The organism is Pseudomonas sp. ICBG1301, assembly GCF_016918385.1.
Taxonomy (GTDB): Bacteria; Pseudomonadota; Gammaproteobacteria; order Pseudomonadales; family Pseudomonadaceae; genus Aquipseudomonas; species Aquipseudomonas palleroniana.
Map to the genome: position 1 here is coordinate 113,945 of NZ_JAEKGB010000004.1, position 57,671 is coordinate 171,615.

General features: G+C 58.8%; 49 protein-coding genes (2 of these 49 running past the window's edge). 32 read left to right on the forward strand and 17 right to left on the reverse strand.

Annotation, left to right across the window (positions count from 1 at the left end; genetic code table 11):
• The 4 genes in view from gyrB to dnaA are tightly spaced (at most 38 nt apart) and all read right to left on the reverse strand, a layout consistent with a single transcriptional unit that may run on beyond the window.
• Positions 1-122, reverse strand: partial view of a DNA topoisomerase (ATP-hydrolyzing) subunit B gene (gene gyrB / locus JBE38_RS10605; RefSeq protein WP_060756560.1) — the start only. The gene continues 2,296 nt to the left of window position 1, outside the view; 122 of the gene's 2,418 nt are visible here — the first part of the coding sequence; its start codon is at positions 120-122; the stop codon falls past the left edge of the window.
• 4 nt (positions 123-126) lie between these two features.
• Positions 127-1,230, reverse strand: coding sequence for a DNA replication/repair protein RecF (recF, locus tag JBE38_RS10610; RefSeq protein ID WP_060756561.1), 1,104 nt, complete (start codon positions 1,228-1,230; stop codon positions 127-129).
• Positions 1,231-1,250: 20 nt separating this feature from the next.
• Positions 1,251-2,354: a DNA polymerase III subunit beta gene (dnaN, locus tag JBE38_RS10615; protein WP_060756562.1), complete on the reverse strand. Its 1,104-nt coding sequence runs from the start codon at positions 2,352-2,354 to the stop codon at positions 1,251-1,253.
• Positions 2,355-2,392: 38 nt separating this feature from the next.
• Positions 2,393-3,904: a chromosomal replication initiator protein DnaA gene (dnaA, locus tag JBE38_RS10620; RefSeq protein ID WP_060756563.1), complete on the reverse strand. Its 1,512-nt coding sequence runs from the start codon at positions 3,902-3,904 to the stop codon at positions 2,393-2,395.
• 585 nt (positions 3,905-4,489) lie between these two features.
• Here dnaA and rpmH point away from each other — a divergent pair.
• The 5 genes from rpmH to mnmE all read left to right on the forward strand — a co-directional run bounded on the left by rpmH (position 4,490) and on the right by mnmE (position 8,418).
• Positions 4,490-4,624, forward strand: a complete 135-nt coding sequence (rpmH, locus tag JBE38_RS10625; RefSeq protein WP_003213577.1) for a 50S ribosomal protein L34 — start codon at positions 4,490-4,492, stop codon at positions 4,622-4,624.
• Positions 4,625-4,637: 13 nt separating this feature from the next.
• Positions 4,638-5,045 (forward strand): ribonuclease P protein component, encoded by a 408-nt coding sequence (gene rnpA, locus JBE38_RS10630; protein WP_020302575.1) that lies wholly within the window; start codon positions 4,638-4,640, stop codon positions 5,043-5,045.
• Complete coding sequence (gene yidD, locus JBE38_RS10635) at positions 5,038-5,283, forward strand: membrane protein insertion efficiency factor YidD (RefSeq protein WP_003213574.1); 246 nt, start codon at positions 5,038-5,040, stop codon at positions 5,281-5,283. Before rnpA ends, yidD begins: the two co-directional genes overlap by 8 nt.
• 2 nt (positions 5,284-5,285) lie before the next feature.
• Positions 5,286-6,968: a membrane protein insertase YidC gene (gene yidC / locus JBE38_RS10640; RefSeq protein WP_060756565.1), complete on the forward strand. Its 1,683-nt coding sequence runs from the start codon at positions 5,286-5,288 to the stop codon at positions 6,966-6,968.
• Positions 6,969-7,047: 79 nt separating this feature from the next.
• Positions 7,048-8,418 carry a tRNA uridine-5-carboxymethylaminomethyl(34) synthesis GTPase MnmE gene (mnmE, locus tag JBE38_RS10645; protein WP_205344271.1) on the forward strand — a complete coding sequence of 457 codons (1,371 nt, stop codon included), beginning with the start codon at positions 7,048-7,050 and terminating at the stop codon, positions 8,416-8,418.
• A gap of 17 nt (positions 8,419-8,435) precedes the next feature.
• Here the strand turns inward: mnmE and JBE38_RS10650 are convergent, their stop codons facing one another.
• From JBE38_RS10650 to JBE38_RS10660, 3 genes are all read right to left on the reverse strand, one after another.
• Positions 8,436-10,871 carry a TonB-dependent siderophore receptor gene (locus JBE38_RS10650; protein ID WP_205344272.1) on the reverse strand — a complete coding sequence of 812 codons (2,436 nt, stop codon included), beginning with the start codon at positions 10,869-10,871 and terminating at the stop codon, positions 8,436-8,438.
• 91 nt (positions 10,872-10,962) lie between these two features.
• Positions 10,963-11,907 (reverse strand): FecR domain-containing protein, encoded by a 945-nt coding sequence (locus JBE38_RS10655; protein ID WP_090367806.1) that lies wholly within the window; start codon positions 11,905-11,907, stop codon positions 10,963-10,965.
• On the reverse strand, positions 11,907-12,413 hold the full coding sequence (locus JBE38_RS10660; protein ID WP_205344273.1) for a sigma-70 family RNA polymerase sigma factor: 507 nt from the start codon (positions 12,411-12,413) through the stop codon (positions 11,907-11,909). The genes JBE38_RS10655 and JBE38_RS10660 overlap by 1 nt, the downstream gene beginning before the upstream one ends.
• Positions 12,414-12,980: 567 nt before the next feature.
• Here JBE38_RS10660 and mnmG point away from each other — a divergent pair.
• The 18 genes from mnmG to JBE38_RS10750 all read left to right on the forward strand — a co-directional run bounded on the left by mnmG (position 12,981) and on the right by JBE38_RS10750 (position 30,531).
• The gene (mnmG, locus tag JBE38_RS10665; protein WP_060756570.1) at positions 12,981-14,873 is read left to right on the forward strand and encodes a tRNA uridine-5-carboxymethylaminomethyl(34) synthesis enzyme MnmG; all 1,893 of its coding nucleotides are present in this window, start codon (positions 12,981-12,983) and stop codon (positions 14,871-14,873) included.
• The gene (gene rsmG, locus JBE38_RS10670; RefSeq protein WP_060756571.1) at positions 14,870-15,514 is read left to right on the forward strand and encodes a 16S rRNA (guanine(527)-N(7))-methyltransferase RsmG; all 645 of its coding nucleotides are present in this window, start codon (positions 14,870-14,872) and stop codon (positions 15,512-15,514) included. Before mnmG ends, rsmG begins: the two co-directional genes overlap by 4 nt.
• A gap of 18 nt (positions 15,515-15,532) precedes the next feature.
• Positions 15,533-16,330 carry a ParA family protein gene (locus JBE38_RS10675; RefSeq protein WP_060756572.1) on the forward strand — a complete coding sequence of 266 codons (798 nt, stop codon included), beginning with the start codon at positions 15,533-15,535 and terminating at the stop codon, positions 16,328-16,330.
• Positions 16,331-16,339: 9 nt separating this feature from the next.
• Positions 16,340-17,212 (forward strand): ParB/RepB/Spo0J family partition protein, encoded by an 873-nt coding sequence (locus tag JBE38_RS10680; protein WP_060756573.1) that lies wholly within the window; start codon positions 16,340-16,342, stop codon positions 17,210-17,212.
• 148 nt (positions 17,213-17,360) lie between these two features.
• On the forward strand, positions 17,361-17,768 hold the full coding sequence (locus JBE38_RS10685) for a F0F1 ATP synthase subunit I (RefSeq protein ID WP_090367811.1): 408 nt from the start codon (positions 17,361-17,363) through the stop codon (positions 17,766-17,768).
• A gap of 16 nt (positions 17,769-17,784) precedes the next feature.
• Positions 17,785-18,654 (forward strand): F0F1 ATP synthase subunit A, encoded by an 870-nt coding sequence (gene atpB, locus JBE38_RS10690; protein ID WP_024078254.1) that lies wholly within the window; start codon positions 17,785-17,787, stop codon positions 18,652-18,654.
• A gap of 132 nt (positions 18,655-18,786) precedes the next feature.
• Complete coding sequence (gene atpE / locus JBE38_RS10695; RefSeq protein WP_002555987.1) at positions 18,787-19,044, forward strand: F0F1 ATP synthase subunit C; 258 nt, start codon at positions 18,787-18,789, stop codon at positions 19,042-19,044.
• 56 nt (positions 19,045-19,100) lie between these two features.
• Complete coding sequence (locus JBE38_RS10700; protein WP_060756576.1) at positions 19,101-19,571, forward strand: F0F1 ATP synthase subunit B; 471 nt, start codon at positions 19,101-19,103, stop codon at positions 19,569-19,571.
• Between the two features lie 12 nt (positions 19,572-19,583).
• On the forward strand, positions 19,584-20,120 hold the full coding sequence (locus JBE38_RS10705) for a F0F1 ATP synthase subunit delta (RefSeq protein WP_090367813.1): 537 nt from the start codon (positions 19,584-19,586) through the stop codon (positions 20,118-20,120).
• 21 nt (positions 20,121-20,141) lie between these two features.
• The gene (gene atpA / locus JBE38_RS10710; RefSeq protein WP_060756578.1) at positions 20,142-21,686 is read left to right on the forward strand and encodes a F0F1 ATP synthase subunit alpha; all 1,545 of its coding nucleotides are present in this window, start codon (positions 20,142-20,144) and stop codon (positions 21,684-21,686) included.
• Positions 21,687-21,736: 50 nt separating this feature from the next.
• On the forward strand, positions 21,737-22,597 hold the full coding sequence (atpG, locus tag JBE38_RS10715) for a F0F1 ATP synthase subunit gamma (protein ID WP_010207685.1): 861 nt from the start codon (positions 21,737-21,739) through the stop codon (positions 22,595-22,597).
• A 27-nt stretch (positions 22,598-22,624) separates the two neighbouring features.
• Positions 22,625-24,001: a F0F1 ATP synthase subunit beta gene (gene atpD / locus JBE38_RS10720; RefSeq protein WP_060756579.1), complete on the forward strand. Its 1,377-nt coding sequence runs from the start codon at positions 22,625-22,627 to the stop codon at positions 23,999-24,001.
• Positions 24,002-24,045: 44 nt separating this feature from the next.
• The gene (locus JBE38_RS10725; RefSeq protein ID WP_003177061.1) at positions 24,046-24,462 is read left to right on the forward strand and encodes a F0F1 ATP synthase subunit epsilon; all 417 of its coding nucleotides are present in this window, start codon (positions 24,046-24,048) and stop codon (positions 24,460-24,462) included.
• A 123-nt stretch (positions 24,463-24,585) separates the two neighbouring features.
• Complete coding sequence (gene glmU / locus JBE38_RS10730) at positions 24,586-25,953, forward strand: bifunctional UDP-N-acetylglucosamine diphosphorylase/glucosamine-1-phosphate N-acetyltransferase GlmU (RefSeq protein WP_090367815.1); 1,368 nt, start codon at positions 24,586-24,588, stop codon at positions 25,951-25,953.
• A gap of 209 nt (positions 25,954-26,162) precedes the next feature.
• Complete coding sequence (locus JBE38_RS10735; protein WP_090367817.1) at positions 26,163-26,930, forward strand: DeoR/GlpR family DNA-binding transcription regulator; 768 nt, start codon at positions 26,163-26,165, stop codon at positions 26,928-26,930.
• A 10-nt stretch (positions 26,931-26,940) separates the two neighbouring features.
• Positions 26,941-28,773 (forward strand): glutamine--fructose-6-phosphate transaminase (isomerizing), encoded by a 1,833-nt coding sequence (glmS, locus tag JBE38_RS10740; RefSeq protein ID WP_090367819.1) that lies wholly within the window; start codon positions 26,941-26,943, stop codon positions 28,771-28,773.
• Between the two features lie 62 nt (positions 28,774-28,835).
• Entirely contained in the window at positions 28,836-29,198 is a 363-nt protein-coding gene (locus tag JBE38_RS10745; RefSeq protein ID WP_104995072.1) for a hypothetical protein, read from the forward strand.
• Between the two features lie 130 nt (positions 29,199-29,328).
• Positions 29,329-30,531: a Fic family protein gene (locus JBE38_RS10750; protein ID WP_081087084.1), complete on the forward strand. Its 1,203-nt coding sequence runs from the start codon at positions 29,329-29,331 to the stop codon at positions 30,529-30,531.
• 22 nt (positions 30,532-30,553) lie between these two features.
• Here the strand turns inward: JBE38_RS10750 and pbpC are convergent, their stop codons facing one another.
• From pbpC to JBE38_RS10795, 9 genes are all read right to left on the reverse strand, one after another.
• Positions 30,554-32,863 (reverse strand): penicillin-binding protein 1C, encoded by a 2,310-nt coding sequence (pbpC, locus tag JBE38_RS10755; protein ID WP_205344274.1) that lies wholly within the window; start codon positions 32,861-32,863, stop codon positions 30,554-30,556.
• Positions 32,844-38,654 (reverse strand): alpha-2-macroglobulin, encoded by a 5,811-nt coding sequence (locus JBE38_RS10760; protein WP_205344275.1) that lies wholly within the window; start codon positions 38,652-38,654, stop codon positions 32,844-32,846. Before JBE38_RS10760 ends, pbpC begins: the two co-directional genes overlap by 20 nt.
• Positions 38,655-38,798: 144 nt before the next feature.
• The gene (locus tag JBE38_RS10765) at positions 38,799-39,731 is read right to left on the reverse strand and encodes a phosphatidate cytidylyltransferase (protein ID WP_060756585.1); all 933 of its coding nucleotides are present in this window, start codon (positions 39,729-39,731) and stop codon (positions 38,799-38,801) included.
• A gap of 1 nt (position 39,732) precedes the next feature.
• On the reverse strand, positions 39,733-40,353 hold the full coding sequence (locus JBE38_RS10770) for a lysophospholipid acyltransferase family protein (protein ID WP_060756586.1): 621 nt from the start codon (positions 40,351-40,353) through the stop codon (positions 39,733-39,735).
• A gap of 9 nt (positions 40,354-40,362) precedes the next feature.
• Positions 40,363-40,806, reverse strand: coding sequence for a hypothetical protein (locus tag JBE38_RS10775; RefSeq protein WP_090367841.1), 444 nt, complete (start codon positions 40,804-40,806; stop codon positions 40,363-40,365).
• Positions 40,796-42,094: a phosphatase PAP2/dual specificity phosphatase family protein gene (locus tag JBE38_RS10780; protein ID WP_205344276.1), complete on the reverse strand. Its 1,299-nt coding sequence runs from the start codon at positions 42,092-42,094 to the stop codon at positions 40,796-40,798. The genes JBE38_RS10775 and JBE38_RS10780 overlap by 11 nt, the downstream gene beginning before the upstream one ends.
• Positions 42,095-42,096: 2 nt before the next feature.
• Entirely contained in the window at positions 42,097-43,851 is a 1,755-nt protein-coding gene (locus tag JBE38_RS10785) for a bifunctional alpha/beta hydrolase/class I SAM-dependent methyltransferase (protein WP_205344277.1), read from the reverse strand.
• 11 nt (positions 43,852-43,862) lie between these two features.
• Positions 43,863-44,483, reverse strand: coding sequence for a CDP-alcohol phosphatidyltransferase family protein (locus tag JBE38_RS10790; RefSeq protein WP_205344278.1), 621 nt, complete (start codon positions 44,481-44,483; stop codon positions 43,863-43,865).
• 237 nt (positions 44,484-44,720) lie between these two features.
• Complete coding sequence (locus JBE38_RS10795) at positions 44,721-46,514, reverse strand: hypothetical protein (RefSeq protein ID WP_205344279.1); 1,794 nt, start codon at positions 46,512-46,514, stop codon at positions 44,721-44,723.
• 247 nt (positions 46,515-46,761) lie between these two features.
• On the opposite strand from JBE38_RS10795, the gene hflK (JBE38_RS10800) reads away from it, so the two are divergent.
• From hflK (JBE38_RS10800) to cfaB, 8 genes are all read left to right on the forward strand, one after another.
• Positions 46,762-48,678 (forward strand): protease modulator HflK, encoded by a 1,917-nt coding sequence (gene hflK, locus JBE38_RS10800; protein ID WP_205344280.1) that lies wholly within the window; start codon positions 46,762-46,764, stop codon positions 48,676-48,678.
• Between the two features lie 9 nt (positions 48,679-48,687).
• Entirely contained in the window at positions 48,688-49,689 is a 1,002-nt protein-coding gene (hflC, locus tag JBE38_RS10805) for a protease modulator HflC (protein ID WP_205344411.1), read from the forward strand.
• On the forward strand, positions 49,686-50,720 hold the full coding sequence (gene hflK, locus JBE38_RS10810; protein ID WP_060756593.1) for a protease modulator HflK: 1,035 nt from the start codon (positions 49,686-49,688) through the stop codon (positions 50,718-50,720). Before hflC ends, hflK (JBE38_RS10810) begins: the two co-directional genes overlap by 4 nt.
• On the forward strand, positions 50,717-52,603 hold the full coding sequence (locus JBE38_RS10815) for a cation-translocating P-type ATPase (RefSeq protein WP_090367850.1): 1,887 nt from the start codon (positions 50,717-50,719) through the stop codon (positions 52,601-52,603). Before hflK (JBE38_RS10810) ends, JBE38_RS10815 begins: the two co-directional genes overlap by 4 nt.
• A 118-nt stretch (positions 52,604-52,721) precedes the next feature.
• Positions 52,722-52,973, forward strand: coding sequence for a BufA2 family periplasmic bufferin-type metallophore (gene bufA2, locus JBE38_RS27655; protein ID WP_060756595.1), 252 nt, complete (start codon positions 52,722-52,724; stop codon positions 52,971-52,973).
• A 67-nt stretch (positions 52,974-53,040) separates the two neighbouring features.
• Positions 53,041-53,886 (forward strand): MNIO family bufferin maturase, encoded by an 846-nt coding sequence (bufB, locus tag JBE38_RS10825; protein ID WP_205344282.1) that lies wholly within the window; start codon positions 53,041-53,043, stop codon positions 53,884-53,886.
• Positions 53,877-54,665 carry an HvfC/BufC N-terminal domain-containing protein gene (locus JBE38_RS10830; RefSeq protein ID WP_205344283.1) on the forward strand — a complete coding sequence of 263 codons (789 nt, stop codon included), beginning with the start codon at positions 53,877-53,879 and terminating at the stop codon, positions 54,663-54,665. The genes bufB and JBE38_RS10830 overlap by 10 nt, the downstream gene beginning before the upstream one ends.
• Positions 54,666-54,752: 87 nt before the next feature.
• Entirely contained in the window at positions 54,753-55,937 is a 1,185-nt protein-coding gene (cfaB, locus tag JBE38_RS10835) for a C17 cyclopropane fatty acid synthase CfaB (protein WP_060756598.1), read from the forward strand.
• Positions 55,938-55,989: 52 nt separating this feature from the next.
• Here cfaB and cls read toward each other — a convergent pair whose 3' ends face one another.
• On the reverse strand, positions 55,990-57,429 hold the full coding sequence (gene cls, locus JBE38_RS10840; RefSeq protein ID WP_205344284.1) for a cardiolipin synthase: 1,440 nt from the start codon (positions 57,427-57,429) through the stop codon (positions 55,990-55,992).
• A gap of 130 nt (positions 57,430-57,559) precedes the next feature.
• Between cls and JBE38_RS10845 the strand changes: the two genes are divergently transcribed.
• On the forward strand, positions 57,560-57,671 hold the 5' end (the start) of the coding sequence (locus JBE38_RS10845) for a DUF3617 domain-containing protein (protein WP_090367856.1). 410 nt of this gene lie beyond the right edge of the window; only the first 112 of its 522 coding nucleotides appear in the window; the start codon lies at positions 57,560-57,562; its stop codon lies beyond the right edge, outside the window.

Genomic DNA, 57,671 nt, shown 5'->3' on the forward strand with positions numbered 1-57,671 from the left:
ATGTGGTGCAGACCGCTACCATCATCGGTGTCGCCGATGTACATACCGGGACGTTTGCGTACGGCATCCAAACCTTTCAGCACTTTGATGCTGGTCGAGTCGTACGTGTTTTCTTCGCTCATGCCTTCACTCCCGATGGTCGTGGGTCTGGGTGATACGGCCCTGTTCCACGTGGAACAAAGCGACTGGCGTTTCCGTCTGCCAGCCTTCCCTCAATAATTCGTGGTCTACACAGGTGATGAACACCTGGCAGCGTAAGTCTTCCAACAAGCGGCATAGCGAACGGCGGTGCTGCTCATCGAGTTCGGACGGCAGGTCATCCACCAGATAAATACACTGACCGCGCCGGGCCTGGCTAACCAAGTGACCCTGGGCGATACGTAAAGCACACACCACCAACTTCTGCTGGCCGCGCGACAAGATATCCGCAGCGTTGTGTGCGCCCAATCTGAGACGCAAATCAGCGCGTTGCGGGCCAGCCTGTGTATGGCCAATTTGCTGATCCCGTTGCAGGGATGTGGCGAGCACTGCACTCAGTTCACGCTCTTTATCCCATCCGCGGTAGTAGCTCAGCGTCAGCCCTTCGAGATCCAACAGTTCTCTTAAGGTCTGCTCAAAGACTGGTTTCAAGGCTTTGATATAAGCACGGCGGTATTCATCTATTTCGTCGCTGGCCAGGCACAGTTCCCGGTCCCAGGCCGCTTGTGAAGCGGCGTCAAGTGTACCATGCCGCAGCCACGAGTTCCGCTGCCGCAGGGCCTTCTGCAGGCGCTGCCAAGTGGCCATGAATCGTGGTTCCACGTGGAACACACCCCAATCGAGGAATTGCCTGCGAATTTTGGGTGCACCTTCCAGCAAGCGAAAGCTATCAGGATTGATCAATTGCAAAGGCAGAATTTCGGCAAGTTGCGCCGCACTCCGCGCGTTTTGCCCATCAATGCGAATTTGAAACTCCCCACTGCGATCCCGAGATATCCCCAGGCTGCTATGTCCACCTTCAGCCAGCTCAACCTGGCCAAATACCGTGCACGCCAATTGTTCGTACTGGATGACGGGTAACAGCCGAGCACTGCGAAACGAACGGGCGAGCCCCAGCAAATGGATGGCTTCCAGCACGCTGGTTTTGCCACTGCCATTGGCGCCGTGGAGGATGTTGATGCGGGGGGAGGGGGAGAAGGTCACCGGGTGCAGATTGCGCACCGCGGTGACCGAGACGCGACTGAGGGACATCTAGCTTCTGCTGAGCATAATTACAGGCGCATCGGCATGACAACGTAAGCCGAGTCGTCGTTATCGGATTCTTGCACCAGGGCGCTGCTGTTGGAGTCCGACAGAATCAGGCGAACCTGTTCGGTAGTCATTACACCCAATACGTCCAGCAGGTAGCTCACGTTGAAGCCGATCTCCAGCGAGCCGCCGTTGTAGTCGACGCCCACTTCTTCTTCCGCTTCTTCCTGCTCCGGGTTGTTGGCCTGGATCTTCAGCTGACCGTTAGCCAGTTGCAGACGGATACCACGGTACTTTTCGTTGGACAGGATCGCAGTACGGCTGAAGGCTTCACGCAACGCCTGACGATCGCCGAGTACCAGCTTGTCACCACCTTTAGGCAGTACGCGCTCGTAATCCGGGAATTTGCCGTCAACCAGCTTGGAAGTGAAGGTGAACTCGCCGGTAGTGGCACGGATGTGGTGCTGACCCAGGACAATGCTGACGTTGCCATCGGGCTCAGTCAGCAGGCGCGCCAGTTCAAGGATACCTTTACGCGGGACGATCACCTGGTGACGATCCGGCTGGCCGATGTCGGCCTTCATCGAGCACATTGCCAAGCGGTGCCCGTCCGTGGCGACAGCACGGATGATGCCTTCCGACACTTCCAACAACATGCCGTTGAGGTAGTAACGCACGTCCTGCTGCGCCATGGCGAAGCTGGTACGCTCGATCAACCGACGCAGCTTGCTCTGTTCCAGGCTGCACGTCAGCGAGCCGGGGCCCTCTTCTACAGTCGGGAAATCATTGGCCGGCAAGGTAGACAGGGTGAAGCGGCTGCGGCCGGCCTTGACGACCAACTTGCCCTCATCCACCTTGATGTCGATCAGGGCGTCGTTCGGCAGGCTCTTGCAGATGTCCATCAGCTTGCGCGCCGGCACCGTGATCTCGCCAGGCTCGGCGGGCTCTTCCAACTGCACACGACCGACCAGCTCGACTTCAAGGTCGGTACCGGTCAGGGACAATTGCTGGCCTTCGACTACCAGCAATACGTTGGAAAGCACCGGCAAGGTCTGTCGGCGCTCGACGACGCCCGCGACCAGTTGCAGGGGTTTCAACAGGGCTTCGCGTTGAATGGTGAAATGCATGGTCTAGTCCCTTGCCTTAATAAGCTGCGCTGGTGTCATCACGTTGTCAGTGTACGCAGCAGGTTCTTGTAGTCCTCGCGAATATCCGCGTCGGATTCCTTAAGTTCGTTGATTTTGCGGCACGCGTGCAAGACCGTGGTGTGGTCACGACCGCCAAATACATCACCGATTTCCGGCAGGCTGTGGTTGGTCAGCTCCTTGGAGAGGGCCATGGCAACCTGACGGGGACGAGCCACCGAGCGCGAGCGGCGCTTGGACAGTAGGTCCGAAATCTTGATCTTGTAGTACTCGGCAACAGTGCGCTGGATGTTATCCACACTCACTAGCTTGTCTTGCAGTGCCAACAAGTCTTTGAGGGATTCGCGAATCAGCTCGATGGTGATATCGCGCCCCATGAAATGCGAGTGTGCGATAACCCGCTTGAGCGCACCTTCCAGCTCACGCACATTGGAGCGGATGCGCTGGGCAATGAAGAACGCAGCATCGTGCGGCAGTTCGACCTTGGCCTGGTCGGCCTTTTTCATCAGGATCGCTACCCGGGTTTCCAGCTCCGGCGGCTCGACCGCAACGGTCAGGCCCCAGCCGAAGCGGGACTTCAGGCGTTCTTCGAGGCCCTCGATTTCCTTCGGATAACGGTCACTGGTCAAGATGACCTGCTGGCCGCCTTCGAGCAGGGCATTGAAGGTATGGAAAAACTCTTCCTGAGAACGTTCTTTGCGCGCGAAGAATTGAATGTCATCGATCAGCAAGGCATCCACCGAGCGGTAGAAACGCTTGAACTCGTTGATTGCATTGAGCTGCAGGGCCTTGACCATGTCAGCCACGAAACGCTCCGAATGCAGGTACACGACCTTGGCGTTCGGGTTCTTCTTTAATAGGTGGTTACCCACAGCGTGCATCAAGTGAGTCTTACCCAAGCCAACGCCACCATAAAGGAAGAGTGGGTTATAACCATGCTTGGGATTATCGGCGACCTGCCAGGCCGCTGCACGAGCCAGTTGGTTGGATTTACCTTCGACGAAATTCTCAAAGGTAAAGGTACGGTTCAGGTAACTGGTGTGCTTGAGCGCACCTTCGACCTGCACGGTGCGCTGTTCGGCGCGGACCGGGGCCTGCTGCGAACTCGCACCGGCCATTGGGTCGAAGCTGTCGCGAGACGGCTCTTCATTTTCCGAAACATCTTTTTGCGCGGACGATTTGGCCGGCGCCGGCGTCGGGCTTGGCGTAGCAACAACCGGTGCAACCTGGGCCTGCGACGCGGCAGCGGCCAACGGTGCGTTCGGCGCCGCGCGCGGTGCCGAGCTGCGTTTGCTGCCTATTAATAAGGAAAGCGCAGGTGCAAGGCCGTTGCCATGTTCGTCGAGCAATTCGAGAACGCGGCTCAGGTACTTCTCATTGACCCAGTCGAGAACAAAACGATTCGGCGCGTAGACACGCAACTCGTCGCCTTCGGCTTCGACCTGTAGCGGACGGATCCAGGTGTTGAATTGCTGGGCAGGCAGCTCATCGCGCAATAGCTCCACGCACTGCTGCCAAAGTTCCACTGACACGGATATCCCCTAAGTTGAAAGCCGGTGAGGCAAAAACAGCCGCCATTGTAGCGGTCGGCCGCTCACTTATCCACATGTAGGTTGCCCACAGGGCACCCAAAATCAATGCGTTAACCGCAAAAAAGGCGACCAATGGTCTGTGTATAAGCTCTGTGGATAAACCTGCCTGAGCTCGTTGCAAAAGTGGGGGTGAAAGTCTGTGGGTAACTGGCCTGTGGATAACTAGCTGTTCCACCCACAGCTTATCCGATAGCGCAGCACAGGCAGAGCACCGTTTCTCCCCCGTGTTGTCATTCTCTGTACAGCACGTGAAATATGGCCTCAAGGTAGTTATCCACAGATGAAGGGCTGCCTAGCTTTTATAAGCTTTACAGAAAAGCTTTAAATAACTTCCTTCTCTATTTTTATATCTATGACACTCGACATGAAAGCGAGAAGGCAGAAAAGGGCGCTTTGCCTTATAGAGATCTAATTAAAGGAAAAGCTGGTTGGAAATTGACCTAGAGGCTTGCTTTCTCTAGAATCGCCGGTCTCTTAAAACGGGGGCCATTCCGGCCCGTTGTGGACGAACCAGGTAACAACGCCATGAAACGTACTTTCCAACCCAGCACCATCAAACGCGCCCGTACCCACGGCTTCCGTGCCCGCATGGCCACCAAGAACGGTCGTGCCGTCCTGTCGCGTCGTCGCGCCAAAGGTCGCGCGCGTCTGGCAGTTTGATAATCCGGCACTGGTGGTGAGTCAGGACTTCAGTCGGGAAAAGCGTCTGCTAACTCCCCGGCATTTCAAGGCAGTCTTTGACTCCCCCACCGGCAAGGTTCCGGGGAAAAATCTCCTGCTCCTTGCGCGTAACAACGATCTGGATCACCCCCGTCTCGGGTTGGTGATCGGCAAGAAGAGCGTAAAGCTCTCCGTTGAGCGCAATCGCCTCAAGCGTCTGATGCGCGAATCGTTTCGCCTCCACCAGGACACTCTGGTTGGTTGGGATATTGTTATCGTCGCGCGTAAAGGCTTGGGGGACGTAGAAAACCCCGAATTGATTCAGCATTTCGGCAAGCTCTGGAAACGTTTGGCGCGTACCCACAAGCCAGCACCAGCAGTCAGCACCGAAACTGTAGGGGTAGACAGCCTTGATGCGTAAACTGGCCCTCGTTCCGATCCAGTTTTATCGCTATGCCATTAGTCCTCTGATGGCCAACCACTGTCGTTTCTACCCCAGTTGTTCCTGCTACGCGTTAGAGGCCATAGAAAATCATGGTCTTCTGCGCGGTGGCTGGCTGACCTTTCGTCGTTTAGGTCGCTGTCATCCGTGGAATCCCGGTGGTTATGACCCGGTTCCGCCTATCCCTACCTCCCGTTCTTCTTCGATGGCCGAGTAATCATGGATATTAAACGCACGATCCTGATCGTCGCCCTGGCAATCGTGTCCTACGTTATGGTTCTTAAGTGGAACCAGGACTATGGTCAAGCTGCCCTGCCGACTCAGAATGTTGCTACCAATCAGGCTGCGCCGGCTATTCCGGACACCCCGCTGGGTAACAATGCTTCCGCCAGTGCCGATGTACCCAGCGCGAATGCCGATACCAGCACCCCTGTAGAAACGCCGGTGGTCACCAATAAAGACCTCATCCACGTAAAAACGGATGTGCTCGACCTGGCTATCGATCCACAAGGCGGTGACATCGCGCAGTTGAAACTGCCGCTGTATCCACGTCGTCAAGACCACCCGGATGTTCCGTTCCAACTGTTCGATAACGGTGGCGAGCGTATTTATCTGGCACAAAGTGGCCTGACTGGCCCCAACGGCCCGGATGCACGTGCTACCGGTCGTCCGGTTTATTCGACCGAACAAAAGAATTATCAACTGGCTGACGGCCAGAATCAGTTGAACGTCGACCTGAAGTTCAGCCTCGACGGCGTCAATTACATCAAGCGTTTCAGCTTCACCCGCGGTTTGTACGACTTGAAGGTCACTTACCTGATCGACAACGAAAGCGACAAACCCTGGAACGGCAACCTGTTTGCCCAGCTCAAGCGTGACAACAGCGCCGATCCTTCTTCCAGCACCGCCACCGGCACCGCGACGTACCTGGGCGCCGCCCTGTGGACAAGTAGCGAGCCGTACAAAAAAGTGTCGATGAAAGATATCGACAAGGGCGCTCTGAAAGAAACCGTCCAAGGCGGTTGGGTTGCGTGGTTGCAACACTACTTCGTGACCGCGTGGATCCCGAACAAGGGTGAAGCCAACCTGGTTCAAACCCGCAAAGACAGCCAAGGCAACTACATCATCGGTTTCACTGGCCCGTCGTTGACCGTCGCGCCAGGTGCCAAGGCTGAAACCAGCGCTACTCTGTATGCCGGCCCAAAAAGCCAGGCAGTGTTGAAAGAGTTGTCCCCAGGTCTGGAACTGACTGTGGATTACGGCTTCCTGTGGTTCATTGCCCAGCCGATCTTCTGGCTGCTGCAACATATCCACAGCATCGTCGGTAACTGGGGCTGGTCGATCATCTTCCTGACCATGCTGATCAAAGGGCTTTTCTTCCCTCTGTCGGCAGCCAGCTACAAGTCGATGGCGCGCATGCGTGCAGTGGCGCCGAAACTGGCCGCGTTGAAAGAACAGCATGGTGATGACCGGCAGAAAATGTCGCAGGCCATGATGGAGCTGTACAAGAAAGAGAAGATCAACCCGTTGGGTGGATGCTTGCCGATTCTGGTACAGATGCCGGTGTTCCTGTCGCTGTACTGGGTTCTCCTGGAAAGCGTGGAAATGCGCCAGGCTCCGTTCATGCTGTGGATAACTGACCTGTCGATCAAAGACCCGTTCTTTATCCTGCCGATCATCATGGGCGCGACCATGTTCATCCAGCAGCGTCTGAACCCGGCTCCACCGGACCCGATGCAGGCCAAGGTAATGAAAATGATGCCAATCATCTTCACCTTCTTCTTCCTGTGGTTCCCAGCTGGTCTGGTTCTGTACTGGGTAGTCAACAACGTGTTGTCGATCTCCCAACAGTGGTACATCACTCGTAAGATCGAAGCGGCTACCAAAAAAGCCGCGGCGTAACTTACTCTGTGGATAACCACTCAAGACGCCCCCTAGTGGGGCGTTTTGCTTTCCGTCACTTTTGTTCTGGAACCTGATGATGAGCGCTCCTCGTGAAACCATCGCTGCTGTCGCTACCGCTCAAGGTCGCGGTGGTGTCGGCATCGTTCGAATTTCCGGGCCGCTTGCGGGTGCGGCGGCGCGGGCAATCAGTGGTCGAGAGCTGAAACCGCGTTTTGCTCATTACGGTCCGTTTCTGGATGCCGATGAAGCCGTGCTGGACGAAGGTTTGGCCCTGTATTTTCCGGGCCCCAATTCCTTCACAGGTGAAGACGTGCTGGAACTGCAGGGCCACGGTGGCCCGGTGGTCCTTGATATGTTGCTGCAGCGCTGCCTGCAACTGGGCTGCCGGTTGGCACGCCCAGGCGAGTTCAGTGAGCGGGCATTCCTCAACGACAAGCTTGACCTGGCCCAGGCTGAAGCGATTGCCGACCTGATCGAGGCCAGTTCTGCACAGGCCGCGCGCAATGCTCTGCGCTCGTTGCAGGGCGCCTTTTCCCTGCGTGTGCATAACTTGACCGAGCAACTGATCAGCTTGCGCATTTATGTCGAGGCGGCAATTGATTTTCCGGAGGAAGAAATCGACTTCCTCGCCGATGGCCATGTCTTGGCGATGCTGGATAAGGTTCGTGATGAATTATCCACAGTACTGCGTGAAGCCGGGCAGGGGGCCTTGCTGCGCGATGGCATGACCGTTGTGATCGCTGGCCGCCCCAATGCTGGCAAATCCAGCTTGCTCAACGCCTTGGCAGGTAGAGAGGCGGCTATCGTCACGGAGATCGCCGGCACCACGCGGGATATCTTGCGCGAACATATCCACATCGATGGCATGCCCCTGCATGTGGTCGACACGGCGGGGTTGCGTGATACCGACGATCAGGTCGAAAAAATCGGCGTGGAACGGGCGCTCAAGGCTATCGGTGAAGCGGACCGGGTACTGCTGGTCGTCGATGCAACGGCACCGGAGGCTGTAGATCCTTTTGCGCTCTGGCCGGAATTCCTTGAGCAACGCCCCGACCCGAGCAAAGTCACCTTGATCCGCAACAAGGCCGACTTGACCGGCGAAGCGATTACCATGGAAACCAGCGAGGATGGCCACGTCACGCTCAGCCTGAGCGCCAAGTCGGCAGGGGATGGCCTGGAACTGCTGCGCGAGCACCTCAAGGCCTGCATGGGCTACGAACAGACCTCGGAAAGCAGCTTCAGTGCGCGCCGCAGGCACTTGGAGGCACTGCGCCATGCCAGCTCAGCGTTGGAACACGGCCGAGCTCAGCTGACTTTGGCGGGTGCGGGCGAGCTGCTGGCCGAGGACTTGCGCCAGGCGCAGCAGCTGTTGGGCGAAATCACCGGCGCGTTCAGCTCCGATGATTTACTCGGGCGAATCTTCTCCAGCTTCTGTATCGGCAAATAACCGAGTTATCCACACCGTCACCAGTTGTAGGACACCGTACCCAGCAAGGTACGGCTGTCGCCCCAGTAGCAACGCCCTGCATCGTTGCAACCAGACACATATTCCTTGTCGAACAGGTTCTTGGCATTCAGATCCACCGACCAGTTCTTATCGATCTGATAGCCAACGGACGCATCTACCAACGTCACACTTCCCGCGTCCAGTTTCCCGTACAGCGTAGGTGCTGTGTAGGAAAAAGTGCTGTCGAAATAACGCACGCCGCCGCCCAGGGACAGGCCCTTGAGTTGGCCATCGAGGAAGCGATATTTTCCCCACACTGACGCCTGGTTACGTGGGACGCCGGTCATCTGATGACCTTCCACCAGCGATGTTGCCGAATCCTTGGTGATCCGTGCGTCGGTATAAGTGTAAGCCGCCGTCACATTCAGATTGGGCGTGATATTGCTGTTGACCTCTACCTCCACGCCCTTGGCCCGGCTTTCACCCACCTGGCGGTAGCTATTGGTGGTGGCATCCAGGTAAGTGTCGTCCTGTTTGCGCAGGTCATACACCGACAGGGTCATCGCGGTATCCCAGCCGATCGGCTCGTACTTCACACCCGCTTCATATTGGCTGCTGGTGATCGGTTTCATCGGGGAGCCCGCGTTGGAGATCTGCTGCACCGGTACGAACGCGGTGGAATAGCTGACATACGGCGTAAGACCGTTGTCGAACTGATACATCACGCCACCCTGATAGGTGAACTTGCGGTCTTCGGAGCTGGTATTACTGGCCTTGTTCACCTTGTCGCGGAAATCGCTGTCGACCCAGTCCTGTCTGCCACCGAGCAGTAACAGCCAATGGTCGTACTTGCTTTGGAGCTGTGCATAAACCCCTTTCATCCGCTGTTCGAGCAAAGTGTTCTGCACTGCGATTGGGGTGAGCGGATCGCGCAGGTACACCGGGTTGTACACATTGATGGTGCCGGCAAATCCCGCGTCCCAGTCCTGATTGAAGGAGGTGCGGTCGTAGCTGGCACCGAACAGCACGGTATTTTCCAGCCCGCCCACCTGGAATTTGCCTTCGAGCTGGTTATCCAGGGAATAGACCATCGACTTGTTGTAGCGATCGTAGGCGGTCATGTTCAATTGTGTGCCGAAACCACCGTTATTCAAGGCACCAGGCCAGGTCTCATGGCGATTGATGCGTGACTGCATGTAGCGCGAATTCTGACGGAACTGCCAATCGTCATTGAAGCTGTGGCTGAATTCGTAACCGGTACTCCAGGCTTCGCGTTCAAAGGTGTTCCAGTCCGGATCGCCGAGCATGGTGTGCTTGGAGAGCTTGCCGTTGGGATTTTTCAGTAACGTGCCGGCGGCGGGCAGGCCGAGTTCCAGGTTGGTGTGGTCCTTCTGATAGTTAGCCAACAGCGTCAGGGTGTTGTAGTCATCGAAGTTCAGGGTCAGGGACGGCGCCAGGTAGAGGCGATCATCTGGCACGTGGTCGGTCTGGGTGTCGGATTTGCGACCGAGCAACACAACGCGGCCGAGGATATTGTCGCTGCCATTGAGTGGCCCGGAGATATCCACACCCAATTGGCGCCGATTGTTGGAGCCATAGCCCAGTTGCACTTCGCCTTGCGGAGTGGCGGTCGGGTGTTTGCTGACCAGATTGACCAACCCACCGGGCGCGTTTTCGCCGTAGAGCAGTGAAGAAGGCCCGCGGAAAACTTCAACCCGCTCCAGGCCATACGGCTCGCTGGTAGTGTCGTACCGATTGCCCTGTACACGCAGGCCGTCTCGCAGCAAGCCGTAGCCATAATCTGTGGCGTTGAAACCGCGAATGAAGAACAGGTCACCGGCCAAGCTATCGCCGGCCGCAAAGGGCGGCGCGAAGATACCCGGGACGTAGCCCAGCACTTCAGTCAGCGTCTGTGACTTCTGGTCTTTGATGCGCTGGCCCGTGACCACCGAGACGGAACGCGGGGTTTCCGACAGGGGTGTACTGGTCTTGGTGCCGATACGGCTGTTTTGCGCCTTGTAACCCACGTCCCGGGCGATGTCCTGATTGAACCCATTCTGTTGATAAGTGCTCACCGTAGTCGGGGCGAGGGTGAGTTGGCCGGAGGGCGCCGCTTGCAGTACATAGCTTCCCGAACCCTGGGCTGCCGCTTGCAACTGAGAATTCTGCAGCAATAGCGCAAAACCCTGTTCCACCGAATAGTCGCCCTCAAGGCCTGACGTCGTAAGGCCCGCAGTTTGCTGAGGCGAGAAGGACAGAATCACATTCGCCCTCGCGGCAAACTGGCTCAGAGCAGTGTCCAGGGAGCCGGCAGCAATGGCGTAGTGTTGAACCGAACTGGCAGCCATGGCACCACTGGATAGCATGGTGGCTGCAGTGACGGTGGTGAGCAGCAGACCATAGGTTATGCCATGGCAGGAGAGTCGTTGGCGAAGCGTAGTAGGAAGGCGCATTAGCGGATAAGCCCTGAAGGTAGCGTCGTGATTATCCTTAGGGCCGTGCCAGGTCAAAAAAAGATAACCCTCTTGTGGATTATTTTTTTGATCAAGCGACGCGCTTTACCGAAACCCAATAGCGTGTGAAGTATTTCACCTGAATCGGCAAGGTCGCTTGCAGGTTGGACAGCACGGCATCGGTGGAGTCCAGTCGAAAAGTCCCGGAAACCCGCAGTCGTGCCGAGGCCTGATCGCACTGCAGAACGCCGGGTCGATAGCGCGCCAAATCTTCGAGCAGATCGCCAAGCCGGGTATCCAGTACGATGACTTGCCCATCGACCCAGGCAGCCTGGGTTCCCTTATAGGGCTGGTTGGCCTCCACGGCCTGTCGATTGAAGTCCGCGCTTTCCCCGGCTACGAGTAAGCGAGCCTGATCCGGTTTATCCCCAGGCGACAAACTCACGCGGTCTTCCAGGACTCCGACCCGGGTGGAGTCCGGCAACTGGCGTACCGTGAACCGGGTACCTAATGCCTGTACGCGGCCCTGGCGGGTTTCTACATAGAACGGTGTTTGCCCGCCTGACTTGCCAGTATGGATAAGTACTTCACCTTCGCGCAGGCGGATCAAACGCTGGCGCCCATCAAACACCACATCGATGGCTGTGCGGGTATTCAGGTCTATCCGAGTGCCATCGGCCAGTTCGACGCGGCGGTGTTCGCCCACCCGTGTGCGGTAATCGGCCCAGACATTCCCCATCGACGTGTGTTGCTGGACGTTCCAACCCAGATAACCCGTGCCGCCCAGTGCCAGCATCCACTTGAGCACCTGCCGCCTTTGGTGCGTTGTGGATAACGCACGCCGAGTAAAATCCTGCGGCAGGGTGCCAAGGCTGCGTTGCAACTGCTCCATCTGACTCCAGGCGAGCTGGTGGGAGGGATCGTGGTCAAGCCATTGCTGCCAGGCCTGGCGCTCGGCGGCGGTGGGCGGTTGGGATTGAAATTGCACATACCAGATAGCCGCGGCTTCGAAGGTCTTGCGATCGGGGGCGACCATTACAGGCCTGCCATGATCAGAGTGCATTCAGTCAGGGCACGGATCATGTGTTTTTTAACGGTGGTCAGCGACACCTGCAATTGATCGGCAATCTGTTGATAAGTCAGGCCTTCGATCTGTGAAAGCATGAAAATCCGCCGAGCCCGTTCACCCAGCCCCGACAGGGCTTTATCCACAGCCACCAACGTTTCAATGATGATTGCCCGATCCTCCTCGCTGATCGCGGTGGCTTCCTGGCGCTCGGCCATGGTCTGCCGATAGGCCTGTTCAACGGCATGCCGGCGATATCGATCAATCACCAAACCCCTGGCAATGGTCGCCAGATAATCCCTGGGTTCCAGGATTTGCGCGGCGTTCCGGCCGCCCAGAATACGCACGAACGTATCGTGTGCGACGTCGGCTGCATCGCAGGCGTTATGCAATCTAGCCTTGAGCCAACCCTGCAACCAGGAATGGTGCTGCTCATAGATGTGCTGGACTGAAACCGTGTGTGGAGGAAGGGGCATTAGGCACGACAACACAGGTTAATGATAATCGCTATTATTAACTGCGCCGTTGACTTCTCACAATAGCCCGCTATCTGAAGCGTTACTCCCTGCATCGAAGGATCCGGGGGAGCTCTGACGTGCTCGAAACTTGAGCATATCGGTACTTTTCTGTGAGTTAAGCCCTGTGAATAACCGCCCTTGTGCCCGGTTGATAACAAGACCTGAAACCTGAGTAAAACCCCCTCTGTGGATAACAACGCATTTAATCCACAGGCTTAAAGCAGTTATCCAAAGGGCTCATTGGCACATGACCACAACCTTTTGAATCTCTGTACACTCCATAAATAAAGGGATATAGAGCTTTATCCACAGAAAGGTAGCTCAGTAGAAATAAACATAAAAACAAAGATCTTATAAATTTCTTTCTTTTTAATTTCTTTTGCACGTGACTCATCCACAGCTGGTTAAATTTTGTGCAAAGGGTTCTTTAGGAAGGTCTAAGTCCCTATACTTGCCGCCAAAGCTCTAAAACCAGCTCAACCAATCAATTCCTAATTACCTACATAAGCAGGCACGAGGTGCGTGGTGGATTTCCCTTCCCGTTTTGAAGTGATCGTCATCGGCGGCGGTCATGCCGGTACCGAGGCAGCACTGGCGTCAGCACGCATGGGTGTAAAAACCCTGTTGTTGACGCATAACGTGGAAACCCTCGGTGCCATGAGTTGCAACCCCGCCATTGGTGGTATCGGTAAAAGCCATCTGGTCAAAGAAATCGACGCCCTTGGCGGCGTGATGGCTATGGCTACTGATAAAGGCGGCATTCAATTTCGCGTGCTCAACAGCCGCAAAGGCCCGGCCGTGCGTGCTACGCGGGCACAAGCTGACCGCATCCTGTACAAGGCGGCGGTGCGTGAAACCCTGGAAAACCAGCCGAACCTGTGGATATTTCAACAGGCAGCAGATGACCTGATCGTTGAACAGGACCAGGTACGCGGTGTTGTCACTCAAATGGGCCTGCGTTTTTTCGCAGAATCCGTGGTGTTGACCACCGGTACCTTCCTCGGCGGACTTATCCACATCGGAATGCAAAACTATTCCGGTGGTCGTGCGGGTGACCCACCTTCGATCGCCCTGGCAAAACGCTTGCGTGAATTGCCGCTGCGTGTAGGCCGCCTGAAAACCGGAACCCCGCCACGTATCGACGGGCGTTCTGTGGATTTTTCGGTGATGACCGAACAAGCCGGTGATACGCCAATCCCAGTGATGTCGTTCATGGGGTCCAAAGAGCTGCACCCGAAACAGGTCAGTTGCTGGATTACCCACACCAATGCGCGTACCCACGAAATCATTGCCGCAAACCTCGACCGTTCGCCGATGTATTCCGGCGTGATCGAAGGCATCGGCCCGCGTTATTGCCCATCGATTGAAGACAAGATCCACCGCTTTGCCGACAAGGAAAGCCACCAGGTCTTTATCGAACCGGAAGGTTTGACCACTCACGAGCTGTACCCGAACGGGATTTCCACTTCGTTGCCGTTCGACGTGCAAATCCAGATCGTGCAGTCGATTCGTGGCATGGAAAACGCCCACATCGTGCGGCCGGGCTACGCCATCGAGTACGACTACTTCGACCCGCGTGACTTGAAGTACAGCCTGGAAACCAAAGTCATCGGCGGTTTGTTCTTCGCCGGGCAAATCAACGGCACCACCGGCTACGAAGAAGCCGGCGCCCAAGGTTTGCTGGCCGGGACCAACGCAGCACTGCGTGCACAAGGCAAAGACAGCTGGTGCCCGCGTCGCGATGAAGCGTACATCGGCGTATTGGTGGATGACCTGATTACCCTGGGTACTCAGGAGCCCTACCGGATGTTCACTTCCCGGGCGGAATATCGCCTGATCCTGCGCGAAGACAACGCCGACCTGCGCCTGACCGAGAAAGGTCGCGAGCTAGGCTTGGTCGATGACGTGCGTTGGGCGGCATTCTGCAAAAAACGCGAGAGCATCGCGCTGGAAGAGCAGCGTTTGAAAAGCACCTGGGTCCGCCCAGGCACCGAGCAAGGCGACGCGATTGCAGAAAAATTCGGCACGCCGCTGACCCACGAGTACAACTTGCTGAACCTGCTGTCCCGGCCGGAAATCGACTACGCTGGCTTGGTCGAAGTGACCGGACAAGGTGCAGAAGATCCACAAGTGGCCGAGCAGGTCGAAATCAAGACCAAATACGCCGGGTATATTGACCGCCAGCAGGATGAGATCGCCCGCTTGCGCGCCAGTGAAGACACCAAGCTGCCTGTGGATATCGACTACACCGGGATTTCCGGTCTGTCGAAAGAAATTCAAAGCAAGCTGGGGATAACGCGTCCGGAGACCCTGGGCCAGGCTTCACGTATTCCCGGTGTCACTCCGGCAGCGATTTCGCTGTTGATGATTCATTTGAAAAAACGCGGCGCGGGCCGTCAGTTGGAGCAAAGCGCTTGAGTTCGTTGGTCACCGTACAACACGCCGAAGAGTTATCCACAGGTGCACGCCAGTTGGGCGTCGACCTGACCGCCGCCCAGCATGAGTTGCTGCTGGGCTACCTGGCCCTGTTGATCAAATGGAACAAGGCTTACAACCTGACCGCTGTGCGTGATCCCGATGAAATGGTCTCCCGCCACCTGCTCGACAGCTTGAGCGTGATGCCGTTTATCGAAAACGGTCGCTGGCTCGACGTCGGCAGCGGCGGTGGCATGCCCGGTATTCCGCTGGCCATCCTGTTTCCAGAGTCGCAAGTGACGTGCCTGGACAGCAATGGCAAGAAAACCCGCTTCCTGACCCAGGTCAAACTCGAACTCAAATTGGATAACCTGCAAGTTATCCACAGCCGTGTCGAAGCCTTCACACCTGAACAGCCATTCAACGGTATCGTCTCCCGGGCGTTCAGCAGCATGGAGAACTTCAGCAACTGGACCCGCCACCTGGGCGACCGCGATACGCGCTGGCTGGCAATGAAGGGCGTTCATCCAAGCGACGAGCTGTTAGCATTGCCGGCAGACTTCCACCTCGATAGCGAACACGCCTTGGCCGTACCTGGTTGCCAAGGCCAACGCCATCTGCTGATACTGCGCCGCACGGCATGATTGGGAACACAAGCAAGAATGGCTAAGGTATTCGCGATAGCGAACCAGAAAGGTGGCGTGGGCAAAACCACCACCTGCATCAACCTCGCAGCATCCCTGGTCGCTACCAAGCGTCGGGTGCTGTTGATCGATCTTGATCCACAGGGCAACGCCACCATGGGTAGCGGTGTGGATAAACATGGCCTGGAAAACTCGGTCTACGACTTGCTGATCGGCGAGTGCGACCTCACCCAGGCCATGCACTTTTCCGAGCACGGCGGTTATCAACTGCTGCCGGCCAACCGCGATTTGACCGCGGCGGAAGTGGTGCTGCTGGAAATGCAGATGAAAGAAAGCCGTCTGCGCAGCGCACTGGCGCCGATTCGCGAAAACTACGACTACATTTTGATCGACTGCCCGCCGTCGCTGTCGATGTTGACGTTGAACGCGCTGGTGGCCGCCGACGGGGTGATTATCCCCATGCAGTGCGAGTATTACGCACTGGAAGGGTTGAGCGACCTTGTGGATAACATCAAGCGTATCGCCGAGTTGTTGAACCCGAACCTGCAGATCGAAGGTCTGCTGCGGACGATGTTCGACCCACGCCTGAGCCTGATGAACGACGTGTCGGCGCAGCTCAAGGAACATTTCGGCGATCAGTTGTACGACACCGTGATCCCGCGCAACATCCGTCTGGCCGAAGCGCCAAGCTATGGCATGCCCGCGCTGGCGTATGACAAATCCTCACGTGGTGCCATTGCCTACCTGGCATTGGCCGGCGAGATGGTTCGCCGTCAGCGCCGCAACTCACGTACCGCTGCAGCTCAGCCAACTTAAGGAATCCCCATGGCCGTCAAGAAACGAGGTCTCGGACGTGGACTGGATGCACTGTTGAGTGGTCCGACCGTCACATCGCTTGAAGAACAAGCGGTGCAGGCCGATGAGCGCGAGCTGCAACACCTGCCGCTGGACCTGATCCAGCGCGGTAAGTACCAGCCACGTCGGGACATGGACCCCCAGGCGCTGGAGGAACTGGCCAACTCGATCAAGACACAGGGGGTGATGCAGCCCATCGTGGTACGCCCCATTGGTGGTGGCCGTTTTGAAATCATCGCGGGCGAACGTCGCTGGCGTGCCAGCCAGCAGGCCGGCAAGGACACCATCCCGGCGATGGTGCGCGATGTGCCGGATGAAACCGCCATCGCGATGGCGTTGATCGAAAATATCCAGCGTGAAGATCTCAACCCGATCGAAGAAGCGATTGCCTTGCAGCGTTTGCAGCAGGAATTCCAGCTGACCCAGCAACAAGTGGCCGAGGCGGTGGGTAAATCCCGCGTCACCGTTTCCAACTTGCTGCGCCTGATCGCCTTGCCGGAAGTCATCAAGACCATGTTGTCCCATGGCGACCTGGAAATGGGCCACGCTCGTGCTTTGCTCGGATTGCCGGAAAATCAACAGGTTGAAGGGGCGCGACACGTTGTCGCACGCGGCCTCACCGTTCGTCAGACCGAGGCGCTGGTTCGCCAGTGGCTCAGCGGCAAACCTGCACCGGTCGAAGCGGCAAAACCTGATCCGGATATCGCTCGCCTTGAGCAGCGCCTGGCCGAGCGGCTGGGCTCGGCGGTGCAAATTCGCCATGGCAAGAAGGGCAAAGGGCAACTGGTCATCGGATATAACTCCCTCGATGAGCTTCAGGGCGTCCTTGCCCACATCCGCTGAAACATTTGCTTATGTAGCGCGCGATCGGAAAACACTACCCGACAGTTGAATAGGGGCTGAACCGCCCCTATACTCTGCGCGCATTTTGTCGGCACAAATTATGCCAAGTTATTGATTTCCGGCAGCCGACCATTGAGGAGCAAGAGTGATGGAAACCCGCACGCCAAACACGTTGCCGTTCCATCGCTTGGCCGTTTTTCCGGTTTTATTGGCTCAATTTGTCGTTTTGCTGATCGCCGCATTGGCGCTTTGGTACTGGCATGGAGTCGTAGCCGGATATTCAGGACTCTGCGGAGGCCTGATAGCCTTGCTGCCCAATATGTATTTTGCTCACAGGGCCTTTCGGTTTTCCGGCGCCCGAGCAGCCCAGGCTATCGTCCGGTCTTTTTATGCCGGTGAAGCAGGGAAACTGATTTTGACGGCAGTGTTGTTCGCACTGACCTTTGCAGGTGTGAAGCCATTGGCGCCGCTGGCTGTATTCGGCGCCTTCGTGTTGACCCAATTGGTCAGCTGGTTCGCTCCCCTGCTAATGAAAACAAGACTTTCGAAACCTTAGGGCGTTTGAGGCACACATGGCAGAAACAACCGCTTCGGGCTATATCCAGCACCACTTGCAGAACCTGACTTTCGGTCAGCTTCCCAACGGCGGCTGGGGCTTCGCCCATACCGCAGCTGAAGCCAAGGAAATGGGCTTCTGGGCTTTCCACCTGGATACTCTGGGCTGGTCGGTCGCACTGGGTCTGATCTTTGTCCTGATTTTCCGCATGGCGGCGAAGAAGGCGACCTCCGGTCAGCCAGGTGCATTGCAGAACTTCGTTGAAGTACTGGTCGAATTCGTCGATGGCAGCGTGAAAGACAGCTTCCATGGCCGTAGCCCGGTGATTGCACCGCTGGCACTGACCATCTTCGTCTGGGTGTTCCTGATGAACGCCGTCGACCTGGTACCGGTCGACTGGATTCCTCAGCTGGCCATCCTGATCTCCGGCGACCACCACATTCCATTCCGTGCGGTTTCCACCACGGACCCTAACGCCACCCTGGGCATGGCCCTGTCGGTGTTTGCGTTGATCATCTTCTACAGCATCAAGGTCAAGGGCATCGGCGGCTTCATCGGCGAACTCACCCTGCACCCGTTCGGCAGCAAGAACATCTTCGTTCAAGCCCTGCTGATCCCGGTGAACTTCCTGCTGGAATTCGTGACCCTGGTCGCCAAGCCTATCTCCCTGGCCCTGCGACTGTTCGGCAACATGTATGCCGGCGAGCTGGTGTTCATCCTGATCGCTGTGATGTTCGGCAGCGGTCTGCTCTGGCTTAGCGGCCTGGGCGTGGTTCTGCAGTGGGCGTGGGCTGTGTTCCACATCCTGATCATCACCCTGCAGGCCTTCATCTTCATGATGCTGACCATCGTCTACCTGTCGATGGCGCACGAAGAGAACCATTAAGACCAGTCTCGACTAGTCTGATGTCCTTCCCGGTAATACGGGAAGGTGGCCCTAGCGGGCTATGAAACGATTTGTTTTACCGCTTTAAAATCTAAAAACCTAAACCATACGACGTAAAAGTCGGGAGGAAAGATGGAAACTGTAGTTGGTCTAACCGCTATCGCTGTTGCACTGTTGATCGGCCTGGGCGCTCTGGGTACTGCCATTGGTTTCGGCCTGCTGGGCGGCAAATTCCTGGAAGGCGCAGCGCGTCAGCCAGAAATGGTTCCAATGCTGCAAGTTAAAATGTTCATCGTCGCCGGCCTGCTCGACGCCGTGACCATGATCGGCGTTGGTATCGCTCTGTTCTTCACCTTCGCGAACCCCTTCGTTGGTCAACTCGCTGGCTAATCACTCGAATTTTCGAGTGATTAGGGTGATGGACAACGAATGAGCGAGGTGTTGGCGTGAACATTAATGCAACCCTGATTGGCCAATCCGTTGCGTTCTTCATTTTTGTAGTGTTTTGCATGAAGTTCGTGTGGCCTCCGGTCATCGCGGCTTTGCACGAACGTCAGAAGAAGATCGCGGATGGTTTGGACGCTGCCACCCGTGCAGCTCGCGACCTGGAGTTGGCCCAAGAGAAAGCGGGTCATCAACTGCGCGAAGCTAAAGCACAGGCAGCTGAAATCATTGAGCAAGCCAAGAAACGCGGTAACCAGATCGTCGAAGAGGCTGTTGAAAAAGCCCGCGTCGAAGCTGACCGTGTGAAGGCTTCGGCTCATGCCGAGATCGAACAGGAACTGAACGGCGTCAAAGACGCGCTGCGTGCCCAACTGGGTGCCCTGGCGGTCGGCGGTGCTGAGAAGATCCTCGGTGCCACAATCGATCAAAACGCGCACGCGGAGCTGGTTAATAAACTGGCTGCTGAAATTTAAGCGAGGGCGATCATGGCAGAACTGACCACGTTGGCCCGACCTTACGCCAAGGCAGCCTTCGAGCACGCCCAGGCCCACCAGCAGCTGGCCTCTTGGTCAGCCATGCTCGGCCTGGCTGCAGCAGTGTCGCAAGACGGCACCATGCAGCGCGTGCTCAAGGCCCCGCGCCTGACGAGCGCAGACAAGGCCGCCACTTTTATTGAAGTGTGCGGCGACAAGTTTGATGTGAAAGTGCAGAACTTCATCCACGTCGTTGCCGAAAACGACCGTCTCCTGCTTTTGCCGGAGATTGCCGCTCTGTTCGACCTGTACAAGGCCGAAGAAGAGAAGTCGGTAGACGTTGAAGTGACCAGTGCTTTTGCATTGAACCAAGAACAGCAAGACAAACTCGCCAAGGTTCTCAGTGCACGACTCAATCGGGAAGTGCGCCTGCAAGCTTCGGAGGACGCATCACTGATCGGTGGTGTTGTTATCCGTGCCGGCGACCTGGTTATCGATGGCTCGATTCGCGGCAAAATCGCGAAACTTGCCGAAGCATTGAAATCTTGAGTTTGAAGGGGCAGCAGAGCAATGCAGCAACTCAATCCTTCCGAAATAAGTGAAATCATCAAGGGCCGCATCGACAAACTCGATGTGACCTCCCAAGCCCGTAACGAAGGCACTGTCGTCAGCGTATCTGACGGTATCGTGCGGATTCACGGTCTGGCCGACGTCATGTCCGGCGAGATGATCGAGTTTCCGGGCGGCGTCTACGGTATGGCCCTCAACCTGGAGCAGGACTCCGTAGGTGCCGTTATCCTGGGCGCATACCAGTCTCTGGCTGAAGGCATGAGCGCCAAGTGCACAGGCCGCATCCTGGAGGTTCCGGTTGGTAAGGAACTGCTGGGTCGCGTAGTCGACGCACTGGGTAACCCTGTTGACGGCAAAGGTCCACTGGGCAACACCGAGACCGACGCGGTCGAGAAAGTTGCTCCAGGCGTGATCTGGCGTAAGTCGGTAGACCAGCCTGTACAGACTGGCTACAAGGCTGTCGATGCCATGATCCCTGTCGGCCGTGGCCAGCGTGAGCTGATCATCGGCGACCGTCAGATCGGTAAAACCGCTCTGGCCATCGACGCGATCATCAACCAGAAAGACAGCGGCATTTTCTGCGTCTACGTAGCCATTGGTCAGAAGCAATCGACCATCGCCAACGTGGTTCGCAAGCTGGAAGAAAACGGTGCACTGAAAAACACGATCATCGTGGCTGCCAGTGCTTCGGAATCTCCTGCGCTGCAATACCTGGCACCGTACGCCGGTTGCACCATGGGTGAATTCTTCCGCGACCGCGGTGAAGACGCGCTGATCGTTTATGACGATCTGTCCAAGCAAGCAGTGGCTTACCGCCAGATTTCCCTGCTGCTGCGCCGTCCACCAGGCCGTGAAGCTTACCCAGGCGACGTGTTCTATCTCCACTCCCGTCTGCTGGAGCGCGCATCCCGCGTTTCGGAAGAGTACGTAGAGAAGTTCACCAACGGCGCAGTGACCGGCAAAACCGGTTCCCTGACCGCTCTGCCGATCATCGAAACCCAGGCTGGCGACGTTTCCGCGTTCGTTCCGACCAACGTGATTTCCATCACCGACGGTCAGATCTTCCTGGAATCGGCCATGTTCAACTCAGGCATCCGTCCTGCTGTGAACGCCGGTGTTTCGGTATCCCGTGTGGGTGGTGCCGCTCAGACCAAGATCATCAAGAAGCTCTCCGGTGGTATCCGTACCGCTCTGGCTCAGTACCGTGAACTGGCGGCATTCGCCCAGTTCGCTTCTGACCTGGACGAAGCGACCCGTAAGCAACTTGAGCATGGTCAGCGCGTTACCGAGCTGATGAAGCAGAAGCAATACGCCCCTATGTCGATCGCTGACATGGCGTTGTCGCTGTATGCCGCTGAGCGTGGGTTCCTGACTGACGTCGAAATCGCCAAGGTCGGCAGCTTTGAACAAGCGCTGATTGCTTACTTCAACCGCGATCACGCCGACTTGTTGGCCAAGATCAACGTGAAGGGTGACTTCAATGACGAAATCGACGCTGGCCTGAAAGCCGGTATCGAGAAGTTCAAGGCCACCCAAACCTGGTAAGCCGCAGCGGGAGCCGCAAGGCTCCCGCTTGCTAACCTGATAGGTGTTACATGGCAGGCGCAAAAGAGATTCGCAGTAAGATTGCGAGCATCAAAAGCACGCAAAAAATTACCAGCGCCATGGAAAAAGTGGCGGTCAGCAAAATGCGCAAGGCACAAATGCGCATGGCTGCTAGCCGTCCTTATGCGGAGCGTATCCGCCAGGTAATTGGGCATCTGGCCAACGCCAACCCGGAATACCGCCACCCGTTCATGATCGACCGCGAAGTCAAGCGCGTTGGTTATGTGGTTGTGAGCAGTGACCGTGGTTTGTGCGGTGGTTTGAATACCAACCTGTTCAAGGCCCTGGTCAAGGACATGGCGGTAAACCGCGAAAAGGGCGTCGAGATCGATCTGTGTGTTGTTGGTAGCAAGGGTGCGGCCTTTTTCCGTAACTTCGGCGGTAACGTCGTTGCAGCTATCAGCCACCTGGGTGAAGAGCCGTCGATCAATGATTTGATCGGCAGTGTGAAGGTGATGCTGGATGCATACCTGGAAGGCCGGATTGACCGTCTCTCCGTGGTATCCAACAAGTTCATCAACACCATGACCCAGCAGCCAACCGTGGAGCAATTGATTCCACTGGTGGCGACTCCGGATCAGGAACTCAAGCACCACTGGGACTACCTCTACGAACCAGACGCCAAAGAGCTGCTTGACGGCTTGATGGTGCGCTACGTGGAGTCGCAGGTGTACCAGGCGGTGGTCGAGAACAACGCAGCTGAACAAGCGGCGCGGATGATCGCGATGAAAAACGCTACCGATAACGCCGGTGATCTGATCAGCGATTTGCAGCTGATCTACAACAAGGCGCGTCAGGCTGCGATCACCCAAGAGATCTCGGAAATCGTCGGCGGCGCTGCCGCGGTTTAACGGTTCAAATATTCAGAGGATCCAGCTATGAGTAGCGGACGTATCGTTCAAATCATCGGCGCCGTTATCGACGTGGAATTTCCACGCGACAACGTACCGAGCATCTACAACGCGCTGAAAGTACAAGGCGCGGACACTACTCTGGAAGTTCAGCAGCAGCTGGGCGACGGCGTAGTTCGTACCATTGCGATGGGTTCCACCGAAGGCTTGAAGCGCGGTCTGGACGTTGTCGACTCTGGCGCAGCCATCTCCGTACCGGTCGGTAAAGCGACCCTGGGCCGGATCATGGACGTACTGGGCAACCCGATTGACGAAGCTGGCCCGATCGACACCGAAGAGCGCTGGGGCATTCACCGTCCAGCACCTTCGTTCGCCGAGCAAGCTGGCGGCAACGATCTGCTGGAAACCGGCATCAAGGTTATCGACCTGGTTTGCCCGTTCGCCAAAGGCGGTAAAGTCGGTCTGTTCGGTGGTGCCGGTGTAGGCAAGACCGTAAACATGATGGAACTGATCCGTAACATCGCCATCGAGCACAGCGGTTATTCCGTGTTCGCGGGTGTGGGTGAGCGTACTCGTGAGGGTAACGACTTCTACCACGAGATGAAGGACTCCAACGTTCTGGACAAAGTGGCACTGGTTTACGGTCAGATGAACGAGCCGCCGGGAAACCGTCTGCGCGTAGCACTGACTGGCCTGACCATGGCCGAGAAGTTCCGTGACGAAGGTAACGACGTACTGTTGTTCGTCGACAACATCTACCGTTACACCCTGGCCGGTACTGAAGTATCCGCACTGCTGGGCCGTATGCCTTCGGCAGTAGGCTACCAGCCGACCCTGGCTGAAGAGATGGGCGTTCTGCAAGAACGTATCACTTCGACCAAGGAAGGTTCGATCACCTCGATCCAAGCGGTATACGTACCTGCGGATGACTTGACCGACCCGTCGCCTGCGACCACCTTCGCCCACTTGGACGCCACCGTCGTTCTGTCCCGTGACATCGCTTCCCTGGGTATCTACCCAGCGGTCGATCCACTCGACTCGACTTCGCGCCAGCTGGACCCGAACGTGATCGGCCAGGAGCACTACGACACCGCTCGCGGCGTTCAGTACGTGCTGCAGCGTTACAAAGAACTGAAGGACATCATTGCGATCCTGGGTATGGACGAGCTGTCGGAAGCCGACAAGCAGTTGGTAAACCGTGCTCGTAAGATCCAGCGTTTCTTGTCGCAGCCGTTCTTCGTGGCTGAAGTCTTCACCGGTGCTTCGGGTAAATACGTTTCCCTGAAAGACACCATTGCTGGCTTCAAAGGCATCCTCAACGGTGACTACGACCACCTGCCAGAACAAGCGTTCTACATGGTCGGCGGCATCGAAGAAGCGATCGAGAAAGCCAAGAAACTGTAATCCAGGCGCCCGGAAACGGGCGCTCATCAGGTTGAGGCAATCAGATGGCTATGACAGTCCATTGCGATATCGTCAGCGCGGAAGGGGAAATCTTCTCCGGTCTGGTAGAGATGGTGATTGCACACGGCGAACTCGGTGACCTTGGTATTGCCATGGGTCACGCGCCGTTGATCACCAGCTTGAAGCCAGGTCCGATCACTCTGACCAAGCAAGGCGGGGAAAAAGAGGTGTTTTACATCTCTGGTGGTTTCCTCGAGGTTCAGCCGAACATGGTCAAGGTACTTGCCGACACTGTGCAACGTGCTGGCGACCTGGATGAAGCCTCCGCTCAGGAAGCCGTCAAGGCTGCCGAGAAGGCCCTGAACGAAAAGGGTGCGGACTTCGACTACAGCGCTGCTGCTGTACGTCTGGCCGAGGCTGCAGCTCAGCTGCGCACGCTCCAGCAGATCCGCAAGAAGTAAACGGCCATGCCGTCATGCTTCATGCGCGATTGATTAAAAAGGGTAGCCTCGGCTACCCTTTTTCTTTTTTTGTAAAACACTTCTTTGGTCTGAACTCGGACCGCCCAGGATTGGTAGCCATTCATGTCTCTTGAAATCGTCATTCTCGCCGCAGGCCAGGGCACTCGCATGCGTTCGGCCCTGCCCAAGGTGCTGCACCCGGTCGCGGGGAACTCCATGCTCGGCCATGTTATCCACAGCGCTCGGCAGTTGGACCCGCAGCGGATTCACGTGGTGATCGGGCACGGTGCCGATGTGGTACGTGAACGTCTCGCCGCGGATGACCTGAATTTCGTATTGCAAGACAAGCAACTGGGTACTGGCCACGCCACGGCACAAGCCGTGCCGTTCATCAGTGCCGACACGGTGCTGATCCTCTATGGCGATGTGCCGCTGATCGAAGTGGAAACCCTGCAACGCCTGCTCAAACACGTAGTACCCGGCCAGATGGGCCTGCTCACCGTGGAGTTGGACGACCCTACCGGCTACGGGCGCATTGTGCGGGACGCCGACGGCAAGGTTGCGGCCATTGTCGAGCACAAAGACGCCACCGAAGCCCAGCGTGCTATCACCGAAGGCAACACCGGCATTCTGGCGGTCCCGGCCAGTAAGCTTGCTGACTGGATGAGCCGTCTGTCCAACAACAATGCTCAGGGCGAGTATTACCTCACCGACGTGATTGAAATGGCCGTCAGCGATGGCTTGCTGGTCGCTACCGAGCAACCTCACGACCCGATGGAAGTGCAGGGCGCCAACGACCGCAAGCAACTGGCCGAACTGGAACGTCACTACCAACTGCGCGAAGGTCGCCGCCTGATGGCCCAAGGCGTGACCTTGCGCGACCCGGCGCGATTCGACGTGCGCGGTGAAGTCACCGTGGGCCGAGACGTCCTCATCGACATCAACGTGATTCTGGAAGGTCGCGTCGTGATCGAGGACGACGTGGTGATTGGCCCGAACTGCGTGATCAAGGACAGTACCCTGCGCAAAGGTGTGGTGGTCAAGGCTAACAGCCACCTCGATGGCGCGGTGATGGGCGAGGGCAGTGATGCAGGCCCGTTTGCGCGGTTGCGTCCGGGTAGCGTGCTTGAAGCCAAAGCCCATGTGGGTAACTTTGTTGAACTGAAGAACGCCCACCTGGGCCAAGGCGCCAAGGCTGGTCACCTGACTTACTTGGGTGATGCGGTTATCGGTGCACGCACCAACATCGGCGCTGGCACCATCACCTGCAATTATGACGGCGCCAACAAGCACCAGACTGTATTGGGTGAAGATGTGTTTATCGGCTCTAACAATTCACTGGTCGCCCCGGTGAAAGTCGGTAATGGCGCGACCACAGCTGCAGGTTCCACCATCAACCAGGATGTGGATAACTTGCAGCTCGGCGTAGCCCGTGCTCGCCAGCGCAATATCGAAGGCTGGAAACGCCCGGTCAAGATCAAAAAGAGCTGAGTTATCCACACTCTCCCCAGCAACAAGACTCCAGTGTGGGAGGGGGCTTGCTCCCGATAGAGATAGATCAGTCAACGCAGGCGTCGACTGAAACACCTCCATCGGAAACAAACTCCCCTCCCACATTTTCAAGAAATGTTGCTTGACGATCTTTCGACAATAGGTTTTGATTGCGTCCGTTATCTTTCGAACCGAAACTTATCATCACCATGTCGAAACGAAATACCCCCCAACGACGCCACAACATCCTGACCTTGCTCAATGAGCAGGGCGAAGTCAGCGTGGACGTATTGGCCAAGCATTTCGAAACGTCGGAAGTGACCATCCGCAAGGATCTGGCTGCCCTTGAGAGCAACGGCCTGCTGCTGCGCCGTTACGGTGGTGCTATCACCATGCCGCAGGAACTGGTCGGCGACGCCGCTCAGCCCATCTCGACCTACAAGCGCGCGATTGCCCGTGCGGCCGTGATGCGTTTGCGTGAACACGCACGCATCATCATCGACAGCGGCAGTACGACCGCCGCGATGATTCCCGAACTGGGTCATCAACCCGGCCTGGTAGTGATGACCAACTCCCTCCACGTGGCCCGTGCGTTGAGTGAGCTGGAACATGAGCCGGTGCTGTTGATGACCGGTGGCACCTGGGATCCGCATTCGGACTCGTTCCAAGGCCAGGTCGCCGAGCAAGTGCTGCGTTCCTACGACTTTGACCAGTTGTTCATCGGTGCCGACGGCATCGATCTGGAACGTGGCACCACCACTTTCAACGAATTGCTCGGCTTGAGCCGCGTAATGGCCGAAGTCGCTCGTGAAGTGGTGGTGATGGTCGAGTCCGACAAGATCGGCCGCAAGATTCCCAACCTGGAACTGCCCTGGAGCAGCGTCCATACCTTAATTACCGATGATCGCCTGCCGCCTGAGGCCCGCGACCAGATCCAAGCCCGCGGCATTACGCTGATATGCGCGGCAGTCATCTAGGAGAAACACCATGTGTGGAATTGTTGGCGCAGTCGCTGAACGTAGTATTACGGCCATCCTGATCGAAGGCCTCAAGCGTCTCGAATATCGCGGCTATGACAGTGCCGGCGTGGCGGTTTTCACCAACGCGGGCAAGCTTGAGCGCATGCGTCGCCCAGGTAAGGTCAGTGAGTTGGACCAGGCATTGGCCGGCGAGCCGCTGGTAGGTCGCCTGGGCATCGCCCACACCCGCTGGGCGACTCATGGCGCGCCGTGTGAGCGCAATGCTCACCCGCATTTCTCCGGTGACCTGGCTGTGGTGCACAACGGCATCATCGAAAACCACGAAGTGCTGCGCGAACAGCTCAAAGGCCTGGGGTATGTGTTCACTTCGGACACCGACACCGAAGTCATCGCGCACTTGCTGAACCACAAACTCAAGGACCACAGCGACCTGACCAATGCCCTCAAGGCCACGGTCAAGGAACTGCACGGTGCCTATGGCTTGGCCGTGATCAGCGCCAGCCAGCCCGACCGTGTGGTTGCCGCCCGTAGTGGCAGCCCGCTGGTGATCGGCCTGGGCCTGGGTGAGAATTTCCTGGCGTCCGATCAACTGGCACTGCGCCAGGTCACCGACCGCTTCATGTACCTGGAAGAAGGCGATATCGCTGACATTCGCCGTGAAAGCGTGCAGATCTGGGATATCAACGGCCAATCTGTCGAGCGCGAGGCCGTGCAATACCGTGATGGCGCCGAGGCAGCTGACAAGGGTGAATTCCGCCACTTCATGCTCAAGGAAATCCACGAGCAACCGTCCGTGGTGCAACGTACCCTGGAAGGTCGCCTGAGCCAGAACCAAGTGCTGGTCAATGCATTCGGCCCGCAGGCTGCCGAACTGTTCGCCAAAGTACGCAATGTTCAGATCGTCGCCTGCGGCACCAGCTACCACGCCGGTATGGTCGCCCGTTACTGGCTGGAAGAACTGGCCGGCATCCCGTGCCAGGTCGAAGTGGCCAGTGAGTTCCGCTACCGCAAGGTGGTGGTGCAGCCTGACACCCTGTTCGTGACCATCTCCCAGTCCGGCGAAACCGCCGACACGCTGGCTGCACTGCGTAACGCCAAGGAGCTGGGTTTCCTCGGTAGCCTGGCGATCTGCAACGTCAGCATCAGCTCCCTGGTACGTGAATCCGACCTGACCCTGTTGACCCAGGCGGGTCGTGAAATCGGCGTGGCCTCCACCAAAGCCTTCACCACCCAGTTGGTTTCCCTGCTGTTGCTGACCCTGTCCTTGGGTCAAGTACGCGGCACTCTCGCTGAAGGCCTTGAAGCGACCCTGGTTGAAGAACTGCGCCGCCTGCCAACCCGTCTGGGTGAAGCCCTGGCGATGGATGCCACCGTGGAAAAGGTCGCCGAACTGTTCGCCGACAAGAACCACACCCTGTTCCTCGGCCGTGGCGCGCAGTACCCGGTAGCGATGGAAGGTTCGCTGAAACTCAAGGAAATCTCCTATATTCACGCTGAAGCCTACCCGGCCGGTGAGTTGAAACACGGCCCGCTGGCCCTGGTCGATGACGACATGCCAGTCGTCACCGTGGCGCCGAACAACGAACTGCTGGAGAAGCTCAAATCCAACCTGCAGGAAGTACGCGCTCGCGGTGGCCAGCTGATCGTGTTCGCCGATGAGAAGGCCGGCATGGCCAACGGTGAAGGCACCCACGTCATCAATATGCCGCACATCCACGACACCCTGTCGCCGATCCTCTACACCATCCCGCTGCAGTTGCTGTCGTACTACGTGGCCGTGCTCAAAGGCACCGACGTGGACCAGCCGCGTAACCTGGCGAAGTCGGTGACTGTGGAGTAACCCGCTGCACCTTGGAGACCCGCCCTGGGTCTCCAGGCTTCCCGCGCAAGGATGCCACTTCGATGCAAACCCCTTCCCAGATTCACCAGCGCTTGAACAACCGCCGATTCACCGTCGCCAATAATGCCCACGGGCTATCCGGCGCGGATACGGTGTTTCATTACCAGGTCGAGGGCGAGGCCATTTCCGGCACCTACCAGGGCGGTCGGATTCGGCTGGGCACGCAAGTCGGGCGAGTGACCGGCCCGGACACTATCGAGTTGCTGTATCAGTGCCTGACTGTGGAAGGTGAGCTGCTGTGCGGTTGGTCGCGTGGCACCCTCGGTGTCGACGCCGCCGGATATACCACGCTGCATTTCAAATGGGGCTGGTTATCGGGGGCGACGGGGGGAGGGGAGTCGAGCTATGTGGAGCTTGTTGCATAGGTTTAAATAATCAGAAAATAAATCGGAAAACTCTCTACTAAATAGTTGTATAAAAATGTCGATTCATCCCGTTATTATTGGAGATTAGGGGAAAATAGATCCGAAAAAAAATCGGAATAAGGTGAGAAAAATGGCGCAGCAATTCATATCCGGAAATCACTGGTTGGAGCCTATCTGGCCATCTCCTGGTTTCCCAGCGTCGATTTTACGTACGGCGGAGACGCTGTCGTTCCGTGCAGGAAAACTCACTGGCTTACTCCCCGAAAACACCGCCACGCGTATCGGCGGGCTGATGCGAATCACCAATAGCTATTACAGCAACCTGATCGAAGGCCAGTATACGGAGCCTGTAACCTTGTCTGCGCGAGTGCCGAGGCGTGACTCAAAAGAGTTGCGCGAATTGGCGGAAAGTCATATCGGCGTTCAGGAGTTGCTAGAGCGGGTGGTGCGACGACCAAAAGCAGTTGACGCGCCTTGGAGCGTTTTCTTTGCCCCTGAATTTATGTCTGTGATACATCGCCGGCTTTTTGTAGGTGCCGGCGATAAGGACTTGCGACTCAGTGACGGTCGATTACTCGCGCCCGGCCAATTGCGGGATACAGCAAAACGTAATGTTCTGGTAGGGGACCATGCTGCGCCTGCGTGGGAGTCAGTCACTCCAATGCTCAAGCGCCTACAGCATGTATACGGCGGGCAACCTGACCTGACTTCACGCATTCTCAGCTCTCTTTCTTATCACCATCGTCTCGCGTTTGTTCACCCATTTGAAGATGGGAATGGCCGAGTGGTGCGCATGATTACGCACTTGCAACTGATGCGTCTGGGGCTCGCATCACCCCTTTGGTCGCTTTCCCGAGGATTGGCGAGAAAACAGGAAGAATATTATGGGCGCTTGCGCGCTGCTGATCAGCCTCGTCGAGGGGACCTCGACGGTCGTGGTCAGTTGACTCAAGGAGGGTTGTTCGAGTTTGTAGAGTTCATGTTGCAAGTCTGTATTGATCAGATGGAGTACGTAGAGAAAGCGATGGACCTTGTAACATTACGCCAGAGACTTGAGAGGGTGATCGGGCTTGAAGGGGTATTCGTAGAGTCCGGGGTGAAACAAGAAATGGCCAAGGCCATCCATATCTTGCTGACTCAGGGCGAAATTGCTCGGGCGGACTTTAAGATTTTCTCTGGTTTGCATGACCGTGTAGCGAGTGATCAGCTTAAGAAGTTGATTGATATGGGGGTGGTTGAAGCGCCTTCGGCAAAGTCGCGTTCGATCTATCCTGGGCTTCCCGTCTGGTTTGCACAGATGATATTTCCGGATCTTCACCGGCGGTTTTACTGAGTCAGGTAACAGAGGTGCCGGTTCACGGCACAAACTCCACCCTCAACCCCCGGCTCGCACTGCGTCCCTGATCATCACTGACCCGCAACCGATACTCTCCCGACTTGCCCGGCCGCCAGTTCAGTGTGGTCTGCGGTGAGCCCTGGCCAATCAACGTCTGGTCGGCAAACCAATACAGCGTCATCGCATCGCTGGCTGCGTTGGCGTTCAGTGGGATGCTTTCCTGTGGTTGGGACAGGCGCAGTTGATAACTGACCTGCGTCAGCGGCGAGCGGATCTGCGGCGCTTCGCTTGAATCACTGATGCGGTTGGGTTGGCAGTTTTTCATCACATTGGGCGGTGTGCGTCGGGGCAGGCCGGCGGCGCGGTACAGGCGCTGTACGTCGCTGGGCCAGAACTCGAAGACTTCTTCACGCGTGTATTGCGGATCGAACGGCGGGCACGCCGCCTTGCCGGTGCGGGTGTCGATCAGCACCGGACGGTGCAGGTTGGAGACGCGAATCGGTGACACGCCAGGGATGTACCAGGTCTTGCGGGTTTGCGGGCACCAGCGGTTGGGCAGTTCGCCGGAGGCTGCGCACACATCGATGCGCACCAGCCCGGCGGGCGGTTTGTCGGCTTTGATCACCACGTTGGGCAAAGCCAGTGGCAGGGCGTCGGCAATGCGGAAGAACAGCGGCGCAGCGGTCTTGGCACCAATAAACGCCGGGTTCGGCCGACCGTCGAAGTTACCGACCCACACCACCAGCACATAGGGGCCGACCAGGCCGGCACTCCAGGCATCGTGAAAACCCCAGGACGTGCCGGTTTTCCACGCGGTGCGCCAATGGCGGCCCGGCAAGCCGTCCGGTCGCGGGTTATGGCGCAGCATGTCGCGCACCATGAAGGCGGCCTGAGGCGTCAGCAGTTGTGCGCCGGTGGTTTGCGGTTGTTCCTGCAGATAGCGCAACGGCCGCAGGTGCCCGTCACCCGCGAGCATCACATACAGGCGTGCCAGCTCTTCGGGCGTCATTTCGCCGCCGCCGAGGGCCAAGGCCAAGCCGTAGTGGCTCTCGTTGCGCAGGCCCTTGATCCCGGCTCGTTGCAGCAAACCGTACAGCGAAGGCGATTTGAGCTGGCTGGCCAGCCAAACAGCGGGAATATTACGACTACGGATCAACGCATCGCGTGCCGTCAGTGGGCCGACAAAACTGCCGTCGAAATTTTCTGGCTGGAAGTAACCGAAGTTACTTGGCAGGTCCTTGACGATGCTCATGGGATGAATCACCCCTTGATCCAGTGCCAGCCCATACAAAAACGGCTTGAGCGTCGACCCTGGCGAACGTCGTGACAACACGCCGTTGACCTGACCATGAATGCCTGTGGATAAGTAATCGGCCGAGCCCACCAGCGCCTTGACACTCTGGTCGCGGCTGTCGATCAGGATCGCCGTGGCATTTTCCACACCGGTGCTGCGCCGCTCGGCGATAAAGCCGCTGATCAGGCGTTCCAGAAGTTGCTGCAAGGGCAGGCTGAGGGTGGTGTTCAACTCATTGCCGTTTTGGGACGCCAGCAATTGTTCACTCAGGTGTGGCGCCAGAAACGGGATCTGCTGGCGGTTGCGCGCTTCCAGGGGCAACTCCAGCAGACTGTCGTTGCGCGGGTCTTGTGGATAAGTCTCGCGCCAGTCGGCCATCAACCGCAGCCGCGCATTTTGCAATGACGGCCCAAAGCGCGCGCGCCGCCCCGGCTGCTGTGGAATCACCGCCAGCGCCAAGGCCTCGGACAAGGACAACTGGGTCGCCGACTTGCCGAAGTAGATACGGCTGGCCGCCTCGGCGCCCTCGATATTGCCACCCATAGGGGCCAGGTTCAGGTAGGCCTCAAGAATGTCGTGCTTGCTGTAACGTGCTTCCAGCCAAACGGCCAGGGCCATCTGCTGCAATTTGCCGGGCACTTGGCGGGTGTTCAAATCCCACAGGCGTCGCGCCAGTTGCATGCTCAAGGTCGAACCGCCCTGGCGCTGTCCGCCGCTGTAGGTGGCCATGGCCGCGCGCAGCAACGCCGGGGGATTGATCCCCGGGTGCCAATAGAAATTGCGGTCCTCCTTGAGCAACAAGGCTTCGACCAGTGACGGTGACATGCGCTCCAGTGGGAGCCACAGGCGATACTGCCCGTCATCCGCGAGGGTCATGCGCAGCAGCGAACCGTCGTCAGCCAATACCACCCGTGACGACGTAACCGCTTGCTCCAACGAGGCGTGGGGCCACAACCGCAGCCCCGCCAGCCCTCCCACCAATAACGCCGCCGTTGCCAGCAGCGGCGTCAGGCGTTTAAGGCTTGGTAATTTCAAGCTGGCCTACTTTGCCGCGCCCTTGCAGGGTGGTTTCGTACATGCCCTCGGCGTAAGCCGGTGGCGTATTGAAGGTACCCGCGTTGGTGGCGCGTACACGGTAGACGAAGGTCCCTGCGTCGCGCAGCGCGGTGCCGTACAACACCACTCGATCATCGCGCACGTCCACGTAGTCGGGCTGCCAGTTGCTCAGCTCGGTTTCGCCGATCGGCGCTTGCCAGGTATCCGCCGCTTCGTCGCCGTCTGCAGTTTCCACGTACTCGGCGTCGTCGCCTTCACTTTCCTCGGTGCTGGCGGGCTCCGGCTCCGGCGGCAGGTTATACACAGGCTCGACGCCACCTGGCAGCAGGTCGACCACGGCCACTTGTTGCACCTGATCACGGTCGGTGGCGCGCAGACGCAGGCGCACCAGGAACTCATCACCCACGGCGACCTTGCTCACCGGCTCACCTTTGAGGTCGAGGTATTCGTGGATGATTTCCAGGCCATTGTTGATCGGCTTGAGCTTGGCGCCCTTGTCGAAACCGGCCTCGCTGAGCATGTAGAACGCGGCCGGGCCGTCGGTTTTCTCCATCACCAGCTTTTGCGTGGTGCGCGGCACGGCAGCGCGGGGCGGCTGGCCGGCCATCTCCAGCAATTGCTGCTGCTTGTCACTCAGCCAGGCGGTGGCCTTGAGGGTCATGTCGCTCTGCGCACGTTGGCCATAGTTATCCAGCGCACGCAACAGCAGTGCCGCCGACAGCGAGTTGTAGCGCTGCTCGTTGAGGCGTTTGCCGAGCTTATCCAGCAAGGCTGTCGGCACCTCGTCCAGCAACTCGGGGAAATGCCGCGCCAGCAGGTGCAGGTGTTCGGCATCGTGTACCAGCGGGTCGTAATACAGGCCGTCGCTGTCCCACTTATCCACAAGCGAGCGCCATGGGATTTTACGGAACAGCGTATCGGCCTGGCGATCCTGCTTGAGCAACTTGTAGCTGGCGGCCAGGTAGGCTGCGCCCAGGTCGTTCTGCCAGCTGTCCTTGAAGTAGCTCTCGTAGCGCTCGCGGATATCGCTCAGGGCGCCGCTTACCAGGATCCCCTGCCGACTGAGCAGGTAGCTGGCGTAGGCCCGGTTGCGCAATTCCGACAGACCTTCGCTTGGACCATTGGCCAGGTCGGTCAGGTAAGCGTTGGAACGCACCAACAGATCTTCCGGTACGGGCAGCCCGCGCTCCCTGGCTTCGATCAGGAAATCGGTGGCGTACAGGCTGGCGTACGGCGCCACGTCCGGGTTGGCAGCCCACAGACCGAAGCCGCCGGCCGAGTTCTGGCGCTGGCGCAGCATACGCACCGCGCCGCTGAATGCCTGCTCGGCTTCGGGGGCGGTGCCACCCCAGATCAACGCCGGCATGGCCTTGGACACCAGTTGCTCGGTGCAGGCATAACCGTAGTCATCCAGGTAATGCTTGAGCCCGTTGGCCCACACCAGCGGCGATGCCGCTACGCCCAGTTGCACGTCGCGCAACTGGCTGAACAGCTCGCGGGTCGGCTTGAGCTCTTTGCTGGCGCTGTCGAAACGGCCGAGGCTCAGGGCGACGCGGTGTTCACTCAGTGGGCGGATCGACGTGGTTTCGGCGACCTGGATACGCTTGCCATTGGGCAACACTGCGACAAAACGCAGGTCCGCAGAGCCGAGGGTTTCGCCGACCTTGATCTTGAACTCGGCGGTGCCTTCCTTGCGTGGTTGCAGCGACAAGGTGCTGCCTTTACCGCCCTGCACCGCCAGGCCGTCGCTGGTCTGCACTTCAAACTTCACATCCGCCGCTGCGTCGAGGTTGCTGAACACCCCGGCGCTGACGTTGAACACATCCCCCGGCGCCACGAAGGCGGGCACGTTCGGCGTGATCACAATCGGGCCACGCACTTCGGTATTGGCCTCGCTGACACCGACACTGTCGCTGTCCACCGCCACTGCGAACAGGTGCAGTTTACCGTTGAAGCTGTCCGGCACCTGGTAATGCAGCACGGTTTCACCGGCCGGCAAGTCCACCAGGCCGGACCACCATGCCACGGGCGGTTGATGTTTGCGCTTGAACGGGTTCAGGTGGTTGGCCAGCGCGCCTTCGGTATCACCGCCGGGCGCCGCCCCACTGAGCAGGCGGCTGAATTCAGGCAGGATCAGGTCAAGAATCTGGCTCGTACCGACCTCCAGCGCACGCTTCTGGAAGAAGAAGCCCAGCGGGTCCGGCGCCTGATAACGCGCTACTTGCAGGATGCCTTCGTCCACCGCGTACACCACCGCACGGCCTGGTCGGTCGGCGGTGACCTTGATGTCCAGGGTCTGCCCCGGCTCGATCTTCTCCTGGCCTTCTACCTTCAGCGCCATGCGTCGCGCATCCAGGTTGATGCTGAACGGCACCACGCCGTAGGACAGCGGGCTCATGTACACCTCAGCCGAACCCATATCGCGCACAAACTGCACGTTGACGTAGGCATTGCCCTCAAGCCCGGCCGGCACGCGGATATGTTGCACGCTGTTGGTGCTATCGGCCTTGAACCACAGCTGGGTGTAGACCTTGTCACGCTCGATGGTAATCAAACCGGCACCGGTATACGGCGCACGCAGGCTGATGGCGATTTCATCGCCCGTGGCATAGCTGCGCTTGTCCAGGCGCAGTTGCAGTTCGGCGTTGCGCTCCAGGGAACGCGAAGTGTTGCCACGCCCGGCCACGCTGTAGTCGATCTGGTTGAGCAGGTTGCCATTGGCGTCTTTCAACTGCAGGGTGAAATCCCCCGGCGTGCCGGTGTTCAGGGCCTGCTTGGCGCCTTCCTTGGTCATCGTCAGCGGGGAGGCCGGCTGGCTGATGTTCTTGATTCGCGACTCGTACTTGTAGGTGCCATTGGACTGTTTCACCAATACCGACACATAGCGATGTTCGACCACTTCAGTGGTCAGGCCGTCCACCGCCATCGGCGTCAGGTCTGGCGCCACGGCCAGCCAACGCACTTCACGCGGGGTGTCCTTGGCGACATATGACAGTGAGTCCTGACTTTTCACACCGACCAGGTAAGGCGCGGGCGACACCAGCAACGCGCTTTGCGCCGCGACGTTACGGCCTCCTTCGGCTTCGAATACCTGGGCCATCACTTGCAAGCGATAGGTGCTGTTGGCAAAACGCTGTAGGTTGAGGTCGAGCACGGCCTGGCCGTTGTCGTCGACGGTGGTTTCCGCCAGGTCTTCGGTGTTGGTTTCTTCCAGGCCGTTATTGAGGCGGAAACGGTAGTCGGGGTAACGGTCAAATGCCGCGAGCGTCGGGCTCAGGGACATTTTTGCGGTGACCCGCCGGCCGGCTGCCGGGGCGCCGAACAGGTGCATGGCGGTGACCTTGGCCACCACCTGGTCCGGTGGGATCCAGCCCTGTACCGGGGTGTCGTGCAAACTCAGGTTGACCTTCATGCGGTCGGGCTCGAAATCGCGGACCTTGAAGCTCACGCTGCCCAAATCGGTGCGTGTCTGCTTCTGGCCAATCAACTGCAAGGTCGCGGTGTATTCCCCGGCGGGGGCGACTTCACTGCTGGGGAAATCGAAACTTTCAAAACCGCTGGCGGACAGCTTCAACGGCTGGCGAATCACTTCCAGGCCACGGGGATCGGTGATTTGCAGCTCCACCGGCAGCCCCAGCAGAGCGCCTTTCCAATTGCCGCTGCGCACGATCATGCCCAGATGCGCGGTTTCGCCTGGGCGATAGAGGCCGCGATCAGTGAACAGGTAGGCGCTGAGACGATCAATCGCGCCGTCTTCTTCCAGGCCGCCGACATCGAAGCGCGACAAATCCAACTGCTGGGACTGACGGGCAATCGGCAGGAACGACTGATCGTTGCCGCGAGTGACCACATACATCAGCGGCGTTTTCTCACGACGCAATTCATCCAGCTTGGCGAAATGCGCATGGCCTTCACTGTCGGTATGACCGCTGGCGACCGGCAGGCCGTTGCGACCCATGATGTCGACTTGCACATCGGCCACCGGCGAACCATTGCTGATGGACTGCACATACACATCGTGGCTGCCGTCGCTGGAGCGTTTGGCGATGATGCCCAGATCCGTCACCACGATGAAACGCAGGTCGCTGGTACTGCTGCGGTCGTATTCGAACGTGCGCGTGGCCGGGTCATCCTGCGGGCTGAGCTTGAGCACGAAAATGCCGCGCCGGCCGCCATTGGCGGTGAGGTAGGGGCTGAGGTCGACATTGTCGTAGACGGTTTTCGCCGGGTCATTGGATGACAGGGGAATCTCCAATGCCTGGCGCTCGACCATGCGATCAAAATACTCGTTGCTGAAATTCGGCCGGGCGAAGCTGCCACTGCTCTGGTCCACCAGGTGTTGCAACTGGTTGGGCAGCAGGCGGGCGATTTCCACATGGGCGCCGGGTACGCCACGGGCCATGAACCCCAGGCGTTTTTCACCGTTGAGACTGAGCAGCGCGCCGTCAGACAGGAACTGCAACGTGCGAGGGTACGCCGGCATGCTGATCAGCGATGCCGTAGGGTTTTTCGCCAGATAGCCGCCGATGGCCTCCAGGTTGGCGGGAACGCGCACATACAGTGCGCGACCGGCCGGAGCCTTGAATTTGAACGCGTGCAGCGTGTTCAGGGGTTCGACGCTGGGCACGTGGGTCAGGTTGACCTTGGTGCTGCGGGCGAGCAGGGCGTCGTCGATGTCGTTGGCGGAATAGGGGCGCGTATCGTCCTGGGCTTTTTCCGGCAACAGCCAAGCCTGGACCTTACCGGCGATGGTCTCGTCGGCCACGGCGCTGGAGCTGCTGAACATCAATACCGGTTCGGGTTCGCCGCGTTGGTTGTCGACAAAACTCACTTCGGCGCCGGTGAAGGTCAGGCGGTAGCGACCGGGTACGGTGACTTCCGACACCAGCGGCGCCGTGCTGGCGTTGCCGCCGTCGCGGGCCTTGATGCCCTCGTCGAGCTTGGCGCTGACCGGTGTACTTTCCAGTGGGGTGGCCAAGGCCGCGGAGCGCACGTAAGCGTTGAGTTTCTTCTCGTCGAAGGTGATTTCCGGTCGGTTGGGCAACTGCGCGTCGCGGTAGGCCAAACCTTTGCCGAGGGTGATCGACACGCGTTTGCGCAGGTTTTCTTCATCTACCGGGTGGGAAAAATGGAAAGTCGCCACCAGCTGTTTCAGTGTCGGGTTGGACGGGTCCTGATACAGCTCGTTTTGCGCCAGGGTGGCGCGGAACGGTTGGGTGGAGAACTGAGTGCTGTATTGGTCCAGCAGCACGCCGTCGGCCAGCAGGTTTTTCTTGCCCATATCGAGGGTGTAGTGAGCATCGATGGGCCAGTCTTTTTCCGGCACGAACAGCAACGTACGGTCATCGGACCAGCGCCAGGTACCCGCTACGTTTGGTTTCAGGGTGATGCCATGGGTCACCGGCTTGCCAATCGCTGCCAGTGGGGCGACGGACTCGGTGAAGCGCACCTGCAAGTTATCCACAACCGGTTGTGGTTGGGTGTAATCGGTCAGGTTCGGTTTGTGCAGCGAGTAACCCACGGTATGGGGTTTGGGCAGATGTGAATACCACTGCCAGCCATAGAAACCGGCACCCGCCAACAACGCCAGACCCACAACTGCTGCACCGGCTTGGCGTGGATAAGCGCGAGCCTTGCCGCCCAGGTTGGCCAGGCCTTGACCAATGGCGCGTAGCCAGCGCGGCGGATGCCATTGGCCGAAAACGGCCCCCACCACGGTCAATAAGGCACCGGCAATACGGCGGCTGATCGCTTTCAACGAATCGAACATGGTGAGCATCCCTGGCAAAGTGCGGCTATCTTACACGCGTCTTTGAGATAAAAGATGACGTGAATACATCACAAAATTCTACTGTGGGAGCGGGCTTGCTCCCACATGCTTGATCTTCATTTTTGGGCTTCTGGAGCCTGGGGATCAGGTCCACCAATAGCGCACCAGATGAAAGAAAATCGGCGCTGCGAAGCACACTGAATCGAGTCGATCCAGCATCCCACCGTGCCCTTCGATCATATGGCCCCAATCCTTTACCCCTCGATCACGCTTGATCGCCGACATCACGATGCCGCCGGCAAATCCGAGCAAATTGATCAGCAGCGCAATCAAGAACGACTGCCAGGGGCTGAACGGGGTGGTCCACCACAATGCCGCGCCGATCAGGGAGGAGAGCAGGATCCCGCCGACAAACCCCTCCACCGTTTTCGAGGGTGACAGGTTAGGCGCGATCTTGTGTTTGCCGAACAGCTTGCCGCACACGTACTGCAGCACATCCGACAACTGCACTACGATCACAAGATAGGCGATCAGCAACAGGTTGCGACCTTCGTAACCGGGGATGTCGAGGGTCAGCAGTGCCGGTACGAAGGACACGCAAAACACGGCGATCATCAAACCCCATTGCACCTTGGAGGCGCGCTCCAGGAAGTGTGTGCTGTCGCCCCCCAGTGAAGCGAGGATCGGCAGGAGCAAGAACACGTACACCGGAATGAAGATCGAGAAGAGCCCGTACCAATCCGAATAGATGAGCAGGTATTGCAGCGGCAACGCCAGGTAGAACGCGGCCACCAAGGCCGGGTAGTCGCTGCGGCGAGTCGGCGTGAGGGTCAGGAATTCGCGCAGGGCGTAGAACGACACGGCATAGAACAGCAGGATCACCGCGCCGGTGCCGAGCCAGAAGGCGATGCCGATCACGACCACCATCACCCACCACGCATTGATGCGCGCGTTGAGATTGTCGATCACCGCGTTTGGCGTGCCGCGCGTGCGCAGCTTGAGGATCAGGCCGATCAGGGAGGCGAGCACCAGGATCGCGCCGATGCCGCCGAATAACATCAGGGTTTGGCTATCCATGTCAGACGTGCTCCGGAGCAAGGGCGAGCAGGGCGTCGCGGCTGCGGGCGAGGAAGGCGGCCTTGTCTTCGCCGTCCTCCAGTTGCAGCGGCGCGCCGAAGCTGGTGGTGCACAGCAATGGCAGCGGCAGTACGCGGCCTTTGGGCATGACCCGGTTGAGGTTGGCAATCCACACCGGGATCAGTTCGGCCTGTGGGTAACTTTTTGCCAAGTGATACAGACCGCTCTTGAACGGCAGGAGGCCGTCTTCCAGATTACGCGTGCCTTCCGGGAATATGATCAATGAGTCGCCGCCTTCCAGGGCCGTGAGCATGGGTTGCAGTGGGTTATCCACAGGGTCTTTACGCTCGCGGTCGATCAGCACGCCGTTGAACACGCGGTTGATAATGTAGCGGCGCAAGGCACTGGCGTTCCAGTAATCACTGCCGGCCACCGGGCGCGTGAATTTGCGCAGGTTCTGCGGCAACGAGGCCCATAGCAATACGAAATCGCCGTGGCTGCTGTGGTTGGCGAAGTAGATGCGCTGCACCGGCACCGGGGCGCAGCCGAGCCACAGGCTGCGGGCACCGGTGACGGTGCGGGCCATCGAAGTAATCAGCGTGGCGACTACGGGTTCGAACATGGGCGTTCCTTATCCGGCGAAAGGCAGCCAAGGGCTGGCGAGAATCACGGCCAGGGTCAGCAGCGCTTGTGCGCCGAGCAACCAGGCTTGTTTGCGCAGCAATTTCAGCGCGCCACGTCGGCGTTCGGTCCAGGGCCGGCCGACGCGCTTGGCCGATTGCAGGCCCAGGGTCAACAGGGCCTGATCGAGGTCCGGGGTGCGTGCGGTATCGCGGGCGAGCAGGGCGAACAGGTCGGCGTCAAACGCCACACGCAGTGCCCAGTACTTTTGCAGCAGCCCCAGGATAATCATCCACAAGGCCAGCAATAGGCAGACGGTCGAGATACTGGCCATCAGCAGCTGCGCCAGGCCGAACAAAAAACCGAGCACCGTCAGGCCTGTGGATAACTGATCCAGCGAACGCCCACGACGCAGCAGGCTGGCGGTAACCTGGAGTTCCATATCAGCGGGCATCGGGTAGACCCTCCAAAGCTTCACGGTGAGCGGGATGCAGGACCACTTCGGCCCGCGCTGTACGAATGATAGCCAGCGCTTCATCTACCGTAGTGGCACGCCGGCTATGTAGCAGCCAGGCGGCAACGGCGGTGGCGCTGCGCGAGTAACCGAGGGCACAACACACCAGTAATGGGCCGTTCAAGCGCAATTGCTCGATGGCTTGGGCGGCTTGTCGGCACTCGGCCGGAGTGGGGGCGATCAGGTCCAGCACAGGGATGGATTGATAGGCGCGGCCCTGTGGATTAATCGGCAATTCGGCGCAGAGATCGACGATGGCCGTGAATGAATCTTGCTCCTGGATTGTGGGAATTCGCCCTAGCCAAACGTTATCCACAATCAGGTCAGGTTGTGGATGCTTGCGTGTCCACAGGCGTGAGTTTATCCATGCGCCAGCCAGGTAGGGCGCATAGAGCCAGCGTGCCGCCGGGGTCAGCCGACCATCGGCGCGTTTCTGAAAGCCCGGCGCGCCGAGGACGAAGTAATTCGCCTTCACCAGACCCAGGGCTATCGCAGGCCACAGCAGCCACAACCACGCCCCGCCCAATACAAACGCCAGGATCACCAGCACCACAGCGCCCAGGCCATACCGCACGCCCAGGCGCCAGCGCCGAGGGTCGTGGGTCAGTCGTGCATTCAGCAGCGGGCTGGGATGCTCTACCGGCCATAACCACACACATATCCACCCCGCCAGAGCGCCTGTGGGTAAGTCGATAAAGTGATGTTGATAAGTGGTCAGCACCGAAATGCCGATCAAGGCGAACCAGCCGTGCACCAGCCACCGCCATAGGCCGCGGGTATGGCGCTGGTACATGACCCACAGGATCACCAGCAATGCGATATGCAGCGATGGTGCCTGGTTGAACGGCTTGTCGAAGCCGGCGAGTACGGCGAACAGCCAGCCGAATATGCCGTGCAGTTCCGGCCGCTCGAAGGTGAAGCGCAGCGGCCAGATGAGGAAGCAACTGACCGCAATAACCTGGGCGGACAGCAGCCGCAGCGCGTGCTGTTTCAACTCATGCCGACTGTTGGGAAGCAACAGGGAAAAGCCGTAAAGCAGGTCGATCGACCAATACGGCACGATGGTCCAGGCCCAGAATGGCATATGGGTTTCCCAGCCGAACACCAGCGTGCCGACGTCGCTGCGTTGGCTGGTCACCCAAGTGGCGAAGCCATAGGTGCTGAAAAACAGCGGTGCCAACAGCAGCAGCCACAGGACGGCAGGTTTCAGTAAACCGGGCTCGCGCATGTTCAGATCTTCTGTGCCAGGGACACGCTGAAAATGCCCCATTCATCCACGCGTTGGGTGATCTTGCGAAAGCCCGCGGCCTCGACCAGCTGATCCATTTCCGCCTGGCTGCGACGGCGCATCACCCAGGCTTGGCCCTGGCGGTGGCTGGTCAGTGCACGTGCGATCAATTCCAGTTGCGGGTGCCACGGTTGGCCGGTGTAGACCAGGTAACCGCCGGGTTCCACCGCTTCGGCAAGGCCGGCCAACGAACCGCCGACCATGGCGTTATCGGCGAACAACTCATACAGCCCCGACACCACCGCCAGGGTTGGCTTGGGGTCCAACGTCGCCAGATCCGCCCGGTCAAAGGCATCGCCTTTGACGAACTGCGCGATATCCCCCAGGCCTTTCTCGCGAATCAGTGCGCCACCATCGCGCACGTTGATGTCGCTGTAGTCACGTAGCAGGATCGATTCCGGCAGCGGCGACACGCCCTGCAAGGCTTCCAGAATGTAGCGACCGTGGCCGGCGGCGATGTCCACAATGCGTACTTGGCGATCATCGGCACGCAACTTGGCCATGGCCAAACGCAGCAGTTCCTCGACGTTGAGCTTGCGTTGACGAATGCCGCGCCAGCCGATGGAGTTGAGGTAGTTGCTGTCGATCATCCGGCCCAGCCCGCCCTTGCCGCTGGGCTTGTTGCGGTACACATAGTCCAGGGTGCTGCCTGAGTCGAAACCGGTGTCGAAGCCCAGTTTCACCCCGTCCGACAGGGTTTTGCCCAGGCCCATGCTGGCGCGGGTCATGCGCCAATACAGGTCGCGCAGGGAATTACGCGGCAGTGGCGCTGCGAGAGCTTCGGACTCGGCGCAGGTGGCGCCCAGCTTATCGGCATCCAGCAACGAGGCGCGGTCCAGCGGCTGGGTGAAGTTTTGCAGGATAAAGCGCTTGGCACTGCTCACGGCCGGGGCGCGGTCGCGTTCGCCAAGGGTGTCGTGGAAGAAGCCTGGGAGGATGTGCAGCTCTTTTTTCAGGCTGCCCAGGCGGTCGAAAAATTGCTGCTGGGGTTTGCGGTGCACCACAAAGTCGGAGCCGGAGATCAGTAACTGCGTCGGCACCTGGATCGCCTGGGCATCGGCGACCACCCGATCAGCCGCTTCGTACAGGCCCAGCAGTACATTCACCGAGATGGCCTTGGTGATCAGCGGGTCGCTGTCGTAGGACGCCACGCGCTGTGGGTCGTGGCTGAGGAACTTGGCCTTGACGTAACTGTTGACGAAAAAATTGCCGCGAAACCTGCGCATCAGCGCCAGGCCCGTGCGTGCGAAGGGCACGTAGAGCTTGACCTTGAAGGCCGGGGAGGCGAGCACCAAGGCACGGATTTTCGGCGCGTAATCATGGACCCAGGTCGCCGCGATCACCGCGCCGACGCTTTGCGCGATAACGGCGAAATTTTCTTCTGCAATGCCGTAGGTGGCGCCAATGTGGTCACAAAAGGTTTGCACGTCGCGGGCGCTGGTGGCGAAGCTGGGGCTGTCGCCACGCTCGCCGGGGGACTGGCCATGGCCACGGGCGTCCCAGGCGAAGAAGTCGAATTGCGGCAGGTCGAGTTCGTCAACCAGATGGGCAATGCGTCCCGAGTGCTCGTGCCCGCGATGGAACAACAGGATTGCCTTGCGCGGCTCATCGCTAGAAGGTGCGCTGGCCGGCCAGTGGCGGTAGAAAAGCTCGACGCCATCATGGGTCGTGAAGGTGTGCTCTTGCTGTTCGCGCATCGCAAAAATCCTTATGCAATCGGGGAGGTTTGTTCTTCTTTGAGGCCCTGGCGCACACGGTTGACCAGGGTGTAGGCGAGCAGGGCGGCGACCAGCCACATCAGCGTGTCGACCCAACCGGCGCCGAGCCAGCCGAGCGCCACACCGGTGGCCAGCACGCCCAATACAAAGGCACGGTCGCTCTTGCCCATCGGCCCGTCATAGCGGCGTGACGCACCGACCATCGGCCCCAGGACCCCGGCGTACTCGCTGAATACCGCCAACAGCGCTACCAGCACCACCGGTACCAGGCTGACGCCGGGAATCAGCGCGAACGGCAGGATCAGTGCGCTGTCGGCGATCACATCACACAGTTCGTTGAGGTAGGCACCCAGGCGCGATTGCTGGCCGAACTCGCGGGCGAGCATGCCGTCGATGGCATTGAGGGCCATGCGCTGGATCATCCACACAGGGATCAGCGCAAACAGCCACAGATGTTGGGCAAAGCCTGCGACCAGCAGGCCGACGAGCAAGGAAACGACCCCGGCCAGTACGGTGATCTGGTTGGCGGTGGTGCCATTGTCGTAGAGACGCTGCACGAGGGGGCGCAGCAGGTTTTGAAAGCGTGGCTTGAGTTGGTAGATGGAAATCATGGGGGGTGACGCTTCCTTGTCCGTTAACCCGTGAAAAACTGTGCTGAAGTGTGCCGATTTCTTGCCGCGGACTCTAGTGATGGCTCACCTTGGCCACGTGTTTCTTGAGTTTTTGCGAAGTAGGACAAATCCTTTCGGACCCGTTGTCCCAAAAGTCGGGCCAGCAAAAAAACAGTGCCCGAGCGTTCCAAACGAGCGGGCACCGTTGAGAGGGCGGAACCTCAGGTTCGGAGCCCTTTATGCATAAATAATTTCGGAGTCGCGCCCGCTATATTCAATGACCATTCGTTTATTGGGCTTTCCGTATTCCGAATTGGTGATTTCTATGACCCGCAGCGAGTGCTCGTAGGTCTCATCTTCGCGTCGCCATGAAGGTTCCTGGCTGAAGACGCTATCGTTGTTTTTTAATTGGGTTCCCATCCTGTTTATTTTTGCAACAGCTTCTTTTTGGGCGGTACTGTCGATGTTGGAAATGGCTGTGTTCCGATGGTTTTCATCAATGATCGAGTTTGCTTTTGCCTTAGCATCTTCATGTGTTTCAACCAGGATCTCGCGCATGGACTTCAGCCCGTAAAAGCTAAGGAGCATGTCAACCGGAACCTTGTCATCTTTGATCGGCCGAAGTTTAATTCCGGTCTGGAAAGGTGCAACCACGTTGGCTACATCATTCAGCGGGTCAAGAGCTCCGGAATAGGCCGGGAATTGTTTGTCGAACTCATCGGCCGTATAACTTTTTGATTCGTTGCCCACCGTGGCATGGAATGTTCTAGTCTCAGGGTCAAAACTGAAATCACGGGCATTATTTTTTTTAGCCCACTCCGTAAGCGCTTTGTTTTCAAAGGCCTGATTGATCACACCGATCCAACGGTAAAACGAGGTGCCTTTTTCAACTGTTATCTCTGGAAGCGGTTTCGTAAATGCGTCTTCTGTCATCGTGGACATTATGTCGCCGATGGATTGGGAGAGCTTATAGTCGGCAGGATTTTTGTGTTTAAGGGGCCATGCATTTAGATCCCGGTGGAGTTGGTCGGCAGACGATTCATATTCCACGACATATTTGGGCTGTGTCACAAAGCCTTCGTTGATATTTTGCAACCTGCGTTGCTGGCGTGAGAGTGCCCAGTCATTCTCCGGAAGGTTCAAGGTGTGTTCCGGGAATGCCTTGATTTTCTGCAGTTCTTTGCCCCATGCCGTGGAGGCCTCCTTGGTTTCTGGCGGCTTGATCCCATAGAAGTTCTGAATCACATCAAGCGGTGCCTTGCCCTGTGGCCAAGCCGTGAATGTCACATCACTTCCCTCTGGCGCCAGCTTCTTGCAGGCATCGATCACTGGCTCAAGCCCCTGGCGAGCAGTCGGGTATCGCTCATAAAATTGCTCAAGCGACATGCTCAAGGTCCTTCCATCATTTCTGACAAATTGAACCTTTTGGTATTTTGAGTCGTAGCTCAAACTGCCGGGAGTAATTTCATTGGTCTCGTACCACTTTTTCAGGATATTACTGGAGAATGCATTTCTTAATTGCTCAAGCCAACCATGAATTGTCGTGTCTTGATTGACGTCAATCATGGGCTGACTGTCAGTGGCCGGGTCGTGCTTTAGCATATGCTTGGATACGGTCTGGCTCAGCTTGTAATCGCCCTCTTCATATTTATGTTCTTGTTCATATTCATCCAAGGTCAACGTAAGGCCGTCGGCGGAGTCGTCTTGATCCGCGACTTTTTGACGAACGGGTGGATTCTCCGGAGGAAGATATCCCCAGAGATTTCCGTAGGTCTGATAGTACTGATCCCATGTACCTCCTCCATGAAAATGAATGACCGGTTGAGAATTCTCCGGAGGGGTGTTGACGGAGCGTGTCTTGCGTTGGGAAATTTGGTTGAAGTTGTCTTGGGCGTTTCTTGCGTCTATTGCCGATTTATCGTTTGAGCGGACTTCAGTCTCATGCTGTGGCACTTCTTGCTTAGAAGGTGTAACTGGATTTGTTGGATAGGAAAAATTTACGCTATGAGATGGATTGAAACTGATGGCCAATTCTCTGCTTCCTGAAGGACTGATAGTTGCGCCTATGTAATAAAATAGACGTGTCTTTGTGTGAAGCAAAGCAAGTGAAGCGTTCCAGCCAACTATTTATCTAAGTGTTTCTTTTACTTGTTTATGCAGTGATCCTGGATTCACAGGGCGGGCTGTGTTGAGAGCCCGTGTTCGATGCCTCATGGCCAAACAGAAATTTCACGTTTTTTGTTATAGGATAACGATCGGTTTTAGGTGGGTGTTATGGATGCAAGTGGATCTAGAAGCTGACGGCGCTTCGGTTGAGGGCCTGCCGCGTTTTCAACAAGGGCTGTTCCATGCCCGTCGGTTGCGCCAGGCCGGTATCAGCCTGACGACCCTGGCGGTCGCGGGTTGGGTGCTCGCCCTGTTCGTCGCATTGTTCGCCCCGCTATCGATCTGGCCCGTGGTGCTGATCAACTGCTCCTCGGCGTTGCTGGTGCTGGTGGCCGGGTTGCAATCGGCGTGGTGGGTGTCCGATTGGCGCGCCCAGTCGCTGGAAGAGCCGAGCGCCGATGTGCCCGTGGCGGACACGCAAGGTTACACGCGGCTGATCGGGCGTCTGGGTAGTGGCCTGTTGGCGCAGATCGGCACCCCGGTATTGTGGTTATGCGGTTGGTCTCTACTGGTGCTGGTCAGCATCTTCGAGTTCTGGAACCTGGCGTTGCCCGCCGCCGCCGTAGGCCAGTCCGCCAGCATCGGCGCTGCCTTGGCGTTGGCGCTGGCCTTCGGTTTGCTGGTGTTCGAGCGCCGCCTGGCCCAGGAAACGCTGACGCAATGGCCGGAAGCCGCGCAATTGGCGCAATTGAGCCGCGTGGCAATCATCTGCCTGGTGATCAGTGCAATTTGCCTGTTGTTTGCCGGTGCCGAATCGGTCTGGCCGTTGCGCCTGGCGACACTGATGGGGCTCTTGCCGGCGTTGGTGGCTTTGGAGTTCCTGCTCAGGGGCGTGCTGTCGTTGTTCAGCCCGCGCCAACCGCGCCTCGAACCGCGCTTGATGGCCCAGAGTTTTATTGCCGGGCTGCTGCGCTGGCCGCCGCAACCCCTGCTTGCCTTGCAGCACGAATTGCACAACCGCTTCGGCATCGACCTGCGCCAGATCTGGGCGTTTACCTACATGCGCCGGGCGTTTCTACCAGTGTTGCTGGTGGTTCTCGCCGTGGGCTGGTCGCTGACCGGCGTGCATGAAGTGCCCCTGCAAGGCCGCGGGATTTATGAACGCTTCGGTAAACCTGTTGAAGTCTTCGGCCCTGGCCTGCATGCCGGTTTGCCGTGGCCGCTGGGGCGCGTATTGAATGTGGAGAACGGCGTGGTGCATGAGCTGGCAACCAGCGTCAGCGAAGCCGCCACGCCCGAACTGGCTTCTGCCGAAGGCCCGCCGCCGACGATTGCCAACCGGTTGTGGGACGCCAGCCATGTGAATGACAAGTCCCAGGTGATCGCCAGCAGCAGCGGCGACAAGCAGAGCTTTCAAATCGTCAATATGGACGTGCGTTTTGTCTACCGTATCGGCCTGACCGATCAGGCTGCGCTCGCCGCCACTTACAACAGCGCGGATGTGCCGACGCTGATCCGCAGCACCGCCAGCCGTATTCTCGTGCACGACTTTGCTTCACGCACCCTCGACGAACTGCTGGGTGAGCAACGTACCAGCCTCGCCGATGAAGTGGGCCGGGCGGTGCAGGCAGACCTGAACAAGCTCGACAGCGGTGTGGAAATCCTCGCTACGGTGGTGGAGGCCATTCACCCACCGGCCGGTGCGGCCAACGCCTATCACGGCGTGCAGGCGGCGCAGATCGGCGCCCAGGCACTGATCTCCCGTGAGCGCGGAGCCGCCAGCGAGCAAACCAATCAGGCGCTGCTGCAAGCCAGCACGGTACGCGACCAGGCCCAGGCCAGCGCCCGCGAAGTGAACGCCGGCGCCCAGGCCGCCGACCTGCGTTTTGCCGCTGAACAGAAGGCTTACGCCACCGCAGGCAAAGCGTTCGTGCTGGAACAGTACCTCGGCCAACTCAGCCAGGGCCTGGCCAATGCCAAGCTGCTTATTCTGGATCATCGCCTGGGCGCCGATGGCGCGCCGACGATCGATCTGCGTTCTTTTACGTTGCCGGCCGACCCAATGGCGCCGCGCAAAGCCGTTCAATAAGGAGTTTGTCTGTTGAGCGCTCATTCTCACGATCATGACCACGGTCACCACCACCACCATCATCATGGCCACCACCATCACGGTGATGAACACGCCGCTGGCCCCTTCCCCTGGCGGCGAATGGCCTGGGCCGTGGTGCTGGTGCTGTTTGCGGTGGCGGCGGCGAGCCTGGTGCAGGTGCGTTCCGGCGAAGCCACGGTGATAACGCGCTTTGGCAACCCGTCGCGGGTACTGCTGGAGCCGGGCCTGGGCTGGCGCTGGCCGGCGCCGTTCGAAGCGGCGATCCCCGTGGACCTGCGCCTGCGCACAACCTCCAGCGGCTTGCAGGACGTAGGCACCCGCGATGGCTTGCGCATCATCGTGCAGGCTTACGTGGTGTGGCAGGTGCAGGGCGATGCCGACAATGTGCAGCGTTTTATGCGCGCCGTGCAGAACCAGCCGGATGAAGCGGCGCGGCAGATTCGCACGTTCGTGGGCTCAGCGTTGGAAACCACGGCGGCGAGTTTCGATCTGTCGAGCCTGATCAACACTGACGCCAGCCAGGTGCGCATCGCCGATTTCGAAGCGCAGTTGCGTCAGCAGATTGATCAACAATTGCTCACTACCTATGGCGTGCGCGTAGCGCAAGTGGGCGTGGAGCGTCTGACCTTACCGTCAGTGACCCTCACCGCTACCGTCGACCGCATGCGTGCCGAACGTGAAACCATCGCCACCGAGCGCACTGCCGTGGGCAAGCGTGAAGCCGCGCAGATTCGTTCCGCTGCCGAGCGCGATGCGCGGATCGTGCAGGCTGACGCCACGGTGAAAGCCGCCGATATCGAAGCGCAATCGCGGGTCGAAGCCGCGCAAATTTATGGCCGCGCTTACGCAGGTAATCCGCAGCTGTATAACCTGCTGCGTTCGCTGGATACCTTGGGCACCGTGGTCACGCCAGGCACCAAGATCATCTTGCGCACCGACGCCGCGCCGTTCCGCGCACTGGTCGATGGGCCCAAGGACATTCAGCCATGATCGAGCGTGACAACCCGGACAGCCCATGGATCCAGGCCGGGCGCCTGACCTTCGTGGCGCTGTACGCGGTGACCGTTTTGGCGGCGTTGGCCTGGGCGTTTTCCAACGTGCGCCAGATCGACCCGCAGAATCGTGCGGTGGTGTTGCACTTCGGCGCACTGGATCGGATTCAGAATGCCGGGCTGCTACTGGCCTGGCCGCAGCCGTTCGAGCAAGTGGTGCTGTTGCCGGCGGCGGACCGCGTGATCGAGCGTCGAGTGGAGAACCTGCTGCGCTCCGATGCGGCGACGCAGGCTGATCGCGTGGCCAGTTTCGCCACGCCGTTAAGCGATTCCCTGGCCGGCTCCGGTTACCTGTTGACCGGTGATGCCGGCGTGGTACAGCTGGATGTACGGGTGTTCTACAAGGTCACCGAGCCCTACGCGTTTGTGCTGCAGGGCGAGCATGTGCTGCCGGCCCTGGATCGCCTGGTCACCCGCAGCGCCGTGGCCCTGACCGCCGCGCGCGATCTGGACACGATCCTGGTGGCGCGCCCTGAATTGATAGGCACCGACAACGGCGCCGCCGAGCGCCGCGAGCGACTGCGCGGGGACTTGGTGCAGGGCATCAATAAACGGTTGGCCGAGTTGGCCACTACGGGCTTGGGGTTGGGCATCGAAGTCACTCGCGTCGATGTGCAGTCGAGTCTGCCGGGCCCGGCGGTGAATGCGTTCAACGCGGTACTGACCGCCAGCCAGCAAGCTGATAAAGCGGTGGCCAATGCGCGCACCGACGCGGAAAAACTCACCCAAACCGCCAACCAGACGGCTGACCGCCTGGTGCAGGTCGCCCATGCCCAGGCCAGCGAACGCCTGGCCAATGCCCAGGCGCAAACCGCCACCGTCGCCAGCCTGGCCCAGGTGAAAGACCCCGGCTTACTGCTGCGTCTGTATCGCGAGCGGTTACCGAAAATTCTCGGCCAGGCCGGCTCCGTGACCACGGTCGATCCTAAAGACGACTCCCGCTTGATTATCCAGGGAGCCGAACAATGAGCGCACCCATGCTGACTTCAGCCGAGCAGCGCAGTGCTGCCCGGCAATTGACCTTGGCCATGCTGGCCCTGGGGTTGTTGATATTGGGCTTGGTGTGGAGCTGGCTGGCGCCGGACCAGACAGGCGTGAGTCAGTTGTTGCTGGGCGTGGCATCGTTGCTGGTGGCCGTACCCGTGATGCGTTCGGCCTGGTACAGCCTGCGTTTTCCCAGCCTGCACGGGATCACCGATCAACTGATCGCCCTGGCCATGCTCGGTGCCTGGGCCACGGGCGATCTGCTGACGGCTGCGTTGCTGCCGATCATCATGATCTTCGGTCACGTGCTGGAGGAGCGCAGCGTGATCGGCTCCCAGGAGGCGATCCATGCCCTGGGCAAACTGACCCGCAGCCATGCGCGGTTGGTGCAGGCCGACGGCAACATTGTCGAAGTGGATAACGGAACGCTGAACACTGGCGATATCGTCGAAGTGCGCGCCGGTGATCGGGTGCCGGCTGATGGCGTGGTGCTGTCGGGGCAGGCGAGCCTGGATACGGCGCCGATCACTGGTGAATCGGTGCCGCTGGAAGCCAGCGTGGGGGTGCAGGTGTTTGGTGGGGCGATCAACCTCGACGGCTTGCTGCGCCTGGAAGTGACCCGCACCGGTAACGAGTCGACCTTGGGCAAGGTGATCGCGCTGATGCAGAACGCCGAACGCTCCAAGCCGCCGATCACACGGCTGCTGGAGCGTTATGCCGGCAGTTATATGGTACTGGTGCTGTTGTTGGCGGCGGTGACCTGGTTTGTGACCAATGACGCCCAGGCAATGCTGGCGGTGCTGGTGGCGGCGTGCCCGTGTGCCTTGGTGCTATCGGCACCGGCCACGGCGATTGCCGGGATCGCCGTGGCGGCCCGGCATGGGATCCTGATCCGCAGCTCGGCGTTCCTGGAGGAATTGGCGGACCTGACCTCGTTGGTGGTCGACAAGACCGGCACGCTGACCTTCGGCACCTTGCGTCTGCAATCGATCGAAACCACCGCACCGGATCGGCAGGTGTTGTTGAATCTGGCGGCCAGCCTGGGTTCGGCCAGCAGTCATCCGGTCAGCCGTGCCTTGGCGGGCCTGGCGGCCCAGGAGCAAATACTCGCACTGACCGACATCCGCGAACGCCAGGGCCTGGGCGTGGTGGCGCAGACCGAACAGGGCGAAGCCGCGCTGGGCCGGCCGGAGTTGTTCGAACAATTGGGTATCGCGACAACGTCCGTTCCGAACCACGACGGCCCGATTGCCGGGTTGGCGTTGAATGGGCAGTTCCTGGCCTGGCTGCTGCTGGCCGATAGCGTCAAGCCGGAAGCACGCCAAGCGCTGCAAGAGCTGCGCGAGCTGGGCCTGGGACGCCAACTGCTGCTGACCGGCGACCGTCAAAGCGTCGCCGACAGCCTGGCGTTGGACGTGGGCATCAGCGATGTCGAGGCGCAAGCCTTGCCGGAGGACAAGCTCAACCGCGTGCTGGGCGAGATCGGCAGTGGTTTCCGCCCGATGGTGGTGGGCGACGGTATCAACGACTCCCTGGCGCTCAAAGCCGGTGTGGTCGGCGTGGCGATGGGCGCCGGTGGCGCGGACATCGCCCTGGCATCGGCGGATGTGGTGCTGATCGGTAGCGATTTGCGGCGTCTGGGTACCTGTGTGCGCTTGAGCCGGCAGTGTCGACACACTTTGCAGGTCAACGTCGTCATCGGCCTGGGGTGGACCCTGGCGATCGTGGTGTTCGCCGCCTTTGGCTGGCTGGGGGCCGCAGGCGCAATGATTGCAGCGGTATTGCATAACCTCAGCACGTTGTTGGTACTGGGCAATGCTGGGCGTTTATTGCGTTTCCAGGAGCCGCTTTTGAAGCTCGAGGAATAATTTCCGGAAGTTTTTTCAAAAGGCTGTAACGCCGCCAAGGGACCTCACTCTAGTGGTGTGTCGAGACTGAACAAACCGTTCAGACCGGCACCCACTATCGAACTCTGAGGAACCAAAAATGAACATCAAGAATGCCGTTTCCGGTGCTGCCCTGGCCATCGCTGCCGCCACTATGTTTGCTGGTGTTGCTACCCAGGTACAGGCCGCCGACGCTACTGTTCATTGCTACGGTGTGACTTCTTGCAAAGGCATGAATGACTGCAAAACCGCTGAAAATGCTTGCAAAGGTCAGGCGGTCTGCAAAGGCCACGGCTTCAAGGCCATGAGCAAGGCAGCGTGTGACGCGGCTGGCGGCAAAGTCGGCGAGTAATCGGCAACCGAGTGCAACCGCAGCGGATGCCCTTTGCCGCTGCGGACACTTTGCCCAGGAGTGCATCATGTCCGCTTCCTTTCCGAGTCTGGGTTACGGCCTGGGCCTGCGCAGTGAGTACTACCAGCAGATCCTTGAACAATCACCGGCGGTGGATTGGTTCGAGGTCATCTCCGAGAATTATCTGGTCCAGGGCGGTAAAGCCTTGTATTACCTGGAGGCGATAGCCGAGCGCTACCCCCTGGTGATGCATGGCGTGTCCTTGTCCATCGGCGGGCCGCATGCCCTCGATACCGATTACCTGAAGCAAATCAAACAGCTCGCCGTACGTCTGCAACCGGCGTGGGTTTCCGATCATCTGTGCTGGAGCCGCGGCAGCGCGCATCAGTTGCATGATTTGCTGCCGTTGCCCTATACCGAGGAGAGCCTTTACCACGTGTCGGCCCGTGTTCTGCAAGTGCAGGACGTACTGCAGCGTCCACTGGTGCTGGAAAACGTCTCCAGCTATGTGCGTTCCAAGGCGGATGAATTTACCGAATGGGAATTCCTCAATGCCTTGACCCACCTGACGGGCTGCCAGTTGTTGCTGGACGTCAACAACGTCTACGTCAGCTCGCGTAATCACGGCTTCGATGCCTGGACTTTCATCCGCAACCTGCCGCCACACAGCATTCGCCAACTGCATCTGGCCGGGCATATGGACTACGGCGACTATGTAGTCGATACCCATGACCATCCCGTGTGCGATCCGGTGTGGGCGCTGTATCAAAAAACCCTGGAACACCTGGGGCCGATCTCGACGCTATTGGAGCGCGACGATCATTTTCCTCCGTTTGAAGAGTTGCTCACCGAGCTGGGCAAGGCCCGTGAACTGGGCGCTGCTGCGCTGGCCAGGAGGTCGCTATGCGCCTGACCGACTGGCAATTGGCCTTTGAGCAGCATCTGTTATCCGCAACCCCGGCGGCCAACAGCGGTTTTGCCGACACGTTGCTGGGTGGGCCGACGCTGGATGTCGACACGGGCCTGGCGATCTATCACAACGCCTACCTGGCGCGGCTGCAGGAAGTGCTGCGGCATGACTTCGGCGCCATCTGGTATTGGCTGGGGGATGATGAGTTTGCGTCTCTGACCGAAGCCTACGTGCGTCGTTATCCGTCTGCCCATTACAGCTTGCGCTGGCTGGGCGAGCGGTTCCCTGCGTTTATCGTCGAGCATTTGGTGGCTGAACAGAGCGCGCCGCTGGCCGAACTGGCGCGGCTCGAATGGGCCTTTACCCTGGCATTCGATGCACCGCAGGGTGAGCCGCTTGGCTTGGATGACATGGCGCAGCTGCCGCCTGCAGACTGGCCGGGTTTACAGGTCGCCCTGGTACCTTCGGTGCAGCAGATGCCGTGCCATTTCAACAGCGTGGCGATATGGCGCGCGAGCAAGGATCAGTCGGACTTCCCCGGCAGTCACGCACTGGCGCCGGCACACATCTGCCTGGTATGGCGGCACCAGAACGTGTGCCACTACCGCAGCCTTGAACCTGATGAAGCGTTTGCCCTGGCCGGAATGGTGACCACCGGCTGGAATTTTTCAGAACTGTGCGCGCAATTGGTAGTCACCTATGCAGAGGGTGCGCCACTGCAGGCGGTTACGTGGCTTAAGCAGTGGGTCCAGGATGGTTTGCTCGAACGTAGAGCCCCATAGAAGAGCACTATCAATTCGATAGCCTCCTACTTTGTCTTCTGATGGTCTACCCTCACTCCAGACGTCTGAAACAAGGGGGGACTACTCATGCTCGCGCAACTTCCACCGGCCTTACAGAATCTTCAGCTACCGCTGCGTCTTCGACTCTGGGACGGCCATGAATTCAACCTGGGCCCTGCGCCCAGTGTGACCATCGTGGTGAAGGACCCCACGGTCGTGTCCCAACTGACCCATCCAACGCTCGATTCACTGGGCGAAGCCTTCGTTGAGGGCAAATTGGAGCTGGAAGGCTCCATTTCCGAGGTCATCCGGGTGTGTGACGAGCTCAGTCATGCCCTGATCGACGACGACGAGGGGAGTCGTCCGGTGCGCTCGATCCACGACAAGGCCACCGACGCTGCGGCAATTTCCTACCATTACGACCTGTCCAACGAGTTCTACCAGCTGTGGCTGGATCAGGACATGGCGTACTCCTGCGGTTATTTCGAAACCGGCAGCGAAACCCTCGACCAGGCCCAACAAGATAAATTTCGCCACCTGTGCCGCAAACTGCGGTTGCAGCCGGGTGAGTATTTGCTCGACGTAGGCTGTGGCTGGGGTGGGCTGGCGCGCTTTGCGGCGCGGGAGTTCGGGGTCAAGGTATTTGGCATCACCTTGAGCAAGGAGCAGTTGGCGCTGGCCCGGGAACGGGTGAAAGCCGAGGGCCTGGAAGACCAGGTTGACCTGCAATTGCTCGACTACCGTGACCTGCCTCAGGATGGCCGGTTCGACAAGGTGGTGAGCGTGGGCATGTTCGAACACGTCGGCCACGCCAACCTGGCGCAGTACTGCCAAACCCTGTTTGGCGCGGTGCGCGAGGGCGGTTTGGTGATGAACCACGGTATTACCGCCAAGCACACTGACGGTCGTCCTGTCGGCCGCGGCGCCGGGGACTTCATCGAGCGTTATGTCTTCCCCAACGGCGAGTTGCCGCACCTGGCGATGATGACCGCCGAGATCAGTGAAGTCGGGCTGGAAGTGGTCGACGTCGAAAGCCTGCGCCTGCATTACGCACGCACCCTGGACCACTGGAGCGAGCGCCTTGAGGACAACCTTGAAGCGGCGGCGCAGATGGTGCCGGAGCAGGCCTTGCGGATTTGGCGGTTGTACCTGGCAGGCTGCGCTTATGCGTTTGCGCGGGGCTGGATCAACCTGCACCAGATCCTGGCGGTGAAACCCCATGCCGATGGCAGCCATGAACTGCCGTGGACACGGGAAGATCTCTACCGCTGACGTTCAAGACACCTGAGTTCAAGTGTGGTGAGGGGTTTGCCCCCTCCCACATTTAGAGAATCGGGGAGATCAGTCGTGCGACCCGCATGCCCAGTTGTTGCAGGCGGCGGGTCTCGCGGCTTTCTTCCTGGCTGACTTCATGGGCCAGGGCGAAGTCGTCCATCAGCATTTGCTCAACTTCGCCGGCAAACGCCTCATCCACCGTCAGTAACATCACTTCAAAATTCAGTCGGAACGAACGGTTATCCATGTTCGCACTGCCGATCGCGCTGATTTCGCTGTCCACCAACACCACTTTCTGATGCAGAAAGCCCGGCGTGTAGCGGAACACGCGCACCCCGGCGCGTACGGCTTCGATCGCATAAAGGCTGGACGCAGCGTAGACGATGCGGTGGTCGGGACGTGAAGGCAGCAGCAGGCGTACGTCGACGCCGCGCAGCACGGCCAGGCGCAGCGCGGAGAACACGGCCTCATCGGGGATGAAATACGGGCTGGTGATCCACACCCGCTCGGTTGCCGCGTGGATGGCTTCGACGAAAAACAGTGAGCAGGTTTCATACGAGTCGGCCGGCCCACTGGCGAGCAGTTGGCAGAGTACGCCGTCTTCGGGGTAGGCGTCCGGCAGGATCAGCGGCGGCAACTTGCGCGCGGCCCAGAACCAGTCTTCGGCAAACGACTCTTGCAGGCACGCCACCACCGGGCCGGTCACGTGTACGTGAGTATCGCGCCACGGGGCCAGGGGCGGCTTTTTGCCCAGGTATTCGTCACCGACGTTATGCCCGCCGACAAACCCGGTGATGCCGTCCACCACCACGATCTTGCGGTGGTTGCGGAAGTTGACCTGGAAACGGTTGAGCCAGCCGCTGCGCGTTGCGAACGCCTTGACCTGTACGCCTGCGTCGCGCAGCGATTGCACGTAGTGATGGGGCAGGGCATGGCTGCCGATGCGGTCATACAACATATATACGGCTACGCCCTGGGCAGCCTTTTCCTTCAGCAGAGCATGCAACTGCCTGCCCAGTTCGTCGTCATGAATGATGAAAAACTGGAACAGCACGGCGCTCCTGGCACTGCGGATCGCGTCGAAGATTGCACTGAAGGTGGCATCACCATTGATCAACAAGCGCACTTGGTTGTTGGCCAGGCACGGCATGCGTCCCAGCTTGGGCATTGCGCGCAGCGACGCGTAGGCGCTGGAGTTGCGTGCGGCGAGGGCTTCTTCGACCCAAGGGCGCCAGTTCAGCTCGGCAATGGCGGTGTGCATTTCCTGGTTGGCCTGGCGGCGTGCCTGGATGTACGCGTCGAAGGTGCTGCGGCCGAAGATCAGGTAAGGGATCAACGTGAGGTAGGGCATGAACATCAACGACAACGCCCAGGCGATCGAGCCTTGGGCGGTCCTGACGGTCAGCACAGCGTGGATCGCGGCGAGAGTCCCGAGAAAATGCAGCGTGGCAATGAAGTAGGCGAGCAGGTGCGGGCCAAAAAAATCCATGGACGACATATCTCCAGACAATCGACTGCCTAACAGACCATGAACGGCTGCGAATGTCGCTATTTTATTTGCCGTGCAACACTGGCGCCTTTGCGGCGTCTAACGCCCACAATTACCCAGGAGTTACTCGATGAATGCTCGTCTGCTTGGTTTGGCCATGGTTGTTGGATTGTCGCTGCCCGTGGCGGCTCAGGCGCAGATGCTGGCGCCGGGGTTGTGGGAATTGACTACCAGCAATATGA

Excerpts from the sequence above, each read along its gene's own strand:
- recF (WP_060756561.1), bottom strand. The coding sequence starts at position 1,230 with ATGTCCCTCAGTCGCGTCTCGGTCACCGCGGTGCGCAATCTGCACCCG.
- dnaN (WP_060756562.1), bottom strand. The coding sequence starts at position 2,354 with ATGCATTTCACCATTCAACGCGAAGCCCTGTTGAAACCCCTGCAACTG.
- rpmH (WP_003213577.1), top strand. The coding sequence starts at position 4,490 with ATGAAACGTACTTTCCAACCCAGCACCATCAAACGCGCCCGTACCCAC.
- yidD (WP_003213574.1), top strand. The coding sequence starts at position 5,038 with ATGCGTAAACTGGCCCTCGTTCCGATCCAGTTTTATCGCTATGCCATT.
- yidC (WP_060756565.1), top strand. The coding sequence starts at position 5,286 with ATGGATATTAAACGCACGATCCTGATCGTCGCCCTGGCAATCGTGTCC.
- mnmE (WP_205344271.1), top strand. The coding sequence starts at position 7,048 with ATGAGCGCTCCTCGTGAAACCATCGCTGCTGTCGCTACCGCTCAAGGT.
- JBE38_RS10650 (WP_205344272.1), bottom strand. The coding sequence starts at position 10,871 with ATGCGCCTTCCTACTACGCTTCGCCAACGACTCTCCTGCCATGGCATA.
- JBE38_RS10655 (WP_090367806.1), bottom strand. The coding sequence starts at position 11,907 with ATGGTCGCCCCCGATCGCAAGACCTTCGAAGCCGCGGCTATCTGGTAT.
- JBE38_RS10660 (WP_205344273.1), bottom strand. The coding sequence starts at position 12,413 with ATGCCCCTTCCTCCACACACGGTTTCAGTCCAGCACATCTATGAGCAG.
- JBE38_RS10675 (WP_060756572.1), top strand. The coding sequence starts at position 15,533 with ATGGCTAAGGTATTCGCGATAGCGAACCAGAAAGGTGGCGTGGGCAAA.
- JBE38_RS10680 (WP_060756573.1), top strand. The coding sequence starts at position 16,340 with ATGGCCGTCAAGAAACGAGGTCTCGGACGTGGACTGGATGCACTGTTG.
- JBE38_RS10685 (WP_090367811.1), top strand. The coding sequence starts at position 17,361 with ATGGAAACCCGCACGCCAAACACGTTGCCGTTCCATCGCTTGGCCGTT.
- atpB (WP_024078254.1), top strand. The coding sequence starts at position 17,785 with ATGGCAGAAACAACCGCTTCGGGCTATATCCAGCACCACTTGCAGAAC.
- atpE (WP_002555987.1), top strand. The coding sequence starts at position 18,787 with ATGGAAACTGTAGTTGGTCTAACCGCTATCGCTGTTGCACTGTTGATC.
- JBE38_RS10705 (WP_090367813.1), top strand. The coding sequence starts at position 19,584 with ATGGCAGAACTGACCACGTTGGCCCGACCTTACGCCAAGGCAGCCTTC.
- atpA (WP_060756578.1), top strand. The coding sequence starts at position 20,142 with ATGCAGCAACTCAATCCTTCCGAAATAAGTGAAATCATCAAGGGCCGC.
- atpG (WP_010207685.1), top strand. The coding sequence starts at position 21,737 with ATGGCAGGCGCAAAAGAGATTCGCAGTAAGATTGCGAGCATCAAAAGC.
- atpD (WP_060756579.1), top strand. The coding sequence starts at position 22,625 with ATGAGTAGCGGACGTATCGTTCAAATCATCGGCGCCGTTATCGACGTG.
- JBE38_RS10725 (WP_003177061.1), top strand. The coding sequence starts at position 24,046 with ATGGCTATGACAGTCCATTGCGATATCGTCAGCGCGGAAGGGGAAATC.
- glmU (WP_090367815.1), top strand. The coding sequence starts at position 24,586 with ATGTCTCTTGAAATCGTCATTCTCGCCGCAGGCCAGGGCACTCGCATG.
- JBE38_RS10735 (WP_090367817.1), top strand. The coding sequence starts at position 26,163 with ATGTCGAAACGAAATACCCCCCAACGACGCCACAACATCCTGACCTTG.
- glmS (WP_090367819.1), top strand. The coding sequence starts at position 26,941 with ATGTGTGGAATTGTTGGCGCAGTCGCTGAACGTAGTATTACGGCCATC.
- JBE38_RS10745 (WP_104995072.1), top strand. The coding sequence starts at position 28,836 with ATGCAAACCCCTTCCCAGATTCACCAGCGCTTGAACAACCGCCGATTC.
- JBE38_RS10750 (WP_081087084.1), top strand. The coding sequence starts at position 29,329 with ATGGCGCAGCAATTCATATCCGGAAATCACTGGTTGGAGCCTATCTGG.
- JBE38_RS10760 (WP_205344275.1), bottom strand. The coding sequence starts at position 38,654 with ATGTTCGATTCGTTGAAAGCGATCAGCCGCCGTATTGCCGGTGCCTTA.
- JBE38_RS10765 (WP_060756585.1), bottom strand. The coding sequence starts at position 39,731 with ATGGATAGCCAAACCCTGATGTTATTCGGCGGCATCGGCGCGATCCTG.
- JBE38_RS10770 (WP_060756586.1), bottom strand. The coding sequence starts at position 40,353 with ATGTTCGAACCCGTAGTCGCCACGCTGATTACTTCGATGGCCCGCACC.
- JBE38_RS10775 (WP_090367841.1), bottom strand. The coding sequence starts at position 40,806 with ATGCCCGCTGATATGGAACTCCAGGTTACCGCCAGCCTGCTGCGTCGT.
- JBE38_RS10780 (WP_205344276.1), bottom strand. The coding sequence starts at position 42,094 with ATGCGCGAGCCCGGTTTACTGAAACCTGCCGTCCTGTGGCTGCTGCTG.
- JBE38_RS10785 (WP_205344277.1), bottom strand. The coding sequence starts at position 43,851 with ATGCGCGAACAGCAAGAGCACACCTTCACGACCCATGATGGCGTCGAG.
- JBE38_RS10790 (WP_205344278.1), bottom strand. The coding sequence starts at position 44,483 with ATGATTTCCATCTACCAACTCAAGCCACGCTTTCAAAACCTGCTGCGC.
- hflK (WP_205344280.1), top strand. The coding sequence starts at position 46,762 with ATGCAAGTGGATCTAGAAGCTGACGGCGCTTCGGTTGAGGGCCTGCCG.
- hflK (WP_060756593.1), top strand. The coding sequence starts at position 49,686 with ATGATCGAGCGTGACAACCCGGACAGCCCATGGATCCAGGCCGGGCGC.
- JBE38_RS10815 (WP_090367850.1), top strand. The coding sequence starts at position 50,717 with ATGAGCGCACCCATGCTGACTTCAGCCGAGCAGCGCAGTGCTGCCCGG.
- bufA2 (WP_060756595.1), top strand. The coding sequence starts at position 52,722 with ATGAACATCAAGAATGCCGTTTCCGGTGCTGCCCTGGCCATCGCTGCC.
- bufB (WP_205344282.1), top strand. The coding sequence starts at position 53,041 with ATGTCCGCTTCCTTTCCGAGTCTGGGTTACGGCCTGGGCCTGCGCAGT.
- JBE38_RS10830 (WP_205344283.1), top strand. The coding sequence starts at position 53,877 with ATGCGCCTGACCGACTGGCAATTGGCCTTTGAGCAGCATCTGTTATCC.
- cfaB (WP_060756598.1), top strand. The coding sequence starts at position 54,753 with ATGCTCGCGCAACTTCCACCGGCCTTACAGAATCTTCAGCTACCGCTG.
- cls (WP_205344284.1), bottom strand. The coding sequence starts at position 57,429 with ATGGATTTTTTTGGCCCGCACCTGCTCGCCTACTTCATTGCCACGCTG.